We start from the raw sequence: 55,981 nt of genomic DNA, 5'->3' as shown, positions 1-55,981 counted from the left end.
CATGAAAGTGCCGTGCCGGGGTGAGGGGGAGGGCGAAGGGGATGAGGCCCTGGTGCGCTTCGAGGTCGAGCTGCAGACCCTGCAGGCGCTGGGCGGCGTGCACGTGCCGCGTTTCGTCGCAGTCGGCGACCTGGCGCAGCAGCCCTGGCTGGTCAGGGAGTACCTGCCCGGGCGTACCCTGGCGCAGTTCGGGCCGCTGCCGCTGCCGGTGGACGAGGTGCTGCGCCTGGGCGTGGCCCTGACCCAGGCCGTGCACAGCCTGCACCAGCAGAACACCGTGCACCTGGACCTGCAGCCCGCCCATGTGCTGGTGCGCGAGGACGGCCGGGTGCAGTTGCTGGGTTATGGCCTGGCCTGTCACGCGCACTATCCCGACCTGCTGGCCGGACAGGAGCGCCGTGCGGTCGGCTCGCCGGCCTGGATCGCGCCCGAGCAGGTGCTGGGCGTGCGCGGCGATCCGCGCAGCGACATCTTTGCCATCGGCGTGCTGCTCTACCAGTTGCTCACGGCTGAATTGCCCTTCGGCGCGCCCGTGACGGCCGCCGGCCTGCGCCAGCGCCTGTGGCGCGAGCCGCCGCCGCCGCGCCACTGGCGGCCCGAACTGCCGGCCTGGCTGCAGGAGGTGGTGCTGCGCTGCCTGGCGCCCGAGGCCGCGCAGCGTTACCCCTCGGCCGCGCACCTGGCCTTTGATCTTCAGCACCCCGAGCAGGTCCGCCTGGGCGCGCGCGGCGAGCGCCGGCGCGGCCCCCTTGTCTGGATGCAGATCAGGCGCTGGTGGCGTGCGATCCGCAGGCCTTACCAGCCCAGCCCCTCTGCGCAGCGTCTGATCACCGAGGTACCCATCGTGCTGGTGGCCGTGCCGCCGCAGGACGCGAGTGATGCCCTGCTCCACACGCTGCGCCAGGCCACCGCGCGCGCGCTGGGCACGCGGCCCGGTGCGCGCCTGGCCTGCGTCACGGTGCTGGCCCCCGGGGCCAACGGTGTTGCTGCCAGCACCCTGCAGCGGCGCCACCTGCTGCAGTTGCGGCAGTGGGCCCAGGCGCTGGAAGGGCCCGGGCACCAGACCTTCTGCCATGTGCTGGTGTCCGATGACACAGTGCAGGCCCTGATCGCCTACGCTTGCGAGCACCGTGTCAGCACCATCGTCATGGGGGCGGCCGCACCGGGCCGGGAGCCCGGGCGCCTGCTGGCCACCGTGCCCGTCCAGGTGGCCATGGCCGCGCCCTGCACCGTCATCCTGGCCCAGCCCACGCGGCCCTGCGAGCCGCCGGTGGTAGCGGCCGATGCGACAGAGGTCGTTACAGGCTGAAGTGCTTGCGCACCATGCGTGTCAGCAGGGCCTGCAGCTGTTCCTCGTCGGCCTCGACCAGCGTGCGGTAGACCGTGGCGGCCTGCTGGTCGAAGACCTGCACCAGGTGCGGGTCGAAGTGCTTGCCGGCTTCCGAGCGCAGGGCTTGCATGGCGGTTTCGAGGGGGACCGGTTCCTTGTAGGGGCGGCGCGAGCACAGCGCGTCGAACACGTCGGCAATCGCGAAGATGCGTGCCACCAGCGGGATGTCGGTGCCCGCCAGGCCGCGCGGGTAGCCGGTGCCGTCCCATTTCTCGTGGTGTCCGCCCACCACGGCCTGGCCACCGGCCAGCCAGCCCGAGCCGCTGACGATATCTTCGCCGGCCGCCACGTGCGTGTGCATGATGAGCATTTCCTCGGGGCTCAGCGGGCCGGGCTTGAGCAGGATGTGTTCGGGGATGCCGATCTTGCCCACGTCATGCAGGAAGCTGCCCACGATCAGCTCCTGCATGCGCGTGCCGTGCAGGCCCACCGCTTCGGCCAGCGTGGCCGAGATCCAGGCCACGCGGTAGTTGTGGATGCCGTTGTCGCTGTCGCGCCGCGCGATCGCTCGGCCCAGCGCCTCCATCATCGCGATGTGCGACTCCAGCAACTCGCGCTGCCGGTTCTGGCTGTCGCGGTTCAGGCGCAGCACCAGCGGGTAGAGCGCGGCGCTGCACACCAGCACGGCCAGCGCCACCAGCAGGCCCACACGCCGCGCATCGGCCAGCATGCGCTCGCGCTGAACGTCCGGCACCAGGCGCGCACCCTCCAGGTAGCCGGTCAGCGCCTGGCCCTCGCCGCGCAGCGGGATGAACAGGCGCAGCAGCGGGCGGCGCCCGGGCAGGAAACGCCGCTCGTACCAGGGCTGGGTGTAGCCGCGTGCGCCGCGCGTTGGCAGTTCGGCATCGAGCGCGCGGCCGTCGGCGCTGAACTGCTCGGCCATCAGCAGGCCGCCGGCGGTGTAGATCTGCACGATGTCGAAGTGCGCTGCCACCAGCGCCTGCGCCGCAGCCTGGGCATTGCGCGTGGCCTGCACGCCCTCGGGGCGGAAGCCCTCGTGGCGCAGCAGGCGCTGCGTGTCTTCGGTGGCCTGCGCCACCAGCGTGTCCTCGGCCTTGTCGTGCGCGATGAACCCCGCCGCCAGGCCGGCCAGCGCGGCCACGGCCAGCGCCACACCGGCGGTGCCCAGGGCGAGCTTGCGGTGGAAGGGCAGCATGGGAGACATGCGACCCAGTTTATCCATGGCCCCGTGCGTGCGGCCTAGGGAAAACGCCAGCGAGATCGCACACTGATCGTGCAGGCGACAATCGGGGCATGACCATTTCCGACGCCGCCGCACGCCATCCCTTCGAGCAGCTCACGCCCGACGTGGTGATGGATGCGCTGGAGGGCCTGGGCCTGTCCTGCGACGGTCGCCAGCAAGGCCTGAGTTCCTACGAGAACCGGGTTTACCAGGTGCATCTGAACGATGGGCAGGCGGTGGTGGCCAAGTTCTACCGCCCCGCGCGCTGGAGCGAGGCGCAGATCCTCGAAGAGCACGCCTTTGCGGCCGAGCTGGTGGCCGCCGAGGTGCCGGTGGTGGCGCCATTGACACTGAATGGCAGCACCCTGCACCGGCATGCCGGGTTCATGTTCTCGGTCTGCCCGCGCCGCGGTGGCCGCCCGCCCGAACTGGACGACGAGGAGGTGCTGGAGTGGATCGGCCGTTTCCTCGCCCGCCTGCACACCGTGGGCGCGGCGCGCCCCTTTGCCAGCCGCCCAGCGCTGGACCTGCCCTCCTTCGGGCGCGAGCCCATGGACTGGTTGCTGCAGCACGAGATGATTCCGCTGGACGTGCAGTCCACCTGGCAGCGCAAGTGCGAAGAGGCGCTGGCCCTGATCGCGCAGCAGCCGGTGCTGACCGGTGCACCCAGCGAGATCCGCCGCCTGCGCCTGCACGGTGACTGCCACTCGGGCAATGTGCTGTGGACGCCGGTGGACGTGCCCGCCGCCGCCGGGCCGGGGCCGCATTTCGTGGACCTGGACGACGCGCGCATGGGCCCGGCCGTGCAGGACCTGTGGATGCTGCTCTCCGGCGACCGCGCGCAGCGCACCTACCAGCTCAGTTGCCTGGTCGACGGCTACGAACAGATGCGGGAGTTCGACCGCCGCGAACTCGCCCTGATCGAACCGCTGCGCACCCTGCGCCTGATCCACTACAGCGCCTGGCTGGCGCGCCGCTGGGACGACCCCACCTTTCCCATCAACTTTCCCTGGTTCGGCAGCAGCGACTACTGGCAGGGCCAGGTGCAGATGCTGGAAGACCAGATCGAGGCCATGCAGGAAGAACCGCTGTTGGTCTAGCAAGGTTTGCCGGGCTGGGGCGGTTCGTCGCGGTTTGTCTCCTTATCCCCCATTTGGGGGATGGACGGGCAGAGGTGCATCCCTTTAGGATGCGCCGGCCTGCACTTGGCAGGTACAAAAATACGGGGACCTGATTCATCATGAAAGAACGAGTAATTGTCTGGGCACTGGCTTTTCTGGCCTTGACGCTGACGGGGTGTGCCACCCGGACCAACATGGCATTTGTGGACGATGCCCAGAAGGTGACAGAAACCAGCAAACCCATTTTCCTGATGACAGCAACGATCAAGAACAACTACAAGCTGTCTTACCAACCGAAGCTGATTGTTGTGCATGTGGAAAAAGCCGGGGCCAAAGAGGCCGCGGACCGACTCAATTTCACGATGGACGACAAGGCGGTAAACACGGCCGCTCCGGCCGATGCGGGCAACAGCTATCTGCTGCGCCTGGAGCTCGAAGCCGGGCGTTACGAGATCCGGGGGCTGACCAGTCAGTCCATGTCGTTCCCCTTCGTCGCCATGTTCTTCGCACCCCTGCATGCGCCGCTCGACGTCAGCAAGCCCGGCGTGTATTACCTGGGGCATGTCGCTGCAACGGTGCGCGAGCGCCAGGGCGAAGAATTCAAGGCCGGTCCTTCGGTGCCGCTGATCGATCAGTCGGTGGCAGGCGCATCGGGTGGGACTTTCGATGTGGAAATCACAGACCGTTTTGCAAGCGACGAGGCTGCGTTCCGCGCGAAGTTCCCCGCTTTGAACGGGGTGACCATTCAAAAAGCCGTCTTGCCTGCCTTTGACCGGGCCAAGGCGCAGCAGTGGTGGGCCACGAACTAGAAACCACCCCGATTGCCAGTGGGCGGAGCTGGCCTGCTTGCTCCGGCGGGCAGGCGTGCATCTCTGTGGGCTGCCCAACCAATCCGAGCCAAGTTCGGGATAGCCCGGGGGCGCCCCGGCGCGCCCGGGGCTAGCATGCATGCATACCCATCAGGAGACCACACCATGCGCTTCCCCATCCTGCGCGGCCTGCTCGCCGTGCTGCTGCTCGCCACCACCGCGGCCCAGGCCCAGAACTACCCCAGCAAATCCGTGCGCATCGTCGTGCCGTTTGCGGCGGGAGGCCCGGCCGACAACTACGCGCGTTTCATCGGTCAGCGCCTGGGTGACGCGCTGGGCCAGCCCTTCGTGGTGGAGAACAAGCCCGGTGCCGGTTCCATCATCGGTACCGACGTCGTGGCCAAGGCTCCGGCCGACGGCTACACCCTGCTGATGATGTCCAACACCCACACGGTGAACGAGACCCTCATCCCCAGCAAACCCTTCGTGCTCATGCGCGACTTCGTGCCCGTGGCGCCAGTCAACTATTCCGACCTGGTGCTGGTCACCCACCCTTCGCTGCCGGTCAAGAACCTGCAGGACATCCTCAAGCTGGCCAAGGACAAACCCGGCAAGTACAACTACGCCTCCTCGGGCAATGGCACGCCGTACCACATGGCTGGCGAGCTCTTCAAGAGCATGGCCGGCATCTACCTGGTGCACATTCCCTACCGTGGCAGCTCGGGCGCGCGCACCGACATCATCGGCGGCCAGGTCGACATGATGTTCGACGCCGTCACCACCATGGCCGAGCAGGCCCGCGCCGGCAAGGTGCGCGCCATCGCCACCAGCGGCCGCCAGCGCTCGGCCGTGCTGCCCGATGTGCCCACCCTGGCCGAGGCCGGCCTGCCCGGTTACGAAGCCACCATCTGGCTCGGCCTGATGGCGCCCAAGGGCACGCCGCCGGCCATCGTGCAGCAGCTCAACGAGGCGGTGAGCAAGATCGTGAGCCAGCCCGAGGTGAACCAGCTCTGGACCAAGCAGGGCGCCGTGGCCATGAAGATGAACCCGCAGGAGTTCGACAAGTACATGCGCGGTGATATCGAGAAATGGGCCAAGGTGATCAAGAGCGCCGGCATTAAAGTGGATTGATCCCCCCTGAGCCGGCTGGCGCCGTCCGGGGCCACAGCCTGAGGCTGTGGCTCTTCGGAGCTGTCCCAAGCTGCGCAGGCAGCCTGGGAGCCGCAGCCCTCAGCCCCCAGGGGGACAACGCCAGTGGCCCGGCGGAGCCGGTTCCACGGCGTTCCCCGTATAGTCACGTTGAGCGCAAGAGCGCGAATTTTTCAGGCGTTTTAGCGCTTTCACTTTGACGGTTCGATACATGAGTTCTTTGCACATTCTGAGCGGCGGCGCGGCCCAGGGGCTGGTCAACCAGCTGCGCGGCGCCATCTACAACGAAACCGGCCGCGCCGTCGAAGGCGGCTTCGGCGCAGTGGGCCTCATGCGCGACAAGCTGCTCGCGGGTGAACCCTGCGACGTCGTCATCCTGACCCAGGCGCTGATCGACGAGCTCACCAAGAGCGGCTACGTACAGACCGGCAGCGCCACGCCCCTGGGTGTGGTGAAGACCGGTGTGGCCGTGAAGAGCGGCGAGCCGCAACCGAAAGTGGACACCCCCGAGGCCCTCAAGGCCGCGCTGCTGGCCGCCAAGGGCATCTACTTCCCCGACCCGGTCAAGGCCACGGCCGGCATCCACTTCATGAACGTGCTCAAGAAGCTCGGCATCGATGGCCAGGTGGCCGGCGCGTTGCGCCCCTTTCCCAATGGCGCCACCGCCATGAAGGAAATGGCCGCTGCCAGCGGTGCCGGCCTGATCGGCTGCACCCAGGTCACGGAAATCCTCTACACCCCGGGTGTGCAACTCATCAGCCTGCTGCCCAGGGAATTCGAGCTGGCCACGGTCTACACCGCCGCCGTGGCGGCCAAGGCCGAGCAGCCGCAGGCCGCGCGCATGATGATCGACCTCATGGCCGCACCGGCCGCGGCAGAGTTGCGCCGCGCTGGCGGCTTCGAATAGACGCCGGTGCCGCCGCGCGCCGGCACAAAGGAGAGAGCCATGTTGATCCGTCGTCATCTCCTGGGCCTGCTGGCCAGCCTGGCCCTGCTGGCCGGGTGCGCCACGGCGCCGCCGCCAACGCTGCGCGAGGCGCCGCCCATCGTCTTCGTGCACGGCAACGGCGACAGTGCCGCCCTGTGGTTGACCACACTCTGGCGTTTTGAGTCCAATGGCTGGCCACGCGAGCGCCTGCACGCCATTGAGCTGCCCTATCCCCTGGCGCGGGACGACGACAGCAAGGCGCAAGCCGGCCGCAGCTCCACGGCCGAGCACATGGCCTTCCTAAAAACCGAGGTGGAGAAAGTCTTGCGCGCCACCGGTGCCAGCCAGGTCGTGCTGTTCGGCAACTCGCGTGGTGGCAACGCCATCCGCAACTACATCCAGAACGGCGGCGGCGCGGCCACCGTCTCGCACGCCATCCTGGGCGGCACACCCAACCACGGCGTCTGGGCCATCAAGGGCTTCCGTGAGGGCAACGAGTTCTCGGGCACCGGCCCCTTCCTCACCGGCCTGAACGCCCCCAAGAACGCGAATGGCGACGAGGTCACGGGCCCGGTGCGCTGGCTCACCATCCGCAGCGACAACAACGACAAGTTCGCCCAGCCCGACGGCCTGTGGATCGGTGCCAAAGGCAAGCCCACCAACGTGACGTATGCCGGCCCCGAACTCAAGGGCGCCAGCAACGTGGTCATCCCGCGTATCGACCACCGCGAGACTTCCTTTTCGCCCGCCGCCTTCGCGGCCGCCTACCGTTTCCTCACGGGCCGCGCGCCGGCCGCAGACATCACCCCCGAGCCGCGCATCGAACTCGGCGGCACCATCACCGGCCAGGGCGTGGATCCGCTCAACCCGGCTACCGGCAACTTCGCCAACAACCTGCCCCAGCCCAGCGCCGAACTGACCATCTACGCCACCGATGCCAGCACGGGCCAGCGCCTGGGCGCTGCGGCTTACACGCGCAAGGTGGGTGCCGACGGCCGCTGGGGGCCTTTCACGGCCCAGGCCGGCATGGCCTACGAATTCGAGATCAAGGCGCCCGGTTACGCCACCACCCACATCTACCGCAGCGCCTTTGCGCGTTCCAGCGCCATCGTCAACCTGCGGCCCGAGCGCATTGCTGCGGCTGACCAGGACGCCCAGGCCCTGGCCATCTTCACGCGGCCGCGGGGCTACTTTGATGCGCAACGGGATCGCTTGAGCTTCGACGGCCAGGCCTTGCCGCCCGGCGTGCCCCCGGCCGGTGCGGGGGTGTCCAGTTCCAAACTCAAGCTGCCCAGCGCCGCAGACCGTTCCATCGCGGCGGAGTTCAATGGCGAAAAGCTGGGGGGCCGGGTCTGGCCGGCGACGCAGCAACGGGTGACGGTGCTGGAGCTGACGTACTGATTGCTCACAGTCAGTGAGTGTGGCGGCATCCCCCGTTTGGGGGATGGGCCGCGCGTTCAGGCTTGCCTAGAATTTCCGTTATTCGTGCGAGGTACCGCACTTTGCGCTCACTATCAGAGGAACTGGTCGCATGCATGCTCTTCGCCTGGTCTTTGTCATCTTCGGTGTGATGGGTGCCTTTGCTGCGAATGCGCAATCTTCAAGCCCAGTGTTTCTTCTTGGGCAAGGAGACATGACGACCATGCACAACTGGGAGGTTCCTCGGAAGCAGTACGAGGCACTGCCTAAGTGGAGCCCAGCGGATGGATCGCCGCCGCTTGCCGTGAATAAGGCGCTAGAGATTGGCAGTGCGTGGATCAAGAAGCGTCACCCCGATGTAAAACAGTTTGATTCGTCGTCTCTTTCGTTTGTTCGAGCCGGGTGCTGTGTTTCGGGCGACGAACGCTGGTTCTATCGGATTGATTTTCAGCCGGTGGTCAGTGGACAACGCATGTATGGCGGGCAATTCATTGCCGTCGTTCTCATGAACGGAGCAGTCGTTGAGCCGCGACCCGAGAACCGTGCGCCGCGCTGAGTCCATCTCGTTTGCGTAACTGACTTTGTTGCATCTCTGGTTCGTCAGAGCCACCTCAGGACTAACTCATGCCACTGACCCGCATCTCCGCCCCCAGACATCTGCCCCACGCCAAGGTCAAGGCGCTGGCCGACGCGGCGCAAGAAGCGCTGGTCAGCACCTGCAATGTCCCGCCCAACGACCTCTTCCAGCTGCTGGCGCGCTTTGACGCCGAAGAGATGATTCTTGATCCCACCTTCGGCGGTGTGAGTCGCTCGCAAGACGCCTGCATCGTGGAGATCACCTTTCTCCAGGGGCGCACGGATGAGCAGAAGCGGCAGCTGTACAAGCGGCTGACGGCGCGCGCCGTCGAGGCCGGCTTCCGCCCCGATGACGTCATGATCGCCCTCGTGGAGAACACGCGCATGGACTGGTCACTGGGCCATGGTGTGGCCTACGCGGATCACGTTCAGTCGCTGAAGCAAGCCGAAAGCTGACGACGAAAGCCAGAAGGGAAAGCACCCCAACGCTGACAGCGTCCCTCCTGTATCAAAAACAAAAACCGCCCGAAGGCGGTTTTTTTGTCATGGGCGTCAAGCACTCAAACCAGCAATGCATTCACCCGCTTCACATACGCCGCCGGATCCTCCGGCAGCCCGCCTTCGGCCAGCAGGGCCTGGTCGAACAGGATGTGGGCCAGGTCATTGAAATGCACTGAGCCGTCGAGCTTTTTCACCAGCGCGTGTTCGGGGTTCACTTCCAGCACGGGTTTGCTGTCGGGCGCCTTCTGGCCGGCCTGTTTGAGCAGGCGGGCGAGCTGGTTGCTCATGTCGCCTTCCTTTACCACCAGGCAGGCCGGTGAATCGACCAGGCGGGTGGTGACGCGCACGTCCTCGGCCTTGTCCTTCAGCGCCTCTTTCAGTTTGGCCAGCACGGGCTTGAAGGCTTCGGCGGCTTCCTCGGCGGCTTTCTTCTCGGCTTCGTCCTGCAGGGTGCCCAGATCCACCGCGCCCTTGGCCACGCTTTGCAGCGGCGTGCCGTCGAACTCGGGCAGGTGGCTCAGGGCCCACTCGTCCACGCGCTCGCTCATGAGCAGCACCTCGATGCCCTTCTTCTTGAACACTTCGAGCTGCGGGCTGTTCCTGGCGGCGGCCAGGGTGTCGGCGGTGATGTAGTAGATGGCGGCCTGGCCTTCTTTCATGCGGGCCTTGTAGTCGGCCAGGGACACGTTGGCCGTGTCGCTGCTGGTGCTGGCAAAGCGCAGCAATTTGGCCAGGCGCTCGCGGTTGCCGAAGTCTTCACCCAGGCCTTCTTTCAGCACGCTGCCGAACTCGGCGTAGAACTTGGTGTATTTGCCGGCGTCGGCCTTGTCTTCTTCGCTGGCGTCCGCGGCCGGCACGTCGTGCTGGGCCAGGTTTTCCAGCAGGGTCAGCACGCGTTTGGTGTTGCCCTCGCGGATGGCGCGCACGTCGCGGCTTTCCTGCAGCAGTTCGCGGCTCACGTTGAGCGGCAGGTCGGCGCTGTCCACCACGCCTTTGACGAAACGCAGGTAGTTGGGCAGCAGAGCCTCGGCCTCGTCCATGATGAAGACGCGCTTGACGTAGAGCTTGAGGCCGCCCTTCTTGTCGCGGTTCCACAGGTCAAACGGGGCCTTGGCCGGCACGAACAGCAGTTGGGTGTATTCGGTGCTGCCTTCCACGCGGTTGTGGCTCCAGGCCAGCGGGGGCTCGTAGTCGTGGCTGATGCCCTGGTAGAAGCTTTCGTACTCTTCCTGCGTGATGTCCTTCTTGGGGCGGCTCCACAGGGCGCTGGCCTTGTTGACGGTTTCCCATTCGCCGGTCTGCACCATCGCACCGGGCTGGCGACCACCGGAGGGGTCACCTTCGATGACGTCGCCGTCCTTCCACTCTTCCTTGGGCATCTGGATGGGCAGGGCGATGTGGTCGGAGTATTTGGCGATGATGCCCTTGACCTTCCAGGCCTGCAGGTAGTCGCCCGCGTCTTCACGCAGGTGCAGGATGACGCTGGTGCCGCGCTCTGGCCGGGTGATGGCCTCCACCTCGAAGTCGCCCGTGCCGCCGCTGACCCAGCGCACGCCCTCTTCGGGCTTGAGGCCGGCGCGGCGCGACTCGACGGTGATCTTGTCGGCGACGATGAAACCCGAGTAGAAGCCCACGCCGAACTGGCCGATCAGCTGGCCCTGCTCCTTGGCGTCGGCCTGCTTCTCGGCGCCCAGGCGGCTCATGAAGTCCTTGGTGCCGCTCTTGGCGATGGTGCCCAGGTGGTCGATGGCCTCCTGCGCGCTCATGCCGATGCCGTTGTCCGTGATGGTCAGTGTCTTGGCGGTTGGGTCGAAGGCGATGCGCACGCGCAGCTCGGGCGCATCTTCGTAGAGCGCGCTGTTGTTCAGCGCTTCGTAACGCAGCTTGTCGCAGGCATCCGAAGCGTTGGAGACCAGCTCGCGCAGGAAGATCTCCTTGTTCGAGTACAGGGAGTGGGTGACCAGGTGCAGCAGTTGCGCGACTTCGGCCTGGAAGGAATGGGTTTGTTTGCTCATGGGATCAGATACCGGTACAAAAATCAGAAGGCCCGGGTGGGCCGGCAAAAACGGGAATTATGGGCGGGGGGCCGGGGTTTCAAGGCCCCGGGGCGGGTGCTTAGAACTTCTCGTGCGGCGCCAGGTAGCGCCACTGGCCCACGGGCAGCTGGCCCAGCATGACCCGGCCGATGCGCACGCGTTTCAGCCCCACGACCTTCAGCCCCACCAGTTCGCACATGCGGCGGATCTGGCGCTTCTTCCCTTCGGTCAGTACGAAGCGCAGCTGCTCGGGGTTCTCCCAGTCCACTTTGGCGGGTTTGAGGGCCTGGCCGTCCAGGCTCAGGCCGTGGCGCAGCTTGGCCAGCATGGCGGCGGGGAAAACGGCCTGCACATTGGTGGAAATGGGGTCGTCGTCGTCGATGCGCGTGAGTTGGGTGGGCGCCGCCGCGGCGGCGGGTGTGCCCAGGTAGACCACCCGCACCAGGTATTCCTTTTCCATCACCGAGTCTTCGCCGATGAGCTGGCGCGCCACCCGGCCGTCCTGGGTGAGCACGAGCAGGCCGGTGGAGTCGATGTCGAGCCGGCCGGCGGGCGCCAGGCCACGCAATTGCGCGCCGTTGAAGAAGAAACGGGCGTTGTCGTCGCGCCAGCGGTTCTGCGGCTGCACCAGCACCACGGCGGGTTCGTGCCCGTCCTCGGCCTGGCCGCTGACGTAACCGATGGGTTTATTGAGCAGGATGGTGACCTGCGTGGCCTGCTGGTTCTGGGCCTGTTTGTCGACCTCGATGCGGTCGCTGGGCGTGACCTGCTGGCCCATCTCGGCGGTCTTGCCGTTGACCTTGACCCAGCCGTTTTCGACCCAGGCGTCGGCCTCGCGGCGTGAGCACAGGCCGAGTTCGGCCATGCGTTTGTTGATGCGGCTGGTGGCGGCGGCGCCGCCCGGCTTGGGCGCAGGCACACCCTCGGGGCGTGGCGCGCGGCGCAGGGTGGGCTTCTCGGGAGGTGGGCTGTCTTTCATCAGACGCCGATTCTAGGCCCGGCTGAAATTCAGGGCGGCCTGGGCCTCGACCTTTCAAGGCCTATTTGAAGTGGGCCAGGAAATGCGCCAGGTCGTCGAGCTGATCGTTCTTCACGCCGAGCAGGGCGTTGGTCATGACCGTGTCGCGGCCGGGGCCGGGTTTGTCGCGGTATTCCTGCATGACGGTGCGCAGGAAGCTTTCGTGCTGGCCTGCCAGGCGGGGGATCTGTTCCCGGCCCCGGTAGGTCGGCAGGTGGCAGCTGCCGCAGAGCATGGAGGCCGCCAGCGCCCGGCCGCGTTCGTAGCGGGCCGTGTCCACCGGGCCGGCCAGGACTGGCACGGGAGTCTGTGCGGTGAAGTACTGGGCCAGCACGATGAGGTCGGCGTCGCTCAGGCCGTCGAGTGTGCCTTTCATGGGCGGGATGTCGCGCAGGCCTTCGCGGATCAGCACCAGCTGGTTCTCCACGAAGATCTTCGGTTGCCCGGCCAGCGAGGGGATCTGCGGGTTCTGCGAGTTGCCCTGCGGGCCGTGACAGGCCATGCACAGCTCCAGCCGCAGGGGTTGCTGTGCCTGCGGGGCGCCCACGAAAAAAAGCAGGGCCGCTGCTACCAGGGCCCTGCTTGTGCCGATGAAAGGCGGCGTCTTACCTGGCATACGAGATGCGGTAGATGGCACCGAGCTGCTCGTCCGACACCAAGAGCGCGCCGTCGGGCATCTGCAGGATGTAGGCCGGACGGCCCCAGAAGGTGTTGGCGGCCGTATCGGCGAAGCCGGTCATGAAGGGCGTGACCTTGGCGTTCTTGCCGTCGGCGTCGGCCTTCACCATGACGATGTCGTAGCCCATCTTGGTGCTGCGGTTCCACGAACCCTTGCGCGCCACGAACATCGCGTTCTTGTACTCGGCCGGGAACATGTTGCCGGTGTAGAACTGCAGACCCATGTTGGCGGCGTGCGGGCCCATGGTGCTCACGGGCAGGGTCACACCGTCACAGGGGTTGGCTTTCTTCACGTCCGGGTCGGCCACGCCATTGGCATGACAGTAGGGGAAGCCGAAGAAGGGCGTGCCACCCATGCCGAACTGGTACCAGGGCTTGCCGGGAATGCGGTTGAGTTCGTCCTCGGGGGTGTTGTCGCCCATCCAGTCGCGGCCGTGGTCGGTGAACCAGAGTTCGCCGGTGACCGGGTGGAAGTCGAAGCCCACGGTGTTGCGCACACCTGTGGCGATGACTTCCATGCCCGTGCCGTCGGCGTTGTAACGGCGGATCTGCGCGTACTCGTCGCTGGGCAGGGTGCAGATGTTGCACGGTGCGCCGAAGGGCACGTAGAGCTTGCCGTCCGGCCCGAAGCGGATGTACTTCCAGTTGTGGTGCTCCAGCGGTGGCAGCTTGAAGGCGGCCGTCATGTCCACCGGGGCCACATTGGGGTTCTTCTCGATGCCGTCGAAACGCAGCACCTTGTCGATGGCCATCACATAAAGGTTGCCGTTGTGGATGGTGGCAGCGGGCTGCTTGAGCTTGTCCACCACGACGCGGCTCGTGCGGGCGCTGCCGTTGTCGCTGATCTCATAGACACGGCCCAGGCCGCGGGTGCCGCCATAGACCTTGCCGCTTTCGCCGCGTGAGATGGCGCGGATGCCGGGCGTGCCGGTGGACCAGACCTCCACCTTGAAACCCGGAGGCAGCCTGAGCTTGTCGACCGGGATCTCGGCGGCGGGGGTGGCGGTGTTCTTGCCAGCCAGCGGCGCCAGGGTGGAGTTGGCCAGGGCGGCGGGCATGCCCTGCTTCCAGCCGGGCTGGCCGGCCGGCGGCGCAGCCGAGAAGGTGGTGGTGGCGCCGGATTGCGGCGGGGTGGACTGGCAGCCGGCCAGCACGGCGGCCAGCAGGACACCTGCCAGGGGAATGAGCTTGCGCATGGGGAGTCTCCGTGATGTGTTGTTGTGCAGAACCGTTCAATGCTAGGCATGGTGTTTATTGGTCTGCCTAGGGTTTCCACTGAAGATTTATGCGCTTCGGCCACTAAGCGATATAAGCAACCGTGATGAAGGGCTGCGTTTGTTGGCATGCCGCAGACGGGAGTGACTCAAAACGCGACACCCTGGCGACCCGACACGGCGCGCGCCAGGGGCAACAGCCTTACGCCGCACAGGAAATGCTGCGCTGCGGCTTGCACGGGCGCAGGTCCCTCGGCTTAATCCTGCCTACGGTCCACCGGTCGGCGGGCCGGATGACAGCAAAAACAGTCAGAGGAGCTCACCATGATCACACGCAAGCTGGGGCTGGCCCTGCTGGCGGCGGGGTTCGCCGTCGCCGCAAGCGCGCAGTCGGGCAAGGACAATCTCTCCACACTCAAGCAGATGAAGGTCGCCACCACCGACCTGAACATTCCGCTGGTGCCCCAGGAAGGGCGCAACGCCGAGGCGATCCGCGCCAACCTGAAGAACATCAAGATGCCGCCGGGTTTCAAGATCGAGCTGTTCGCCGTGGTGCCCGACGCGCGCCACATGGCGGTGGCGCCTTCGACCAATATGCTCTTCGTGGGCACGCGCAAGACCAAGGTCTGGGCGGTGACCGACCGCAACGGCGATGGCACGGCCGACGAGGTCAAGGCCTTTGCGCCTTCGCTCAATTTCAAGGTGCCCAATGGTGTGTGCTGGACCAAGGACGGCTTCCTGATCGTCGCGGAGCACAACCGCGTGCTCAACTTCCCGGCCGCCGAGTTCTTCTACGAAGGCCCGGACGTGGCGGTGATCGAGGTGGTGCCGCAGGGCAAGCTGGTTCCCGAGGAGGAGGAGTCCTTCAACCACGGCGCGCGCACTTGCCGCATCAGCGATGACGGCAAGCTGCACATCACCCTGGGCCAGCCCTACAACGTGCAGCCCGCGGGCAAGGTGGCGATGTACGAGAAGCTGGGCATCGGCGGCATGATCCGCCTCGACCCCTTCGACGGCTCCAAACGCGAGGTGGTGGCCGTGGGCGTGCGCAATTCGGTGGGCATGGATATCAACCCCAGGGACAAGACGGTCTGGTTCACCGACAACCAGACCGACGGCATGGGTGACGACATTCCGCCGGGCGAGCTCAACCGTATCACCAAGGCTGGGGGCGAGCACTTCGGCTACCCCTACATCCACGGCAACAGCACCCAGATCGCCGGGACGGGGGCGGCGCCGGACCTCAAGGACATGAAGGCACCGGCCAGCTGGACCCGGCCGCAGGTGGAGTTTCCGGCGCACCAGGCGCAGCTGGGCATGACGTTCTACAACGGCAGCATGTTCCCGGCCAAATACCGTGGCGGCATCTTCGTGGCGGCCCACGGTTCCTGGAACCGCACCAAGGCCAGCGGCGCGCTGATCAACTTCGTGCCGGTCAAGGCTGACGGAACGGCCGGCGCCTCCGAGGTCTTTGCCGAGGGCTGGCTCGATGCGAACGGCGTCTACAAGGGCCGCCCGGTGGACGTGGCCGTGATGAAGGACGGCTCACTGCTGATCTCGGATGACTACGTTGGGGCCATCTACCGCGTGACCCACGCCCACTGAGCGTTGCACCCGGTGCCGCGCGAGCGCGGCACCGGTCCGAGACCCGACGGAGATCGCACGATCTCCGTTTTTTTGAGTGAAGGGATTCCGAATGAAAAGCATGCTCGTGGGCGGCCTCCTGCTGTGGGCCGCCACCGTTGCCTGGGCCGACGTGGCCGCCGGCAAAGCCCGCGCGGCGACGGCCTGCGCGGTCTGCCACGGGCCGCTGGGCCTGTCCCAGCAGCCCAACGTGCCCCATCTGGCCGGCCAGCCCGAGGTCTACCTGGTGGAGCAGCTGCGCAACTACCGCAGCGGCAAGCGCACGCACGAGGTGATGGGCGTGATCGCCAAACCCCTGAGCAATCAGGACATCGACAACCTGGCCCAGTGGTATGCCTCGCTGCAGCTGCGGGTCGAGTCACAGTGAAGCCATGACAAGAACAAAGAGCGACATGAAACAGACAAACAAACCGGGCCTGCGGCCGATGCGCACGGCGCTGGCGCTGCTGGTGACCGGCCTGGGCGCCGTGCCGGCCTGGGGCCAGACGCTGGAGGACGTGGTGATCTCGGCCTCGCGCGCGCAGCAGCGCAGCTTCGACGCACCGGCGGCCATCGAGGCGGTGGAGCGCGAGACCATCCAGAATGCCGGCCCGCAGATCAACCTGTCGGAGTCGCTCAATCGCGTGCCGGGCCTGACCATCCTGAACCGGCAGAACTATGCGCAGGACCTGCAGGTCTCGATCCGCGGCTTCGGCGCGCGCTCGGCCTTCGGCATCCGCGGCATCCGCCTGCTGATCGACGGCATCCCGGCCACCACACCCGACGGGCAAGGCCAGGGCTCGTCCATCGCGCTGACGTCCACCGAACGCATCGAGGTGCTGCGCGGGCCGCTGGCCCTGATGTACGGCAACTCGGCCGGCGGCGTGATCCAGGCCTTCACGCGCGAGGCGCCCGAGGTGCCGGAGTTCGGTGCGCAGCTCTACACGGGCTCTTACGACATGCGCCGGACCGACTGGCAATACGCAGGCCGTCTTGGTGCGGGTCCTGGCGGCGTGGGCCTGGTGGCCGACTACGGCACTTTCAGCACCGATGGCTACCGCGACAACAGCGCCGCCGAACGCAAGCAGTTCAACGGCAAGCTGAGTTTCGGGCCGGACGCAGGCACGCGCGTGAATGTGGTTTTCAACCAGTTCGACATGCCGCTGGCCGAGGACCCGCTGGGCCTGACGGCGGCGCAGCTGGCGGCGGATCCGACGCAGGCGGGGACCAATGCTGTCGACCGCCGGGTGCGCAAGATCGTGACGCAAAGTCAGGTCGGCACCTCGGTGATCCACCAACTTGGCGCGGACCGCTCGGTCACGGCGCGTGTCTACTACGGTGCGCGCGACAACCTGCAGTTCCAGTCCGGTAACACCTGGGTCGGCCTGGACCGTGGCTACTATGGTTTGGGCCTGCAGTACAACGCGCTATCGCGGTTGGGCGCCACGCCGATGCGCTGGGTGGCGGGCTACGAGTTCGACCGTTCGCGTGAATACCGCGAGGGCGGTGTGGCGGCGCTGGGCGAGAAGACCAGCACCACGCGCAGCGAGGACAACCAGGCCGAGAACAGCGATGTCTTCGTGCAGGGCACGGCCTTGCTGTCGGAACGCTGGTCGATGGTGGGCGGGTTGCGCCACAGCACGGTGCGTTTTGTCAGCGAAGACTATTACCTGGCGGACGGGCGAGACGGCTCAGGTCAAGTGAGTTATCAGGCGAGCAACCCGGTTCTGGGGGTGACCTGGCATGCGGCCGATACCATGAACCTCTATGCCAACTATGGCAAGGGTTTCGAGACGCCGACCTTGGCCGAGGTGGCCTACCGGGAGAGCGGCGGCGCCGTGCTGGCCGAGTTCAATCCGACGCTCAGGGCTGCGACCAGCCGGCACTACGAGGCGGGGCTGAAGTGGGTGCCGACCGCCGGTTCGCGGCTGGATTTCACTGTGTTCCACATCACCACCTCGGATGAGGTGGTGGTGGCACGCAACAGCTTCGGCCAGACGGCGTACACCAACGCGCCTGGCACTGAGCGGCGCGGGGTGGAACTCTCCGGGCGAACACTGGTCCACCCGAAGGTGAGCCTGTCGCTGGCGGCGACGGCCATAGACGCGCGCTACTCGCAGTCATTCACCTACATCAGCGCGGGCACCCCTTTCACTGTGCTGGCTGACAACCGGCTGCCTGGCATTCCCCAGAACTTCATCTTTTCCGAGTTGCTGTGGACCAGCCAGGCGCAACCGTCCGCACGTGCGGCGCAGCGTATGGGCACGCGGGCCGGCGTAGAGATCGTCAGCGCCGGGCGCCTCTACGCCAATGACACCAACACCGCGAGCGCCGAGGGCTACACCGTGTTCAACCTCAAGGCCAGCCAGGCCTGGGCCGCGGGCCGGGGCCGGCTGACGGCCTATGCGCGCATCGACAACGCGGGGGGCGAGCGCTACGTTGGTTCGGTCATCGTCAATCAGGCGGCCAGCCAGTTCTACGAGCCGGCACCCGGCCGCAACTGGACGTTGGGTGCGCGCCTGGATGTGCCGCTTTGACTTCAGGTCGGCCGCTGCGAGCGCAGGCCTTCCAGGTCGAGCACGCGCAGGCCGCCGTACTCGATGCGGATCAGGCCGCGCGCCTGCAGGTTGGCCAGGGCCTCGTTGACGCGCTGGCGTGACAGGCCCACCAGGTAGGCCAGTTCCTGCTGCGTGATGCGCAGCACCTCGCCCACGCCGGGGTAGAGCACGGGGTTGAAGAGCGCGGCCAGGCTGCGCGCGACGCGTAGATCGGGGCTGTTCATGCGGTCGATCTCGCGCGCCGCGATGAACTGACCCAGGCGCTCGTTGAGCTGGTTCATGACAAAGCGGTTGAAGCCGATGGACTGGTCCAGCAGGCGGTGGAAGGTGTCCACCGGCAGGCCGGCCACCAGGCTCTTGCGCAGGGCCTGGATGTTGTAGCGGTAGGCCTCGCGCTTGAGCGCCGTGCCTTCGCCGAACCAGCCGCCCGGCGGCACACCGGTGAAGGTCATGGCCTGGCCGTCGGCGCTGCCCCCGCTCATCTTGAGCAGGCCGTCGACCACGCCGAACCAATAGGTGACGGGGCGGCCGAGGCGGCAGACCAGGTCACCGGCCTGGGCCTCGCTGATCTGCAGGTCGGCCAGGGCGATGGCGCGCTCCTCGGGGGTGAGGCGCGACAGCCAGGGGATGCCGGCGAGTTCGGCCTCGGTGGGCGCGCGCCGGCGCTGGTGCAGGCTGGGTTCTGTGCTCATGGCGTCATCGGGGTGTGGGCGGGAAAATACCACCTAGGGTCTACCCTGAATTGTCGTCGCAACGACAACATAACGTCAAATCGCTCCCTACCATGGCTGCAAGCGGGGTCCAGAGTGACCTCAGGCGAGTAGACAAGGAAACGGGATGCAGACGACTTTTCCCAGACTTCTGATGCAGCATGCGGCGCAGCGGCCCGAGGCCCCGGCCATGCGCGAGAAGGAATACGGCATCTGGCAGACCTGGAGTTGGGCGCGCGCCGCCGAGGACGTGCGCCTCATGAGCTGCGGCCTGGCGGCGCTGGGTTTCCAGCCCGGGCAGAACCTGGCCATCGTGGGCGACAACCGGCCGCACCTCTACCAGGCCTTCATTGCGGCGCAAAGCCTGCGCGGTGTGCCCGTGCCCATGTACCAGGACGCCATCGCCAGCGAGATGGCCTTTGTGCTGGAAGACGCGGAAATCCATTTCGCCTTCGCCGAAAACCAGGAGCAGGTCGACAAGCTGCTGGAGCTGCGCGAGAGCGTGCCCGGCCTGCTGCAGCACATCGTTTTCGATGACCCGCGCGGCCTGCGCAACTACCAGCACGAAGGGCTGATCAGCATAGCCCGCCTGTTCGAGCTGGGGCGCCAGTACGAGCAGCAGCACCCGGACTTCTATCGGAACTCAGTCGAATCGGGCCAGCCTTCCGACGTCTCGGTCATCCTCTACACCTCGGGCACGACGGGCCGGCCCAAGGGCGTGTGCCAGACGCACCAGAGTTTCATCGAGGCGGCCCGGGGCGGCGTGCTGGTGGACGGCCTGGTGCCCGAGGACAACATCATTTCCTACCTGCCGCCGGCCTGGGTGGGTGACCACCTCTTCTCCATCGCCCAGTGGCTGGTGGCGGGTTTCACCACCAACTGCCCCGAGTCGGCCGAGACGGTGAGCATTGATCTGCGCGAGATCGGGCCGAGTTATTACTTCGCGCCCCCGCGGGTGTTCGAGAGCATGCTGACCTCGGTCTCCATCCGCATGGAAGACGCCGCGGCCCCGAAACGCTGGCTCTACAAACAGTTCATGGACGTGGCGCGGCGCTGCGGCGCCGAGATCCTGGACGGGCACAAGGTGTCGTTCACGGACCGCCTGCTCTACGCCCTGGGCAATGCGCTGGTCTACGGCCCGCTGCGCAATGTGCTGGGCCTCTCGCGCATCCGGGTGGCCTACACGGCGGGCGCGGCCATCGGGCCGGACCTGTTCCGCTTCTACCGCTCCATCGGCATCAACCTCAAGCAGCTCTACGGCCAGACCGAGACCTGCGCCTACGTCTGCATCCAGAAGAACGGCCGCGTCAAGCTCAACAGCGTGGGCGAGGCGGCGCCGGGCATCGAGATCAAGATTGCCGACAACGGCGAAGTGCTGGTGCGTGGCGTTTCGGTGCTCAAGGAGTACTACAAACGACCCGATGCCACCGCCGAGGTGATGGATGTCGAGGGTTATTTCCACACCGGCGACGCCGGCGTGATCGACCCGGATGGCCACCTGATCATCATCGACCGGGCCAAGGACGTGGGCAAGATGGCCAGCGGCGCCATCTTTGCGCCCAACTACATCGAGAACAAGCTCAAGTTCTTCCCGCAGATCAAGGAGGCGGTGTGCTTCGGCCACGGCCGCGGTCAGGTCTGCGCCTTCATCAACATCGACTTCGAGGCGGTGGGCAACTGGGCCGAACGCCAGGGCCTGCCCTACAGCGGTTACGTGGACCTGGCGAGCAAGCCGGCGGTGCTGGACATGCTGGCCGACTGCGTGCAGCAGGTCAACGTGGACCTGGCGGCCGAGGCCGGTATGGCCGACACGCAGATTGCCCGTTTCCTGGTGCTGCACAAGGAACTGGACCCCGACGACGACGAGCTGACCCGCACACGCAAGGTGCGCCGCGGTTTCATCGGCGACAAGTACGCGGTGCTGATCGAGGCCCTGTACGAGGGTCGCAAGGAACAGTTCATCGAAACGCAGGTGAAGTTCGAGGACGGCCGCACCGGCACCGTCTCGGCCACGCTGCCCATCCGTGACGCCAAACGCTACCCGGGCGCGGCCAAGGTCGCCTGAGAAGAGTGAAGATCAAATGACGCAAAGAAAACTGGGCGACGTGATCCTGGATGTGAAGAACATCTCGCTGGCCTTCGGCGGCGTGAAGGCGCTGACCGACATTTCCTTCGACGTGCGCGAGCACGAGATCCGCGCCATCATCGGCCCCAACGGCGCGGGCAAGAGCTCCATGCTCAACTGCATCAACGGCGTCTACACGCCGCAGCACGGCACCATCACCTTCCGCGGCCAGACCTTCGACCACATGAACAGCCGCCAGGTGGCCGAGATGGGCGTGGCGCGCACCTTCCAGAACCTGGCCCTGTTCAAGGGCATGAGCGTGCTGGACAACATCATGACCGGGCGCAACCTGAAGATCCGCAGCAACATCCTGCTGCAGGCGCTGCGCATCGGCCCGGCCCAGCGCGAGGAGATCCGCCACCGCGAGTTCGTCGAGCACATCATCGACTTCCTGGAGATCCAGGCGCATCGCAAGACGCCCGTGGGCCAGCTGCCCTACGGCCTGCAAAAGCGCGTGGACCTGGGCCGCGCCCTGGCCATGGAGCCGCAGGTGCTGCTGCTGGACGAACCCATGGCCGGCATGAACGTGGAAGAGAAACAGGACATGTGCCGCTTCGTGCTCGACATCAACGACGAGTTCGGCACGACCGTGGTGCTGATCGAGCACGACATGGGCGTGGTGATGGACATCAGCGACCGCGTGGTGGTGCTGGACTACGGCAAGAAGATCGGCGACGGCACCCCCGATGCCGTGCGCAACAACGAGGAAGTGATCCGGGCCTATCTGGGCACATCTCACTGATGGAGCGGATGAAGATGCATTACGTTGAAATCCGTGCCTTAGGCGCACAAGATGCCAACCGGGGGATGCCGTGGAACCGGCTTCGCCGGGCCGCTGGCATCGCCCCCTTGAGGGGGGAGGCCGCTACACGCAGTGAGCGAGCCACGGGGGGGAGTATCTGATGGCATTCTTTCTTGAGACTCTGCTGAACGGCCTCATGGCCGGCATGCTGTATTCGCTGGTGGCGCTGGGCTTCGTGCTGATCTTCAAGGCCTCGGGCGTGTTCAACTTCGCGCAGGGCGCCATGGTGCTGTTCGCGGCCCTGGCCATGGCGCGTTTTGCCGAATGGATCCCGCAGTGGACTGGCATCGAAAGCCGCTGGCTGGCTAACACGGTGGCTTTCGTGCTGGCCGGCGCCGTGATGTTCGTGGTGGCCTGGCTGGTGGAGCGTCTGGTGCTGCGCCACCTGGTCAACCAGGAGGCGGCCACGCTGCTGATGGCCACGCTGGGCATCACCTATTTCATGGAAGGCCTGGGCCAGACCCTGTTCGGCAGCGACATCTACAAGATCGACATCGGCATGCCCAAGGAGCCGATCTTCGCTTTCGCATCGGTGTTCGAGGGCGGCATCCTGATCAACCAGGAAGACCTGATCGCCGCGGCCATTGCCGCCGTGCTGGTGGCCGGCCTGTCGGTGTTTTTCCAGAAGACGGCCACCGGGCGCGCGCTGCGTGCCGTGGCTGACGACCACCAGGCCGCGCAGAGCATCGGCATTCCGCTCAACCGCATCTGGGTCATCGTCTGGTGCGTGGCGGGTGTGGTGGCGCTGGTGGCCGGGATGATCTGGGGCTCCAAGCTGGGCGTGCAGTTCTCGCTGGCCACGGTGGCGCTGCGTGCGCTGCCGGTGATCATCCTGGGCGGGCTGACCTCGGTGCCCGGCGCCATCATCGGCGGCCTGATCATCGGCGTGGGCGAGAAGCTGTCTGAGGTCTACCTGGGCCCCTTTGTCGGCGGCGGCATCGAGATCTGGTTCGCCTACATGCTGGCGCTGGTGTTCCTGCTGTTCCGGCCGCAGGGCTTGTTTGGGGAGAAGATCATCGACCGCGTATGACGCGGGCGATGATCTTCCGGTGAAAGTTGACTTGCGCAGCAAGTTAAGCGAACGAAGTGAGCGGCTGAAGCCAAAAGATCATTGATCGGTAGTTGATATGTTCTACAGAGAAAACGGCCAGTTCAAGACCACCTACACGGCGGACCAGCAGATCTTTGCGATCGCGCAGGACCGCTGGGCCATCCTGGCGCTGATCGCTTTTGCCTTCATCGGCGTGCCCATGCTGGCCGATGAATACCTGTTCCGCGCCATCTTCATCCCTTTCCTTATCCTGGCGCTGGCGGCGGTGGGCGTGAACATCCTGGTCGGCTACTGCGGCCAGATCTCGCTGGGTTCGGGGGCTTTCATGGCCGTGGGGGCCTACGCGGCCTACAACACCTTCGTGCGCATCGAGGGCATGCCGCTGCTCGTGGCCCTCTTGTCGGGCGGTTTCTTCGCCACGCTGGTGGGCATCTTCTTCGGCATCCCCAGCCTGCGGGTCAAGGGCCTGTACCTGGCCGTGGCCACGCTGGCCGCGCAGTTCTTCTGCGACTGGGCCTTCCTGCGCATCGGCTGGTTCACCCACGGCAACCCTTCGGGTTCGGTCTCGGTGTCCAACCTGCAAGTCTTCGGCCTGCCGGTGGAGTCGCCGCTGCAGAAGTACCTGTTCTGCCTGGCGCTGCTGGTGCTGTTCGCGCTGCTGGCCAAGAACCTGGTGCGCAGTGCCATCGGCCGCGAGTGGATGGCCATCCGCGACATGGACGTGGCCGCGGCCGTGATCGGCATCCGCCCCATGTACGCCAAGCTCAGCGCCTTTGCCGTGAGCTCCTTCATCATCGGCGTGGCCGGCGCGCTCTGGGGCTTCGTGCACCTGGGTGCCTGGGAGCCGGCCGCCTTCTCGGTGGACCGTTCCTTCCAGCTGCTGTTCATGGTCATCATCGGCGGCCTGGGCTCCATCATGGGCAGCTTCTTCGGCGCGGCCTTCATCGTCGTGCTGCCCATCGTGCTCAACCAGCTGCTGCCGGCGCTGGGCAGCCTGGTCGGCGTGGAGATTTCCACGGCGGCCATCTCCCACACCGAATTCATGGTCTTCGGCGCACTGATCGTCTGGTTCCTGATCGTCGAGCCGCACGGCCTGGCCAAGCTGTGGAGCATAGGCAAGCAGAAGCTGCGCCTGTGGCCCTTCCCGCACTGACACCGTTGTTCTGATTCCCCCCCCCCGCGTGCTTCAACCATTCCATCTACCTACAGGAGACAAACCATGAAGCTTCGTCAACTCGCCCTCGCCGCCTCGCTGACGGCCGCCGCCGTCACGGGTGCGCTTTGTTCCACGGCCGCGTTCGCGCAGGCCAAGGAACAGTTTTTCCCCGTGCTGGTCTACCGCACCGGCGCCTACGCGCCCAACGGCGTGCCCTTCGCCAACGGCTACGTCGACTACCTCAAGCTCACCAACGCGCGCGGCGGCATCAACGGCGTGAAAGTCTCCTACGAGGAGTGCGAGACCGGCTACGCCACCGACCGCGGCGTGGAGTGCTACGAGCGCCTCAAGGGCAAGAACGGTGGCGCCACCGTGTTCCAGCCCCTGTCCACCGGCATCACCTTCGCGCTGACCGAGAAGGCCCCGGGCGACAAGATCCCGCTGATCACCGCCGGCTACGGCCGCAGCGAGTCGGCCGACGGCATGGTCTTCAAGTGGAACTTCCCGCTGTCGGGCACCTACTGGGTGGCGGCTGATACGCTGATCCAGCACATCGCCAAGAAGGAAGGCGGCTACGACAAGCTCAAGGGCAAGAAGATCGCGCTGGTCTACCACGACAGCCCCTTCGGCAAGGAACCCATTCCGCTGCTGCAGGAGCGCGCCGCCATGCACGGCTTCCAGCTCAGCCTCTTGCCCGTGACCCACCCGGGTGTGGAGCAGAAGGCCACCTGGCTGCAGATCCGCCAGAACCGTCCCGACTACGTGCTCAACTGGGGCTGGGGCGTGATGAATTCCACCGCGCTCAAGGAGGCCCAGGCCACCGGCTACCCGCGCGAGAAGATGTACGGCGTGTGGTGGGCCGGTGCCGAGCCCGACGTCAAGGACGTGGGGGCCGGTGCCAAGGGCTACAACGCCATCATGATGCAGCACGGCGCCGAGCCGAACGCTGCCGTGGTCAAGGAGATCCTGGACAAGGTGCACGCCAAGGGCCAGGGCACGGGCCCGAAGGAAGAAGTGGGCCAGGTGCTGTACATGCGCGGCCTGCAGGCAGCGATGTTCGCTGTGGAGGGCGCGCGCGCCGCGCAGGAGCGCTACGGCAAGGGCAAGTGGGTGACCGGCGAGCAGGCGCGCTGGGGCTACGAGAACCTGAACCTGACACAGGCCAAGCTCGATGCGCTGGGCTTCAAGGGTGTGATGCGCCCGATCTCCACCAGCTGCCAGGACCACATGGGCGCTTCCTGGGCCCGCGTGCACACCTGGGACGGCGCCAAGTTCGTCTGGAGTTCCGACTGGTACCAGGCTGACGAGCAGATCATCAAGCCCATGGTGAAGAACGCGGCCGACAAGTACGCGGCCGAGAAGAAGCTGACACGTCGGGGTGGCGCTGACTGTCAGTCTTGATCGGCTGTGCCGATCAAGACCTTGTCTGTCATGTCGGCACCCACCCCCAACCCCTCCCGCCCGGCGGGAGGGGCAGCGGCTCCACCTGGTGGAGCCGCCAAATGAAAGGGCCGCTTCGCGGGTCTTTCATTTGGTGAAGAAGGGCCATTCATGGACTCCAAGAACATTGTTTTGAACGTCAACGGCATCGAGGTCATCTACAACCACGTGATCCTGGTGCTCAAGGGGGTGTCGCTGCAGGTGCCCGAGGGGGGCATCGTGGCGCTGCTGGGTGGCAACGGCGCGGGCAAGACCACGACGCTGCGCGCCATCTCCAACCTGCTCAAGGGCGAGCGCGGTGAGGTGACCAAGGGCAGCATCGAGCTGCGCGGCGAGCGCATCGAGAACCTGACGCCTTCCGATCTGGTCAAGCGCGGCGTGGTGCAGGTGATGGAGGGGCGGCACTGTTTTGCCCACCTCACGATCGAGGAAAACCTGCTGACCGGGGCCTATACGCGCAAGAGCAAGGCCGAGGTGGCCGCCGGCCTGGAGAAGGTCTATGCCTACTTTCCGCGCCTCAAGACGCGCCGCACCTCCCAGGCCGCCTACACCTCGGGCGGCGAGCAGCAGATGTGCGCCATCGGCCGCGCGCTCATGGCCCACCCCAGCATGGTGCTGCTGGACGAGCCCTCCATGGGCCTGGCGCCGCAGATCGTGGAAGAGGTCTTCGAGATCGTCAAGGACCTGAACCAGAAGGAGCGCGTGACCTTCCTGCTGGCCGAGCAGAACACCAATATGGCGCTGAAGTACTCGGACTACGGCTACATCATGGAGTCGGGTCGTATCGTGATGGACGGCGTCGCCAGCGACCTGGCCAGCAACGAGGACGTGAAGGAGTTCTACCTCGGCATGGGCGGCGGTGAGCGCAAGAGTTTCCGTGACGTGAAAAGTTATAAACGCCGCAAGCGTTGGTTGGCGTGAAGCACCCCCGTGGCGGCCCTGAGGCCGCCTCCCCCCTCAAGGGGGCAACGCCAGTGGCCCGGCGAAGCCGGTTCCACGGCGTTCCCGATCAAGACACCTCGGCTCAAGGCGGAGTACGTAACAGGGACGACTGAGATGAGCAAACATTACGACGCGCTCGAAACACGCGACCCGGCGTTGCGCGAGGCCGCCCTGCTGGCGGCCCTGCCGGGCCATGTGGCACAGGCCCAGCGCTCGGCCCCGGCTTTTGCCGAGATCCTGCGCGGTGTGGATGCCGCAGCCGTCACCACACGTGCGGCGCTGGCCAAGCTGCCGGTGACGCGCAAGCACGAATTGCTGGAGCGCCAGCAGGCGGCCCGTGCGCGGGATGCCAGTGATCCTTTTGGCGGTTTCTCTGCCATCGGCTGGCGCGGCCTGTTGCGCGGTACGGGGGCGCGGCGCGTCTACCAGTCGCCCGGCCCGATCTACGAGCCGGAAGGCGGTGCGGCGGATTACTGGCGCAGCGCCCGTGCTTTTGCCGCGGCCGGTTTCGAGGCGGGTGACCTGGTGCACAACTGCTTCAGCTACCACCTCACGCCCGGCGCCTGGATCATGGAAGCCGGCGCCCAGGCCCTGGGCTGCACCGTCTTTCCCGGCGGCACGGGCAATACCGAGCAGCAGCTGTCGGCCATGACCGACCTGCGGCCGGTGGCCTATGCCGGCACGCCCAGCTTCCTGAAGATCCTGGTCGAGAAGGCGCAGGAGGCGGGCGCCAAGCTGTCCTTCACCAAGGCCCTGGTCAGCGGCGAGGCCTTTCCGCCCAGCCTGCGTGACTGGCTGGCCGAGCGCGGTATTGCCGCTTACCAGTGCTACGCCACGGCCGATGCCGGCCTGATCGCCTACGAGACCCAGGCGCGTCAGGGTCTGCTGCTGGACGAGGGCATTGTCCTGGAGATCGTGCGTCCCGGCACCGGCGACCCGGTGGCTGAGGGCGAAGTGGGTGAGGTGGTGGTGACCGTGCTCAACCCCGATTACCCGCTGATCCGCTTCGGCACCGGCGATCTCTCGGCCATCCTGCCCGACACCTGCCCGACCGGGCGGACCAACACCCGTATCAGGGGCTGGCTGGGGCGTGCCGACCAGACCACCAAGGTGCGCGGCATGTTCGTGCACCCGGGCCAGATCGCCGAGATCGTCAAGCGCTACCCGGAAGTGGTGCGCGCGCGCCTGGTGGTGGCCGGCGAGATGGCCCAGGACACCATGACACTCAAGGTGGAGACCGCCTGCAGCGGGCCGGGCGAACTGGCGCTGCGCATTGCCGAAACCGTGCGCGACGTGACCAAGCTGCGCGGCGAGGTGGAACTGCTGCTGCCCGGCAGCCTGCCCAATGACGGCAAGGTGATCGAGGATGCGCGCAGTTACAAATAGGCGGGTCCTGCCGGGGCGAGTCTAAGTATTTTCCGAACGGGTGGGCCGGGCCGGCGGGATTAGACTTCTTGCCATACCCCAGGAGGAACCACCATGAAACGTCTGCTACTGATCGCCGCTGCCGTGACCGCCTTTGCGGCCCAGGCCCAATCCTTCCCCGGCACCAAGCCCATCACCATCGTCGTGCCCTTCGCGGCTGGCGGACCGACCGACCGCGTGGCGCGTGACCTGGCCGAGGCCATGCGCAAGCCCCTGGGCGGCGCCACCATCGTGATCGAGAACGTGGCCGGTGCCGGCGGCACCATTGCCGGCAACAAGGTGGCCAAGGCCAACCCGGATGGTCACACCCTGTTCCTGCACCACATCGGCATGGCGACCAGCCCCATCCTCTACCGCAAGCTGCCCTACTCGGTGCCGAACGACTTCACCTACCTGGGCATGGTCAACGACGTGCCCATGACCCTGATCGGCCGCCCCAGCCTGCCGGCGGCCAACTACAAGGAACTCAGCGCCTGGATCAATGACAACAAGGGCAAGATCAACCTGGGCAATGCCGGCCTGGGCGCCGCGTCGCATCTGTGCGGCCTGATGTTCCAGAACGCGCTGAAAATCGACATGACCACCGTGCCTTACAAGGGCACGGCGCCAGCCATCACCGACCTGATCGGCGGCCAGATCGACCTGCTGTGCGACCAGACCACCAACACCACCGCGCAGATCGAGGGCAAGAAGGTCAAGGCTTTTGCCGTGACCACGGCCAAGCGGCTCTCCACGCCTGCCCTCAAGGACCTGCCGACGCTGCAGGAGTCCGGTCTCAAGGGCTTCGAAGTGACGATCTGGCACGGCCTGTATGCACCCAAGGGTGTGCCGGCCGACGTGGCAAGCAAGATCAACGCCGCCCTGAAAGTCGCGCTGAAGGACCCGGACTTCATCAAGAAGCAGGAAGGCCTGGGCGCGGTGGTCGTGAGCGACAAGCGGGTGGATCCGGTCGAGCACAAGAAATTCGTGGCCGACGAGATCGCCAAGTGGGATCCGGTCATCAAGGCGGCGGGCGTTTACGCGGACTGATTGCAGCGTCCTGCCCCACTGCTGGAAAGGCCACCGTTCAGGTGGCTTTTTCTTTTTCTGCGGTATGTTTTTGCGTTCGTTGCGAGCCGGGTCTCGCCCCGGCGGGCGACTCACTTTCTCTTGGGCACGCAAGAGAAAGTTACTGCGCTGCCGGGCGCAGATCCCGGCTCGCCACGCCCGCACAGCGGGTACTCGACAAGGTAATGGGCAAAGCCGCCAACGCGACACGTGGAGGGCCGTCTGGTGACAAACCCTAGGTCACAGCGAACCCAAGGCTACCTACACTGGGATGCATCAAATCCAGGAGACAACACCATGCGCAAGCTCTTCGCCTCGAACCGCCGCCACCTGCTCGCAGCCGCAACGCTGCTGGCCCTGGCGCCAGCCGCCTGGGCCCAGGGCGCCTGGCCCAGCAAGCCGGTGAAGATCGTCGTGCCTTTCGCCCCGGGGGGCACCACCGACATCCTGGCCCGGGCGATTGCGCCGGACCTGAGCAAGGCCTTCGGCCAGCCCTTCATCGTCGAGAACAAGGCCGGCGCCGGCGGCAATGTGGGCGCGGAACTGGTGGCCAAGTCGCCCAACGACGGTTACACGATCTTCATGGGCACGGTGGGCACGCACGGCATCAACAAGGCCCTCTACGCCAAGCTGGGTTTCGATCCGCAGAAGGATTTCGCCCCCATCACCCTGGTGGCCGGTGTGCCCAATGTGATGGTGATGAACGCCGACAAGGCGCGGGCACTGAACATCAACACGGTGCCGGACTTCATCAAGTACGCCCGCGCCAACCCGGGCAAGCTCAACATGGCCTCCAGCGGCAACGGCACGTCCATCCACCTGGCCGGCGAGCTGTTCAAGTCCATGAACGGCATCTTCATGACCCACATCCCCTACCGCGGTTCGGGCCCGGCGCTGCTGGACATGGTGGGCGGCAATATGGACGTCATGTTCGACAACCTGCCGTCCTCCATGCCGCACATCAAGTCCGGCAAGCTCAAGGCCTTTGCCGTGACCAGCGGCCAGCGCTCGGCCACCTTGCCCGAACTGCCGACCATCGAGGAGGCGGCCAGGCTCAAGGGTTTCGAGGCCAGCAGCTGGTTCGGCCTGCTGGCACCGGCCGGCACCGCGCCCGACATCGTCAACCGCATCCAGCAGGAGGTGGCCCGGGCCCTGGCCACGCCGGCCATGAAGGAGCGGCTGCTCGCACTGGGCGCCATTCCCAGCGGCAACACGCCGGCGGAGTTCACGCGCTTCATCGACGCCGAGCACAAGAAGTGGGCGGCGGTGGTGAAAGCTTCAGGCGCGAAAGTGGATTAACCCCCAGGCTTCGCTCCCTACGTTCGCTACGCCACCCCCCTAAAGAGGGGGCAACGCCAGTGGCCCGGCAAAGCCGGTTCCACGGCGTTCTGCGGTTCGGCTCCTTCAGGCGTGGCCCATCAGCGTTGACGACGCGGGTGCTAAACGCCCCAGACGATGTCCTTGCCGGCCTGCTGGCAGCGACGCAGCATCTCGATGAAGGGGGCGGCGCGCTGACGCAGCGTCACGCCCTCCTGTTCGGGCAGTGTCTCGCCCTTCTCGGCAGCCTCGGCTTCGGCCGCGCGGCGTTCGGTTTCCTCCTGCGCAATGGCCGCTTCCAGCGCGGCGATGGCAGCCGGCATGGCGGCCGGTTGCAGGATGCCCTGTTTCTCGTCCACCGGCTTGCCGATGAGCTGCAGCACGCGCCGGCCATTGGGCTCGAGCATGATGAGGTCGGGGGTGGCGCGGGACTTGAACTTGTAGAGCATGGTGCTTCCAGGGGGGCCGCTCAAGGGTAGCATGCGGGGCATGGAGACTCAAGACAACAAGCCCCGCGGTCCGCTCGTGGGCCTCAAGGTGGTGGAGATGGGGCAGCTGATCGCCGGCCCCTTTGCGGCCAAGACCCTGGCCGACTTCGGTGCCGAGGTGATCAAGATCGAGCCGCCCGGTGCGGGTGACCCGCTGCGCAAGTGGCGCCTGCTCAAGGACGGCACCTCGGTCTGGTGGCAGGTGCAGTCGCGCAACAAGCGCTCGCTGGCGCTGGACCTGAAACAGCCCGAAGCGCAGGACATCGTGCGCAGGCTGGCCGCGGAAGCCGACGTGCTGATCGAGAACTTCCGCCCCGGCGCCCTGGAGGGCTGGGGCCTGGGGCCGGCTGCGCTGCAGGCACTCAACCCGGGGCTCATCATGCTGCGCATCAGCGGCTACGGCCAGACCGGCCCCTACCGCGACCGGCCCGGTTTCGGCGTGGTGGCCGAGGCCATGGGCGGCCTGCGCCACCTGACGGCCGAGCCCGGGCGCGTGCCGGTGCGTGTGGGCGTGTCGATCGGCGATACGCTGGCTTCGCTGCATGGCGTCATCGGCATCCTGCTGGCGCTGCAGCACCGCCATGCCACCGTGAGCCCTGAGGCACCGAAAGGGCGCGGCCAGGTGATCGACGTGGCGCTGTACGAGGCGGTGTTCAACTGCATGGAAAGCCTGCTGCCCGAATACAGCGCCTTTGGTGCGGTACGCGGCCCGGCCGGCAGCGCCATGCCGGGTATCGCGCCGACCAACGCCTACCGCTGCGCTGATGGCGGCTACGCCCTGATTGCCGGCAATGGCGACAGCATCTTCAAGCGTCTGATGCACTGCATAGCCCGCGACGACCTGGGGCAAGATCCGGCGCTGGCCGACAACGCGGGCCGGGTGGCTCGCGTGCAGGAACTGGACGCCGCCATCGGGGCCTGGGCGGCAACGCGACCGGTGAATGAGGTGCTGGCCGCGCTCGACGCGGCGCAGGTGCCGGCCGGCAAGATCTACACGGTGGCCGATATCGCGGCCGACCCGCATTACGCGGCGCGCGGCATGCTGCAGACGGTGACGATGGACGACGGCAGCGCGCTCACGGTGCCGGGCGTGGTGCCCAGGCTGTCGTCCACGCCGGGCGGCCAGTGGCGGCGGGCGCCGGCCCTCGGGCAGGACAGCGAGGCCGTGCTGCGCGAGGTGGGACTGACGGATGCCCAGATCGCCACGCTGCGCGCGCGCGGCGTGGTGGCATAGCGGGCGCCCACGGAGGCTTCAAGGAAGCGGCGATGGCAGATGTCCACATGGTGAGGGAACACGCGCTCGGACTGGCGGCCGCGCGCAAGATCGCCCAGGGCTGGATGACGCAGGTGGAGGACAGGCTGGACATGACCTGCACCAGCGAGACGGCCCGTGACGGCGACCGGATCCACTTCAAGCGCGCTGGCGTCACGGGCACCCTGCTCGTGACCAGGGATCGCTTCGAACTCGACGCCAGGCTGGGTTTGCTGGTGGCGGCCTTCAAGGACCGCATCGAGGCCGGCATCACCAGCTACCTCGACGAGTTGCTGGCTTCGGGCCAGGACCCCCTGGGCCAGCCGGGGTCGACGGGAAAAAAAGGCCGCGCCAGCTAGGGCGCAGGCCGGATCAGCTCAGCGATTCGATCAGGTCGATGTAGTCCTGCATGGCCTCGTCCTGGCTCTTGTCCTTGAGGGCGTTCCAGGCGTCCCACTTGGCGCGGCCCACCATGTCGGAAAAACCGGGGCGCGGATCGGTCGGCGCGCCGGCGCTGGCCTGCTTGTACAGGGCGTAGATCTTGAGCAGGGTCATGTTGTCGGGACGCTCGCTCAGGTCTTTGGAAGCGGCGACAGCGGCTTCGAAACGGGCTTTCAGGTCACTCATGTGAGGCTCCGGGGTTCTCTGTGGGGTGGTAAGCGCGCAGCAGTTGGCGCAGATAGGCCTGCTGCGCGGGAACCAGATAGGGTAGCAGCAAACCGAGCGCATGCCCGGCGCCGCGCAGCACGGCAGCCTGCAGGCCTTCGGGCTCCAGCGCGTGGCGCGGGTCCAGCGCGTACTCGAAACTCAGCCAGTAGCTCAGCAGCACGACCTGGCGCGTGGCCAGGCCGGCCGCATCCTCGGCCGCGATCTGCAGGGCGCCGCTGCCCTGCAGCCGGGCCAGCAGGGTGCTCAGCGCCACGGTCTGGTCGTGCAGGGCCTGCTGGATGCCGGCTTCGAGCCGGCGGTTGCGGCTGAGCAGCAGGTTGAGGTCGCGGTAGAGGAAGCGGTAGTCCCAGATGCGCTCGAACAGGCTGTGCATGAAAAACCAGGCGCCCTCCACGTCGCGCACGTCCCCGGCGGCCGGCAGCAGGCCGGCCAGGGCCTGTTCGTACTGCTCGAACAGGGCGTTGACCAGGCCATCCTTGGCCGGGTAGTGGTAGTAGAGGTTGCCCGGGCTGATGCCCAGTTCGCCGGCAATCTGGGTGGTGGAGACGTTGGGCTCGCCATAGCGGTTGAACAGCGCCAGCGCCGCCTCCTGGATGCGCTGGGCGGTGCGGCGTGGCGCCTTTTTGGCCATCGGCCAGCCCTGTCAGCCGGCTTTCTTGCGCGCAGCCGCTTTTTTCGCAGGGGCCGCCTTTTTGGCGGGAGCGGCCTTCCTGGCCGGAGTGCTGCGCGCCGGGCGGGCCTGCAACTGCTTTTCCAGCTCGGCCAGACGCGCATTCAGATGCTGCACGTCGCGGGCCGAGGGGATGCCCAGGCGTTCCAGGGCACGGGCCACACGGTCCTCGAACAGGCCTTCGAGCTTGTCCCACTGGCCGGTGGCACGGGTACCGAGATCCTGGGCCATGCTGCTGATCTTCTGGCTGGCCTCATTGAGCTTGGCCTCGGCCGTGGTCTGGGCCTTGCGCTGCATGGTCAGGCCTTCCTGCACCAGGGCGTCGAAGACCTTGCCGCCTTCCTGCTGCGCCTTGGTGAAGGCGCCCAGGCCGGCCAGCCAGATCTGGTGCGCCGAGTCGCGCACAGAATCGGTTTCGGAGGAGGGCGGGGGGGCGCTGCGCGAGGTCGATTTGCTGCTCATGGTGCGGTACTCCTGAAAAGCCGGTATGAACGGGACTGTACGCCCAGTCAGGCCGGTGCGCCAGTGCCCGGGCGGCAGGTGTTGGCAGGGGCCCATGCGATAAACTTAAGCGTTCACATACAGCCTGGGGCCGGCCTGAAGCGGGTCCACCGGGCCACAGGGGATTCCATGATTCTTGTCACTGGCGGCGCCGGTTTTATCGGTGCCAATTTCGTGCTGGACTGGCTGGCTCAGAGCGATGAGCCGGTGCTCAACCTCGACAAGCTCACCTACGCCGGCAATCTGGAAAACCTGGCTTCGCTGCAAGGCGACCCGCGCCACGTCTTTATCCAGGGAGACATCGCCGACGGCGCCCTGGTGGCGCGCCTGCTGGCCGAGCACCGGCCGCGCGCTGTCATCAACTTCGCCGCCGAATCGCATGTGGACCGCTCCATCCACGGCCCGGAGGACTTCATCCAGACCAATATTGTCGGCAGCTTCCGCCTGCTGGAGGCCGTGCGGGCCCACTGGGGTGGGCTGGACGCGGCGGGCAAGGCCGCCTTCCGCTTCCTGCACGTGTCCACGGACGAGGTCTACGGTTCGCTGGCCCCCGGGGAGCCGGCCTTCACCGAACTCCACCGCTACGAGCCCAACAGCCCCTACAGCGCCAGCAAGGCCGCCAGCGACCACCTGGTGCGCGCCTACCACCACACCTACGGCCTGCCGGTGCTCACCACCAACTGTTCCAACAACTACGGCCCCTACCACTTCCCCGAAAAGCTCATCCCGTTGATGATCGTCAACGCCCTGGCGGGCAAGCCCCTGCCGGTGTACGGCGATGGCATGCAGATCCGCGACTGGCTTTACGTCAAGGACCACTGCAGCGCCATCCGCCGCGTGCTGGCCGCCGGCCAGCTGGGCGAGGTCTACAACGTGGGCGGCTGGAACGAGAAGCCCAACATCGAGATCGTGATGACACTGTGCGCGCTGCTGGACGAACTGCGCCCGCGCACCGATGGCAAGAGCTACCGCGAGCAGATCACTTACGTGAAGGACCGCCCCGGCCACGACCGGCGCTACGCCATCGATGCGCGCAAGCTGGAGCAGGCGCTGGGCTGGAAGCCGGCCGAGACCTTCGAGACCGGCATCCGCAAGACCGTGGCGTGGTACCTGGAGCATCCGGACTGGGTGGCGCACGTGTTGTCTGGCGCCTACCGCGACTGGGTCAGCAAACAGTACCAATGAAAATTCTTCTGCTCGGCAAGAACGGCCAGGTCGGCTGGGAACTGCAGCGTTCCCTGGCCGTGCTGGGCGAGGTGGTGGCGCTGGACCGCCAAGGGGTCGGCGACCTCAGCGATCTGGCGGGGCTGGCGCAGACCGTGCGCAGCGTGCAGCCGCAGGTGATCGTCAATGCGGCGGCGCACACGGCCGTCGACAAGGCCGAGAGCGAGCCTGACCTGGCGCGCGCCATCAACGCACTCGCGCCGCAGTTGCTGGCGCAGGAGGCGCGCCAACTGGGGGCCTGGCTCGTCCACTACAGCACCGACTATGTATTCGATGGCAGCGGCAACCGGCCCTGGAAAGAAACCGATGCCACGGCGCCCCTGAGCGTCTACGGTCGCACCAAGCTCGAAGGTGAACAGATGATCGCCGCCAGCGGCTGTCAGCACCTGGTCTTTCGGACCAGCTGGGTCTACGGCGCACGTGGCGGCAATTTCGCCAAGACCATGCTGCGCCTGGCAGGCGAGCGTGAGCAGCTCACGGTGATCGACGACCAGATCGGCGCGCCCACCGGGGCCGATCTGCTGGCCGACGTGACGGCCCATGCCATCCGCCATGTGTTGCCCCCCATGCGGCGCAACGACCTGACGCCTTCGGGGGTCTACCATGTGGCGGCGGCGGGCGAGACCAGCTGGCACGGTTATGCACGCTTCGTGCTGCAGCAGGCGCAAGAGGCCGGCATGGCCCTGAAGGCGGGGCCGGAGCAGGTCAAACCGATCCCGACCGCGGCCTATCCGACACCGGCCAAACGGCCGCACAATTCACGCTTGGACACCACGCTGCTGCAAAACACCTTCGGCCTGACGCTGCCGCACTGGCAGGACGGGGTGAGGCGCATGCTGGCAGAAACCCTCTGACGCACTCTGAGATAACGACCATGACACAACGCAAGGGCATCATCCTGGCTGGTGGCTCCGGCACCCGGCTGCACCCGGCCACCCTGGCCATCAGCAAACAGCTGCTGCCGGTCTACGACAAGCCCATGGTGTATTACCCGCTCACCACGCTGATGCTGGCGGGCATGCGCGACATCCTGCTCATCAGCACGCCGCAGGACACGCCGCGCTTCGAGCAGTTGCTGGGCGACGGCAGCCAGTGGGGGCTGAACCTGCAATACGCCGTGCAGCCCAGTCCGGACGGCTTGGCGCAGGCCTTCATCATCGGCGAGCATTTCGTGGGCAACAGCCCGAGCGCGCTGGTGCTGGGCGACAACATCTACTACGGCCACGACTTCCACGGACTGCTGGGCGCCGCCGATGCGAAGACGAGCGGCGCCACCGTCTTTGCCTATCACGTGACCGACCCCGAGCGCTACGGCGTGGTGGCCTTCGATGCACGGGGCCAGGCCAGCAGCATCGAGGAAAAGCCCAAGGTCCCGAAGAGCAACTACGCCGTCACCGGCCTGTATTTCTACGACCAGCAGGTGGTGGACATCGCCAAGGCCGTCAAGCCCAGCGCCCGCGGCGAACTGGAGATCACGACGGTCAACCAGATGTACCTGGACCGCGGCCAGCTCAGCGTGCAGATGATGGGGCGCGGTTACGCCTGGCTGGATACCGGCACCCATGACAGCCTGCTGGAGGCCAGCCAGTTCATCGCCACGCTGGAACACCGCCAGGGCCTGAAGATCGCCTGCCCGGAAGAGATCGCCTGGCGCCATGGCTGGATCGATGATGCCCAGCTGGAGAGGCTGGCGCAGCCGCTGGCCAAGAACGGCTACGGGCAGTACCTGCAGCGCCTGTTGAAGGAAAAGCGCCTCGCCTGAGCGGGTCAAACACCATGCAAGTCATCCCTGGCGCGATCCCCGATGTGCTGATCATCGAACCCAAGGTGTTCGGCGACGCACGGGGCTTTTTCTTCGAGAGCTTCAACGAGCGTGCTTTCGCCCAGGCCACGGGCGTGACACAGCGTTTTGTGCAGGACAACCACAGCCGCAGCGCCAAGGGGGTGTTGCGCGGCCTGCACTATCAGCTGCAGCAGTCGCAGGGCAAGCTGGTGCGTGTGGTGCGCGGCAGCGTCTTTGACGTGGCGGTAGACCTGCGCAAATCCTCACCTACCTTCGGCCGCTGGGTGGGGGTGGAACTGAGCGAGCACAACCACCGCCAGTTGTGGGTGCCACCCGGCTTTGCACACGGCTTCCTGGTCACCAGCGAGTCGGCCGACTTCCTCTACAAGACCACCGATTACTACGCGCCCGAGCACGAGCGTTGCATCGCCTGGAACGATCCGGCCATAGGCATCGAGTGGCCTGTCGGTGGTCCTCCGCAGCTCTCCGGCAAGGATCAGCAAGGCAAGTTGTTGGCGCAAGCCGAGGTATACGCATGACGGCAGTTTTTTCGATCCGCCCGGTCATTCTTTGCGGCGGTAGCGGCACGCGGCTGTGGCCGCTGTCGCGCAAGGCTTTCCCCAAGCAGTTCATTCCGCTGATCGGCGAGAAGTCCCTGCTGCAGCTGACGCTGGAGCGTGTGGCGCCCCTGGCCCGGGGCCAGGCAGAGGCCATCACCTGCGTGGCGGCCGAAGAGCATCGTTTCCTGGTGGCTGACGTGGCGACGCAAGCCGGCCTGTCTGTCCGGCAGATCCTCGAGCCGCAGGCCAGGAACACGGCCGCCGCCATGGCCCTGGCCGCGCTGGCGGCACCCACCGATGCGCTGCTGCTCTTCTGCCCGGCCGATCACCACATCCCCGACGCCCAGGCCTTTTGCGCCATGGTGCAGGGCGCGGCCCCGGCGGCACAGGCCGGCCGGCTGGTGACCTTCGGCGTGCTGCCCAGCTTTCCCAGTACGGCCTACGGCTACATCCAGAAGGGCGCAGCGACCGGCGCCGGCTTCGAGGTGGCCCGTTTCGTCGAGAAGCCCGCGCAGGACAAGGCGCTTGAGTTCCTGGCCAGTGGCCAGTACCTCTGGAATGCCGGCATTTTCCTGATGCGTGCACAAGCGCTGCTCGACGCGCTGCAAGTCCATGCGCCCGATATCCTGGATGTCTGTCGCCAGGCCATGCAGCAACCGCAGCGCGACGGCCTGTTCCTGCGCCCCGATGCGCAGGTTTTCGCGGGCTGCCGCAGCCAGTCCATCGACTACGCCGTGATGGAGCGCGCCGGCAACGTCAGCGTCTATCCCTTTGCCGGCGTCTGGAGCGACGTGGGCAGCTGGAATGCCGTGGCGCAACTGGCCGAGCCGGACGCCGACGGCAACCGTGCGGGCGGCGAGGTGCAGCATGCCCACCACCTGCGCGCGCAAGACACCTACATCCATGCGGGTGGCCAGCGCCCCGTGGTGGCCCTGGGCACCCGGGGCTTGCTGGTCATCGACACCCCCGACGCGCTGCTGGTGGCCGATGCGTCCCATGCCGAGGCCGTCAAGGAAGTGGTGGCCAAGCTGGAGACGCTGGACGCGACCCAGGCCGTGCAGCACCGCCGTGTGGCGCGGCCCTGGGGCTGGTACGACAGCATCGACCTCGGGCCCCGCCACCAGGTCAAGCGCATCATGGTCAAGCCCGGCGCCTCGCTCTCGCTGCAGAAACACCACCACCGTGCCGAGCACTGGGTGGTGGTCAGCGGCACCGCCGAGGTGACCAACGGCGACAAGGTCATGGTGTTGAGCGAGAACCAGAGCACCTACATCCCCATCGGCCAGGTGCACCGCCTGGCCAACCCGGGCAAGGTCCCGCTGGAGATCATCGAGGTGCAGAGCGGTGCGTATCTGGGAGAGGACGATATCGTCCGCTTCGAAGACAGTTACGGACGTAAATGAGCAAACGAGTAAATGACATGACACCAAAGGTTGCCCTCATCACAGGCATCACTGGCCAGGACGGCTCCTACTTGGCCGAATTCCTGCTCGCCAAAGGCTATATCGTGCATGGCATCAAGCGCCGTGCCAGCCTGTTCAACACGGCGCGGGTGGACCATCTGTACCAGGACCCGCACATCGACCACCGCAACTTCGTGCTGCACTATGGCGATCTGACCGACACCAGCAACCTGGTGCGCATCATGCAGCAGGTGCAGCCCGACGAGGTCTACAACCTGGGCGCCCAGAGCCACGTGGCCGTGAGCTTCGAGAGCCCGGAATACACGGCTGACGTGGACGCCATCGGCGCCCTACGCCTGCTGGAAGCCATCCGTATCCTGGGCCTGGAGAAGAAAACCCGCTTCTACCAGGCCAGCACCTCTGAACTCTACGGCCTCGTGCAGGAAATTCCGCAGAAAGAAACAACACCTTTCTATCCGCGCAGCCCCTATGGCGTGGCCAAGCTCTATGCCTACTGGATCACGGTGAACTACCGTGAAGCCTACGGCATGTATGCCTGCAACGGGATCCTGTTCAACCACGAGAGCCCGCGCCGCGGCGAGACCTTCGTCACCCGCAAGATCACGCGCGGCCTGTGCAACATCGCCCAAGGTCTGGACAAGTGCCTCTACATGGGCAATATGGATGCCCTGCGCGACTGGGGCCATGCCAAGGACTACGTGCGCATGCAGTGGATGATGTTGCAGCAGGATGCGCCGAAGGACTACGTCATCGCCACCGGCGTGCAGTACAGCGTGCGCCAGTTCATCGAGAAATCCGCCGCCCAGCTTGGCGTCACGCTGCGCTTCGAGGGCGGGGGTGTGGACGAGGTGGCCGTGGTGGCCTCTGTCCAGGGCGACAAGGCACCGGCCCTGAAGGTCGGAGACGTCATCGTGCGGGTCGACCCCCACTACTTTCGCCCTGCCGAGGTGGAAACCCTGCTCGGCGACCCCGGCCTGGCCAAGCAGGATCTGGGCTGGATTCCGCAGATCACCCTGGACGAAATGGTGCAGGAGATGGTGGCTCATGACCTGGAGCAGGCTCGTCAGCATGCGCTGCTCCAAAAGCATGGGTATGTCGTTCAGGTCAGCAAGGAAAAGTGAGTGCCACTGTGCCCAATCCCGAGAAAATCTATGTCGCCGGTCATCGCGGAATGGTTGGTGGCGCTATTGTGCGCACCCTGCTGGCGCAGGGTGTTGATGCAGCCAATATTGTCACGCGCAGTCACGCTGAACTGGATCTGACAGACCAGTCCGCTGTTCAGGAATTCTTTGCCAAGGAAAAACCCGGCCGGGTTTATCTGGCTGCGGCCAAGGTAGGTGGTATCCATGCGAATAACACCTATCCCGCCGAGTTCATCTACGAGAACCTGATGGTGCAGGCGAATGTGATCCATGCCGCCCATGTGCACGGCGTGCAGCAACTGCTTTTTCTCGGTTCCAGCTGCATCTATCCCAAGCTGGCGCCGCAGCCCATGGCCGAAAGCGCCTTGCTGACCGGCACGTTGGAGCCCACCAACGAGCCCTATGCTGTTGCCAAGATCGCCGGCATCAAGCTGTGCGAAAGCTACAACCGCCAGTACGGGCGCGACTATCGCAGTGTCATGCCCACCAATCTCTACGGTCCGGGCGACAACTACCACCCGGAAAACAGCCACGTCATCCCCGCGCTGCTGCGACGCTTCCATGCTGCCAAGCAGGCCGGTGCGCAAGAGGTGAGCGTCTGGGGCAGTGGCACGGCACGGCGCGAGTTTCTCTATGTGGACGACATGGCCGCCGCCAGCGTCTTTGTGATGAACCTGCCGCCTGAGATCTACCAGGCCCAGGTGCAGCCCCAGCTCAGCCACATCAATGTGGGGTTTGGCTCGGATGTGACCATTGCCGAGTTGGCCGCCACGGTGGCGCGCGTGGTGGGGTATGAAGGCCGCATCAGCTACGACCGCAGCAAGCCCGACGGCACGCCGCGCAAGCTCATGGATTTGGGGCGCCAGAATGCGCTGGGGTGGCAGGCGCGGGTCGGGCTCGAGCAGGGCCTGAGCCTGGCATATCAGGACATGCAACAGCAACAAGGTGGAGCTAGTACACACGTTGATTGGAACGGCCACCAACGTCAATGACGTGCCCCAGGGCCATGCCCATGTTCCATGGTGAAGAGCAGGGCGTGTTTGTCGATGTGGGCTACCAAAGCGCCGACAAGCGAGAAGAGGTCACCGGCGCGACCTGGCACGTGGCGATGTGTCCGGGCAAGCGAAAGCAGCACAAGCAAACACCTTGGGGTAATCTGATGGAGCAGGCGGAAAAGCTCAAGGCCAGCATGCGGGCTAAACTGGAGCATCTCTTTCGGTTCATCAAGCGCCAATTCGGGTACGTGAAGGTGCGTTACCGGGGGTTGAACAAAAACACTCAGCAACTCCACACCTTGTTCGCGCAGTCCAATCTGTGGATGATGCGCCGAACGCTGTTGCAGGAGTTGCGGGGATGAGTGCGCCCGCAATCCCGGGATGCCCCTGTGAAGGGGCGCAAATGGCCCGATTCGGGATGAAAAACCGACGCTTTATTGCGTCAGATGAAACGGGTCTGTCTAATCGTCGCGTCAGCGGTGGTTGTGCAGACCATCTTTGGAAAATAATCCAAAACTGCAATTGCACAGACTATCAAATCTATCGTGACTAGCCAACCGATAACAACCCTCCTTAAGCGCCTCTGGTGCCACATCAATCCGCGCCGTCGTACCCAATTCGGACTGCTATTGGTGTTGATGCTGCTTGCCTCGTTCGCCGAAATTCTTAGTATCGGGGCGGTGTTGCCCTTTCTTGGTGTTTTAACAGCACCGGAGCGTATATTTGTGAATCCCGCTGTGCAGCCAGTCATCCAAGCACTTGGAATAACTTCATCAGAGCAACTGGTGTTGCCTCTCACCGTTGCTTTTTGTTTGGCGGCACTTATTGCCGGAGGCATGCGCTTGTTGTTGCTCTGGGCCACAACTCGCCTCTCATTTAGCACTGGGGCTGAGCTCAGCATCAGCATCTATCGTCGCACCTTGTATCAGCCATATGCAGTTCACTGTGCCCGCAACAGTAGTGAAGTTATCAGCGGCATATCCAGCAAAGCTAGTAATTTGACTCACAATATTATTGTTCCTGCATTGATGCTGATTAGCGCAATTGTGATTCTGATCGCCATTGTTTGCACCCTATTTTTTATCGAGCCTATTGTTGCTATTTGGGCATTAGGAGGGTTTGGTTCGATCTACTTTTTGATCATCGGGTTAACTCGGAAAAAGTTACTGGCCAATAGCCAGTGTGTGGCCCGTGAGTCTGTTCAAACTATTAAATCCTTGCAAGAAGGGTTGGGTGGTATCCGCGATGTTCTAATAGATGGTAGCCAATCTACCTATTGTCAGACCTACGCCACTTCTGATCTGGCCTTGCGCCGCGCTCAAGGAAACAGTGTCTTCATTGGGGCAAGCCCGCGGTACGCGATGGAATCGCTCGGGATGCTACTGATCGCCGCGCTGGCGTACTCGATTGCACAGCAACCCGACGGCATCGGGAGAGCAATTCCGATACTGGGTGCTTTAGCTATTGGCGCGCAGCGTTTACTGCCGGCTTTGCAGCAAGCCTATGGGTCTTGGAGTAGCATTAAAGGTGGTCAGGCTTCACTGCAAGACACGCTCGAGCTATTAGACCAACCGTTGCCCGATCATGCCGAAGAGTCAGTCACCGCAGCACTTCCCTTTAGCCGCAACATCTGTCTCAAGCAACTTGGTTTCCGTTACGGCCTGCAAACCCCCTACGTATTAAAGGAGCTCAACCTCATTATTCCTAAAGGCAGCCGTATTGGCTTCGTCGGAACCACTGGCAGCGGTAAGAGTACGCTGCTTGATGTAGTAATGGGGTTGTTGCCGCCAACCGATGGTTCGATAGAGGTAGATGGGCAATCTATAACTCTTGCCAACAGTCGTGCTTGGCAAGCTCATATTGCCCATGTGCCGCAAGTTATTTTTCTGACTGACAGTAGCATTGAAGAAAATATTGCCTTTGGCGTTCCTAAAGAACTGATCGATCATGAGAGGGTCCGTAAAGCTGCGCTACAGGCCAAAATCGCCGAAAGTATAGAGTCGTGGCCAGAGAAATATCAAACTGTTGTCGGTGAACGAGGAGTCCGTCTTTCTGGCGGTCAACGCCAACGCATTGGCATCGCACGTGCACTTTATAAACAAGCGGACGTCATCATATTTGATGAGGCTACTAGCGCGCTGGATAGTGAAACTGAACAAGCTGTCATGCAAGCCATCGATGGGCTTGGTCAAGACCTGACCTTACTTATCATTGCCCATCGCGTTACGACTCTAAAGAATTGCACGCAGATAGTTGAATTAGGTAATGGTGGGATCATGCGTATCGGTAGTTATCCAGAATTTTGCAATCAAGTGGCTATAAATCAATGAAATCAACGACAGGCCATCCCACTATTTTAATCACCGGTGCTGATGGCTTTATTGGCTCCCATCTTACAGAAGCATTGGTTCGTAAGGGGCATAAAGTCCGAGCCTTCGTTCTCTACAACTCCTTCAATTCTTGGGGGTGGCTCGACCACTGCAGCCCCGAAGTCAAGGGTCAGTTCGAGGTGTTCGCTGGTGACATACGTGATCCGCATGGCGTCAAAGAAGCGATGAAGGGCTGCGGTGCAGTTTTGCATCTGGCGGCGCTTATTGCCATCCCCTTTTCCTATCATTCGCCCGATACTTATGTCGATACCAATGTCAAAGGCACGTTGAACGTATTGCAGGCGGCGCGTGAATTGGGTGTCAATCGTGTGATTCACACGTCCACGAGTGAGGTCTATGGCACGGCACGGTTTGTACCCATTACCGAAGAGCATCCTTTGCAGGGCCAGTCGCCGTACTCAGCCACCAAGATTGCTGCCGACCAGTTGGCCTATTCTTTCTATGCGTCGTTTGGCTTGCCGGTAGTGATTGCACGGCCCTTTAATACCTATGGTCCGCGCCAGTCGGCTCGTGCGGTAATACCCACCATCATTACGCAGATTGCCAACGGCAAACGCCAGATCAAGCTTGGTGCGGTGTCTCCCACACGTGACTTCAACTATGTTCAAGACACAGTGGCCGCGTTCATTGCAGCCCTGCAGTCTGACAAGGGCTTGGGCGAAGTGGTGAATTTCGGCAGCAACTTCGAAATTTCCATCGGCGACACAGCGCGAGCAATTGCCGAGGCGATGAATGTCGAGGTGGAAATCGTCACCGACGAGCAAAGGCTACGCCCTGTAAACTCTGAAGTGGAGCGCCTCTGGGCAGCCAACGGCAAGGCGCGCGAGCTCTTTGGCTGGCAGCCTGCGTATGGTGGCCTCGACGGTTTCAAGCGTGGCTTGAATGAAACCGTGCAATGGTTTGTCCAAGCCGACAATCTGCGTCAGTACAAGGCCAACATTTACAACTTATGAACTCCGTGCTGCCATCAGCCTCCGTTACCGCCGAGCAGTTGACGGCACTCGAGGTGGTGAATGCCATTGCGCGTGCGATCGGGGAGGCGCCCGCCGTGCTGCATGAGCCGCAATTTGCAGGCAATGAATGGGAATACCTCAAGGAGTGTCTTGATTCCACATTCGTTTCGTCTGTGGGGAAATTCGTCGACCGCTTTGAGAAGGACCTCGCCGATTACACGGGGGCGCGATACTCGGTGGCCGTGGTCAATGGCACTGCGGCGTTGCACATCGCATTGAAACTTGCGGGCGTACAAGCTGGCGATGAGGTACTCACGCCTGCACTGACTTTTGTGGCCACGGCCAATGCTGTGAGTTATTGCAACGCGATTCCGCATTTCGTCGATTGCGAAGAAGCCACGTTGGGCATGTCGGCTGTTGCGCTGCGAGAGTATCTGCAATCCGTGGCGGAGTTGCACCACGGCGTGTGTATAAACCGTCAGTCTGGCAGACCCATCCGTGCCATTGTGCCGATGCACACCTTTGGACATCCTGTCGATCTTGACGGTCTGATGGCTGTAGCGCACGACTTCAAGCTGGTGATGGTGGAAGACGCGGCCGAATCGCTCGGCAGCTTTTACCATGGGCGTCACACAGGCACCTTCGGTCGCATGGGCACACTCAGCTTCAATGGCAACAAGACCATCACCACGGGCGGCGGCGGTGCCATCATCACCGATGACGAGAGCTTGGCGCGCCATGGCAAACACCTGACCACCACCGCCAAGCTACCACACCGCTGGGCCTATGAGCACGATCAGATTGGCTACAACTACCGCATGCCCAACCTGAATGCTGCGCTGGGCTGTGCGCAACTGGAGCAACTGCCCGGCATGTTGAGTGCTAAGCGCCAGTTATTTGATGCCTATCGCAAAGCATGTGCCGATCTGCCGGGCATGCACATCGTTCGAGAGCCCGCTTACAGCCAGAGCAACTTCTGGCTGCAGACCCTCAAACTGGAACGCGAAAACATGGCCCTGCGCGATGCCATTCTTGAGGCTACCAACGCAGCCGGTTACATGACACGCCCAATCTGGAGGCCCATGCATAAGTTGCAACCCTATGTTGGTTGTCCGCGCATGGAACTAACCGTGACCTCCTCCCTAGAGCAGCGATTGATCAATCTGCCTAGCAGCTCGGGACTCGGCGCAAGAGGGGCGCGATGAAAGACATCGTACTAATCGGAGCAGGTGGCCACGCTGCATCATGCATCGATGTAATCGAAACGCACGGGCAGTTCCGCATCGTCGGCCTGGTAGGCCTGGAGCACGAATTGCATCAACGCTTTACCGGTTACGAGGTTATTGCCACAGACCAAGACATGCCATGGCTCGCAAAAGAATATGAACATGCCATGATCACCGTCGGACAGATACGGTCTGCCAGGATACGCATAAATCTCCACCAGCAGGCACGTGATGCCGGTTTCACCCTGCCTGTGTTGGTGTCACCTCACGCTTATGTGTCCAGGCACGCGCAGATCGGCGAAGGCAGCATCATCATGCATGGTGCGGTGGTGAATGCCAACGCCCGTATTGGTTGCAACTGCATTATTAACACTCGCGCCGTCGTCGAGCATGATGTGCTGGTGGGTGACCACTGCCATGTTTCTACCGGGGCGATTCTCAATGGCGAGGTGTCTGTCGGAGGTGCCAGCTTTGTGGGCAGCGGCACCATGGTCAAACAAGGTGTTTCAATCGGCGCACGCTGCCTGGTGGGCATGGGCTCTGTGTTGAGGCAAACCTTGTCTGATGGATCGGTGTTCTGGACGGGGAAACAGGCATGAGCAAGGTGCTGATCATTGCGGAGGCGGGGGTGAACCACAATGGCGACATGCAGCTCGCCCGTCGCCTGATCGATGCCGCCGCAGAGTCTGGTGCTGACATCGTCAAGTTTCAGACCTTCGCTGCTGATCGGCTGGTGACCCGGAGTGCAGCCAAGGCTGACTACCAGGTCGAAACCACCGGGGCATCCGAGTCGCAGTACGAAATGCTTAGCCGCTTGGAACTCACCCCGTCAATGCACGATGATCTGATCGCGCACGCCTCGATACGCGGCATTGAATTCATGTCTACGGCCTTCGACGAAGACAGCTTAAGCCTACTCGCGGCAAAAGGATTAAAGCGTTTCAAAGTGCCTTCTGGCGAGATCACCAATCTGCCGTATCTGCGGCGCATGGCGCAATTAGCGGATGAAGTCATCATTTCCACGGGAATGTCCACGCTGGATGAGATCGGTGCGGCGATCTCGGTGTTCGAAGCATCTGGCACGCAGCGCCAGCGAATCACGGTCTTGCATTGCACTACCGAATATCCGGCGCCCATGCGAGAAGTGAACCTGCGTGCCATGCAGACCATCGCAGATAGTTTTGGCGTGGCCGTGGGCTATTCCGATCATACGGTGGGCATCGAGGTGGCTGTGGCAGCTGTGGCGATGGGGGCTTGTGTGATCGAAAAGCATCTGACTCTGGATTGCGATCTGCCCGGGCCCGACCACAAGGCTAGCTTGGAGCCCGAACCTTTCCGCAACATGGTGGTTGCCATCCGTCACATCGAACAGGCGTTAGGCAGTCCGGTCAAGGGCCCCAGTCCAAGCGAGCTGCGCAACAAGCCGATTGCGCGCCGATCCTTGGTGGCTGCGCGGGCAATCAAGGCCGGCGAGGTGTTTACGGCGACTAATGTGGTGGCCAAGCGCCCGGGCACAGGCATTTCGCCCATGCGCTGGGATGAGGTGATCGGCACTGCCGCACCGCGTGACTTTGAGCCCGACGAGTTCCTCAGCCTATGAGAACCATCTGCGTCGTTACCGGTACGCGTGCCGACTACGGGCTGTTGCAATGGGTCATGGACGGCATACGCCGCGACCCGATGCTGCGGCTGCAGATCGCCGCCACCGGCACGCACCTGTCGGCCGAGTTCGGCATGACCTATCGCGAGATTGAGGCGGACGGTTTCGCCATCGACCGCAAGCTGGATATCCTGACGGCGGACGACACGCCGGTTGGCGTGACCAAGGCGATCGGCCGCGGCGTGATCGCCTTTGCCGATGCCTACGCCGAACTCAGGCCGGATGTCGTTGTGCTGCTTGGCGACCGCTTCGAGATACTTGCCGCTGCCACTGCCGCACTGATCGCCGGCCTGCCGCTGGCGCATCTGCACGGCGGCGAAATCACGGAAGGCGCGTTCGACGATGCGATCCGCCACTCCATTACCAAGATGTCGCATCTGCATTTTGTGGCCGCCGAACCTTACCGCCAGCGCGTGATCCAGCTCGGCGAGGCACCCGAGCGCGTCTTTCTGACGGGCGGCCTGGGTGTGGACACCATACGCAAGACCCGCCTGCTCGACCGCGACGCGCTTGAAGCTACGCTCGACTTCAAGCTTGGCAAGAAAAATCTGCTGGTCACCTTCCATCCGGTCACGCTGGAGAAGGACACTGCGCCGGCGCAGATGGCCGAGCTGCTCAAAGCGCTCGACAGTCTGAAGGAAACGCATCTGATCCTGACTCTGCCAAACGCTGACACCGGCAGCCGCGAGCTGATCCGCATGATCGAAGACTTTGCGGTGAGCCGGCCGCATGCCCGTGCCTACACATCGCTGGGGCAGCTGCGCTATCTGTCCTGCATGGCGCATGTCGACGGCGTCGTCGGCAACTCGTCCAGCGGCCTGGCCGAAGCGCCGAGCTTCAGGAAGGGCACAGTCAACATTGGCGATCGCCAGCGTGGACGCTTGAAAGCTGCGAGCGTCATCGACTGCGAGCCGGACTGTGCCAGCATCGTTGCCGCCATCTGCACACTCTATTCGCCGTCATTCCAGGCCAGCCTGGAAAATGTCCAAAGCCCCTACGGCGACGGCGGTGCCAGTGAAAAAATCATCGATGTTCTAAAGCATTTCAACATCGACAACATTACCAAGAAATCCTTTTATGACCTTCCCAACGGGATGGGCGCATGAGCCGGCAATGAAGACCAACGACAACGCCTGGCGCAAAGGCATCCTGCCTCTGGACTCCACTCTGCGCGATGTCATTGGTAACATGAACATGTCGTCGCTGCGCATCGTGCTGGTGGTCAACGCACGTGATGAGCTCGAAGGCACGATCTCCGATGGCGATATTCGCCGCGGCTTGCTCAAGGGCTTGAATATCGACAGTCCGATCGAAAGTGTGATCCATCGCGGCGCGCTGGTCGTTCCCCCGAACATGAGTCGCGACATGGTGCTGCAACTTATGGTGGCCAACAAGATCCAGCAGATTCCCGTGGTGGACGAGCAGCAGAGAATCATCGGGCTGCATCTGTGGGATGAGATCAGCACGCCACCTTCGCGCTCGAATCGCATGGTCATCATGGCCGGCGGCAAGGGAACGCGCCTGCGTCCTTTCACCGAAAACTGTCCCAAGCCCCTGGTTCCGGTCGCTGGCAAGCCCATGCTGGAACATATTATTGAAAGAGCGAAGCAAGAGGGCTTCACCGACTTCGTGCTGGCCATCCACTATCTTGGCCACATGATCGAGGAGCATTTCGGCGACGGTTCGCGTTTCGGCGTCAGTGTCGAATATTTGCGTGAAGACAGCCCGCTCGGAACTGCCGGCGCCTTGAGTCTGTTGCAGCCGCGTCCGGATGAACCTTTCGTTGTGACCAACGGTGACGTCGTTACCGATATCCGCTACGGCGACCTGCTGGACTTCCATATTCGCCATGAAGCCAGCGCTACCATGGCGGTGCGTACGCACGAGTGGCAGCACCCCTACGGTGTGGTTCAGACTCGTGGGGTTGATATCACGGGTTTTGAAGAAAAGCCGGTCGCCAGAAGCCATATCAACGCCGGCGTGTATGTGCTCTCGCCATCCTCGCTCGGCGAACTGGAGCGAGGCCTGTTGTGCGACATGCCAACCTTGTTCGAGCGCCTGCAGGCCCGCACATTGCGTACAGTTGCCTACCCGATGCATGAACCATGGCTCGACGTAGGCCGCCCCGACGATCTGGAAAAAGCTCACCATGCGGTTGCGCCCTCCAATGGCAAGCAAGGAGATGGTCGGTGATCAACGGCAAGAAGATTTTGGCTTTGATTCCTGCCCGCGGCGGGAGCAAGGGCCTGCCGCGCAAGAATATCCTGCCGATCTGCGGCAAGCCGCTGATCGCCTGGAGCGTGGACAAGGGGCTCAAGTCAAAGCACGTGGATACCGTGCTGGTCACGACCGACAGCCAGGAAATTGCCGACATCGCCAAGGCGGCCGGCGCGCATGTACCCTTCTTGCGCCCTGCCGAGCTGGCCACCGACAAGTCGTCGACCTACGATGCGATTCGTCACGCGCTGACTTTTTTGCAGGAAAAGGAAGACAAGACTTTCGATTACGTGGTGTTGCTCGAACCCACCTCGCCGCTGCGCGAGGACGATGACATCGACAGGATGCTGGAGCAGCTGGTCGGCAATGCGGCCGACTTCGATTCCATCATCAGCGTCGGCGAGGTCGACGAGCACCCTTCCATCGTGCGCCGTCTCAACGGCCCGAACCTCGAGCCTTTCTGTCCGGAGCTGCAACAGACCACGCGCCGCCAGGACAATGAGCCGGCCTATTTCCCCTACGGCGTGGCCTATATCGCCAAGACTGATGTGTTGCTGGCGGAAAATACCTTCTACACGAAGCGCTGCACGCACTTCAAGATCAAGCAGTACCAGAACTACGAGATCGACGACATCTACGGATTCCTGTGCGTCGAAAGCATCATGAAACATGAATGGAATCTGAAATGAAGTTTCTCGTGATTGGCCTGGGGTCGATGGGCAAGCGCCGCGTGCGCAATCTGCAGTCCTTGGGCATGCAGCATGTGGCAGGCTTTGACCCGCGTACGGACCGCCAGCAGGAAGCGTCGAGCCGACATGGCATCACGGTGTTTGGTGATTTCGAGACGGCAGTCCAGTCGTTCCAGCCCGATGTGTTCGTGATTTCAACACCACCTGACCGGCACATGCAGTACGCCTACCTAGCCATGGAGCGCGGCATCCATGCTTTCATCGAGGCCTCGGTGGTCGAGGTGGACAAGGTCAGGCAGCTGGCCAGCCGAGTTCGGGGTGGCCAGACAGTCATTGCGCCATCGTGCACCATGCGCTACTTTCCGGGGCCACGCAAGATCAAGGATCTTCTCGCGCAGCAGGCAATTGGCCAAGTGCTTAACGTCAACTACCAGACTGGTCAGTACCTGCCCGACTGGCACCCTTGGGAAGACATCCGAGACTTCTATGTGTCCAAGCGCGAAACCGGTGCAGCCCGCGAAATCGTGCCTTTCGAGCTGGCTTGGTTGAATGATCTGTTTGGTGTGCCACAGGCCTTGGCCTGCGTCAAGGCCAAGTTGACCGACCTACCCGCCGACATTGATGACATCTACCACTGCCTGATGCGATATGACGGTCGTGTGCTGTGCAACATGACCGTCGAAGTGATCTCCAGACCAGTGGCGACACGTGAGATGCGCATTCTCGGCACTGAGGGGGAAATCGTATTCAGCGCGGACGGCAACAGCGTGCGCCATACCCATGTTTCCATGAAGGAGTGGAAGGAATTCAAGTTTTCCCAAGGCACCGTCGAGAAGCAGTACATCAATCCGGAAGAACCTTACATTGCCGAAATGAAGGATTTTGTTGCGGCGGTCACGGCGAAGGATGCCTCCATATTTCCCAACTCCCTGGAGGACGACTGCCTCGTCCTCGACACATTGAATGCCCTTGAAGCCTTGAGCAACTGTCTATGAACTATCAAGAACGATTGAGCCGGGTCATCCCAGGCGGAGCACACACATACTCTCGTGGTGCCGACCAATACCCCTCGAATGCACCGCAAATTCTCGCGCGTGGTGATGGAGCCTATGTGTGGGACGATCAGGGCAAACGCTACCTGGACTACGGCATGGCGTTGCGTGCAGTGACTCTCGGTTATGCCGATCCGCGGGTGAATGCTGCGGCCATGCGCGAAATCGAGCTGGGCAATAACCTCACCCGCGCATCGTTGACCGAACTCCATGCCGCCGAGTTACTGGTGGACCTGATTCCTAGTGTGGACATGGTTAAATTTGCGAAGAACGGTTCGAATGCCACCACGGCTGCTGCAAAGATAGCCCGTGCCTACACGGGGCGGCGCTACATCTGCGTTCCGAGACAGCAGCCATTTTTTTCGTTTGACGACTGGTTTATCGGTACTACGCCCATTCAGCGGGGCATTCCGAAAGAGTTTGTGCAGAGTACGCTGGTTTTCGACTATGGCGATATTCATTCGCTGAAGGCGCTGTTTGATGCGCACCCCGGCGAGATTGCGGCTGTAATGCTGGAGCCTGCCACCACCCTGACGCCCTGCGCCCCCGATTGCACGCAAACTTTGAGTTATGACACCCCATGTAGCGTCTGTGCTTCCATTGGGCAGAATTTCCTGCATAGCGTCCAAGCACTGTGCCGCGGTGAGGGTGCCTTGTTCATTCTGGACGAAATGATCACGGGTTTTCGCTGGCACCTTCAGGGGGCCCAAACCTATTTTGGTGTACAGCCCGACATCTGCACCTTTGGTAAAGGCATGGCCAATGGTTTTTCCGTGGCAGCGGTGGCAGGCCGTCGTGAAGTTATGGAGGTGGGGAGTATCGATCGACCCGGAGCCGAGCGCACTTTCCTGCTGTCAACCACACATGGTGGAGAGATGTGCGGACTGGGCGCGTTCATTGAAACCGTTGCCATTTATCGCGAGAAGGATGTTTGTCGGCATTTGTGGAACTACGGTGCACGCCTCAGAGACGGTTTAACGGTGGTTGCCAAAGAGTGCGGGGTACAAGACCACTTTGTGATGGATGGGCCTTCGATCTGTCTGAACTATCTGACCCGGGATAGACAAGGCACACTGTCCACCAAATTTCGGACTTTGTTCTCGCAGGAAATGATTCGCGCTGGTGTGTTGATGCCTTGGGTGGCAGTTAGCTACGCTCATGGCGAACGTGAACTCGACATCACTCTGACGGCTGCAAGAACTGCGCTTAAGGTGTATGCCCGGGCCTTGGAAGATGGTATCGAACACTACTTGACCGGTCCCGAAATCAAGCCGGTTTTCCGCAAGCACAACTGAACAGGCCAACACCATGGGCACCGCCACACTCAAGCAATTGGGCGATCTGAAGGGGCGCTTCGCACTGGTCACGGGTGCGGCAGGCGGTTTGGGGCGGGTGATCGCCGACACGCTCGCTGAAATGGGGGCGCATTTGTACCTCGTGGACAGACCGGGAAGTGAGCTGGAGGCACTGTGCAGTCAAATCGAATCGAGTTGGCCGGTGCAGGTCGTCGGTCTGCAAGCCGATCTGGAACAGGCTGAGCAGCGCCGAGCGCTCATCAAGCAGGTGCTTGCCCGGGAGCAGGGCTTGGATGTGCTTGTGAACAACGCGGCGTTTGTTGGCACTTCCGGGCTCCCCGGCTGGGGCGTGCCCTTTGAGCAGCAAAGTCTGGAGACTTGGCGTCGCGCACTCGAAGTGAATCTGACGGCGGTGTTCGATCTGTGCCAGGGGTTTACACCCGCGTTGCGGGCCTCCAGGGGCGGCAGCATAGTGAACATTGCCTCGATCTACGGAGAGCATGGGCCTGACTGGCGGCTCTACGAAGGCACCACCATGGGCAACCCCGCCGCATACGGCGTATCCAAAGGTGGACTGATTCAGTTCACGCGCTGGCTAGCCACGACGCTGGCACCCGATGTGCGCGTAAACAGCATTTCTCCCGGAGGCATCAGTCGCGGGCAAAATGCAGATTTTGTTGCCAAATATGTAGACAGAACCCCCCTGGGGCGGATGGCTATAGAAGACGATTTTCGAGGTGCCGTGGCATTTTTTGCCAGCGACCTCTCCCGCTACGTCACTGGACAGAATCTGTCTGTGGATGGGGGATGGGGTGTTTGGTGAAGTGACGACGACAATGCATGCGAGTAAATTGAGTGGAGAACGAATGAGATACTGTACGAATTGCGTGATGCCGGACACCCGCCCACGTATCACGTTTGATGAACGTGGTTGGTGCAACGCCTGCCAGTGGGCAGAGGAAAAGAAGGGCCTCGATTGGGCCGGTCGCTGGAAATTGCTGGAAGAGCTGTGCGACAAATACCGTTCCAGAACGGGTTTTGATTGCATAGTGCCTGTGAGTGGTGGCAAGGACAGCAGTTATGTGGCCTATATGATGAAACACAAGATGGGCATGAACCCGCTGTGCGTCACCATTCGTCCAAACCTCGAACTCGACGTGGGCCGGCAAAACCTGATCAATTTCATCAATGCCGGATACGACCACATCCATCTGACGCCCGATCCGGACATTTCGCGCGAGATCGACCGTATCGGTTTTGTCGAAGCGGGCAGGCCACTCCTTGGCTGGCAGACGGCCGTGCAAACCAGCATTTTTCGGTTTGCGCAGAAGCTTTCTATTCCTTTCGTGATGTTCGGCGAAGACGGAGAGACGGAGTACGGCGGCGCCAAGAAACTTAAGTACTCCCACTACTACGATGCGGGCGATGCGGTAAGCATCTACTTGGAAGGCCATGACCCGAATCGCTATGCGGACAAGTTCGACAAGAACAAGCTGTATCTGTTCAGTTTTCCAAAGGCCGAAGAGCTTATCGCGGCCGACGTGTGCATCGCGCATTGGTCCTACTTCGAGAACTGGGACCCTTATGAACACTATATCGTGGCCAAAGAAAAATGTGGACTGCAGGAACAGAAAGAGCGGGCGACGGCCTCGTACAACAACTTCGCGCAAACCGATACGGCACTCTATAACCTGCATGCGTGGCTGATGTATTTGAAGTTCGGGTTCGGGCGCTGCTCGCAGGACGTGGGTATCGACGTCCGCCGGGGTGCAATGTCGCGCAAGCAGGGTATCTCTTTGGTCAAGCGGTTTGATCGTGAGGCACCGATTCAGTTCATTCCCCAATATCTTGAATACTTCGGCATGTCGCTTGATGAGTTTAATCAGACACTCGCACGGCATGTGAACAAGTCACTGTTCGAGCTCCGTGACGGTGTGTGGGAGCCGACGTTTGAGCCACAGTGAAGTCTGTGTGATCAACTACGGGCTCGGCAACCTGCGATCGGTTGAAAACGGCTTGAGAGCCGTGGGTGCGTCGGTCCGAGTAGTCAACACACCCGAAGATGTGACCCGTGCGGACCGTCTGATCCTGCCGGGTGTGGGCTCCTTCAACGAGGGCATGAAAAATCTTCGCGACAGCGGTCTGTCAGAGGCGATATGCTCGGCCGCGAAACGGGGCACCCCATTGCTAGGCATCTGCCTGGGCATGCAATTGCTGGCCAGCCATGGTGAGGAAGGCGGCAATACGCAAGGGCTGGGGCTGATCCCGGGCATTGTCAAGCGCTTTGCGGTCGATGCTGCTTTGCGCATTCCCCACATGGGCTTTAATGAAGTCTTTCCTCTAAAGACATCCCCGCTGTTTGAAGAAGTGCCCGTTGGCAGCGACTTCTATTTCGTCCACAGTTACCACGTGGTGGTCGATGATGCGAACGATGGTTTGGCCAGTGCCAGTTACGGAGTGCCCTTCATGGCTGCGGTACATCGAGCCAATGTCTTTGGTACGCAATTCCACCCAGAAAAGAGCCAAAGCCAAGGGTTGCAACTTTTGAAAAATTTTTGCGCGTTTGTCTGATGCTCAAGAAAAGAATCATATTTACTTTGCTGGTTGAGGATGGATTTTTTGTGCTGAGCCGCAACTTTGGCTTGCAAAAGGCGGGCGACCTTGGGTGGCTGAAGGATTTCTATGACTTTGACTCCATCGCCTTTTCGATTGACGAACTAATCGTTCTTGACGTCAGTCGCAATGAGCGCGACCATGCGAGGTTCGCCAGCCTCTTGCAGGACATTTCACGAAGCTGTTTCATGCCAATTGCGGCTGGTGGTGGTATCCGTTGCGTGGACGACGTGGAGCTGCTGTTGCGGTCAGGCGCTGACAAGGTGGTAGTTAACACCAGTCTGTTCAAGGATGAGGGCCTAGTGCGTGAACTGGTTCGTCGCTTTGGCGCACAGTGCATCATTGCATCCATCGATTTCATGACCGAATCCTCCGGCCGGACCAGCGTGTATATCGAAAATGGGAAGGAGCTTACCGATCTCAGTGTTCCGCAGGCCATAGAACATGTCCAGAAGCTGGGGGTGGGCGAAATTTACCTGACCTCCATGACTCAGGACGGAACAGGCCGCGGGTTAGACAGCAAGGTGATCGCAGAAGCGGGCGCGATCGCGCGTTGTCCGTTGATTGCTTCCGGGGGGGCCGGGACATTTGCCCACATCGCGCAAGCCCTGGAGCTGCCTGCCGTATCTGCCGTGTCCACCGCGAACCTGTTCAACTTTATGGGCGACAACCTGACCGAGGCGCGCAACTATGTCGAACAAAGCGGGACACACTTGGCAAAGTGGTCGCGATTCAAATTGCTTGCCGGTCCGACTTGATTAATGATGAAGAACAAAATAAAAGCGTTGCTGACTTCCTTGTCTAGGAGTGAATTCCTTTGCAAGCACTCGTATTTCTTCCGAAATTGGCATGCGGGCTTTGTGCTTGGTGACGGCACCAAAAAAGCCATTGCCCTCGGTCAAATTGTCGGCGTGTACAGAGGGATGTTTTTCTGGCGATACGCCCCAAGAAAATACGTGG

The 55,981-nt window shown here is 63.5% G+C and carries 54 protein-coding genes and 1 pseudogene (2 of these 55 cut by a window edge); 45 read left to right on the top strand and 10 right to left on the bottom strand.

The window, feature by feature from the left end:
- On the top strand, nt 1-1,309 hold the 3' portion of the coding sequence (locus HTY51_RS14645; protein ID WP_174253411.1) for a bifunctional serine/threonine-protein kinase/universal stress protein. It extends 131 nt beyond the left edge of the window; 1,309 of the gene's 1,440 nt are visible here — the last part of the coding sequence; its start codon lies off the left edge, out of view; the stop codon is at nt 1,307-1,309.
- On the opposite strand, the gene HTY51_RS14640 is transcribed toward HTY51_RS14645, so the two are convergent.
- On the bottom strand, nt 1,299-2,573 hold the full coding sequence (locus tag HTY51_RS14640) for an HD-GYP domain-containing protein (protein ID WP_254606898.1): 1,275 nt from the start codon (nt 2,571-2,573) through the stop codon (nt 1,299-1,301). The two genes, HTY51_RS14645 and HTY51_RS14640, sit on opposite strands and share 11 nt — an antisense overlap.
- A gap of 71 nt (nt 2,574-2,644) precedes the next feature.
- On the opposite strand from HTY51_RS14640, the gene HTY51_RS14635 reads away from it, so the two are divergent.
- The 7 genes from HTY51_RS14635 to HTY51_RS14605 all read left to right on the top strand — a co-directional run bounded on the left by HTY51_RS14635 (nt 2,645) and on the right by HTY51_RS14605 (nt 9,031).
- Entirely contained in the window at nt 2,645-3,673 is a 1,029-nt protein-coding gene (locus HTY51_RS14635; protein WP_174253410.1) for a serine/threonine protein kinase, read from the top strand.
- Between the two features lie 140 nt (nt 3,674-3,813).
- Entirely contained in the window at nt 3,814-4,503 is a 690-nt protein-coding gene (locus HTY51_RS14630; RefSeq protein WP_254606897.1) for a hypothetical protein, read from the top strand.
- A 165-nt stretch (nt 4,504-4,668) separates the two neighbouring features.
- On the top strand, nt 4,669-5,634 hold the full coding sequence (locus HTY51_RS14625) for a tripartite tricarboxylate transporter substrate binding protein (RefSeq protein WP_174253409.1): 966 nt from the start codon (nt 4,669-4,671) through the stop codon (nt 5,632-5,634).
- 229 nt (nt 5,635-5,863) lie between these two features.
- Entirely contained in the window at nt 5,864-6,559 is a 696-nt protein-coding gene (locus HTY51_RS14620; protein WP_174253408.1) for a substrate-binding domain-containing protein, read from the top strand.
- Between the two features lie 39 nt (nt 6,560-6,598).
- Nucleotides 6,599-7,981 carry a twin-arginine translocation pathway signal gene (locus HTY51_RS14615; protein ID WP_174253407.1) on the top strand — a complete coding sequence of 461 codons (1,383 nt, stop codon included), beginning with the start codon at nt 6,599-6,601 and terminating at the stop codon, nt 7,979-7,981.
- Between the two features lie 130 nt (nt 7,982-8,111).
- Nucleotides 8,112-8,555 carry a hypothetical protein gene (locus HTY51_RS14610; protein WP_174253406.1) on the top strand — a complete coding sequence of 148 codons (444 nt, stop codon included), beginning with the start codon at nt 8,112-8,114 and terminating at the stop codon, nt 8,553-8,555.
- 68 nt (nt 8,556-8,623) lie between these two features.
- A complete protein-coding gene (locus tag HTY51_RS14605) occupies nt 8,624-9,031 on the top strand; it encodes a tautomerase family protein (protein ID WP_174253405.1) in 408 nt (135 codons plus the stop codon).
- Nucleotides 9,032-9,135: 104 nt separating this feature from the next.
- Here the strand turns inward: HTY51_RS14605 and htpG are convergent, their stop codons facing one another.
- The 4 genes from htpG to HTY51_RS14585 form a co-directional block, all read right to left on the bottom strand.
- Nucleotides 9,136-11,091 (bottom strand): molecular chaperone HtpG, encoded by a 1,956-nt coding sequence (gene htpG / locus HTY51_RS14600; RefSeq protein ID WP_174253404.1) that lies wholly within the window; start codon nt 11,089-11,091, stop codon nt 9,136-9,138.
- 100 nt (nt 11,092-11,191) lie between these two features.
- A complete protein-coding gene (locus HTY51_RS14595) occupies nt 11,192-12,091 on the bottom strand; it encodes a pseudouridine synthase (RefSeq protein ID WP_174253403.1) in 900 nt (299 codons plus the stop codon).
- Nucleotides 12,092-12,152: 61 nt separating this feature from the next.
- Nucleotides 12,153-12,632 carry a c-type cytochrome gene (locus HTY51_RS14590; protein WP_174253402.1) on the bottom strand — a complete coding sequence of 160 codons (480 nt, stop codon included), beginning with the start codon at nt 12,630-12,632 and terminating at the stop codon, nt 12,153-12,155.
- A 103-nt stretch (nt 12,633-12,735) separates the two neighbouring features.
- The gene (locus HTY51_RS14585; protein ID WP_174253401.1) at nt 12,736-14,004 is read right to left on the bottom strand and encodes a sorbosone dehydrogenase family protein; all 1,269 of its coding nucleotides are present in this window, start codon (nt 14,002-14,004) and stop codon (nt 12,736-12,738) included.
- Between the two features lie 342 nt (nt 14,005-14,346).
- Between HTY51_RS14585 and HTY51_RS14580 the strand changes: the two genes are divergently transcribed.
- From HTY51_RS14580 to HTY51_RS14570, 3 genes are all read left to right on the top strand, one after another.
- On the top strand, nt 14,347-15,627 hold the full coding sequence (locus tag HTY51_RS14580; RefSeq protein ID WP_174253400.1) for a sorbosone dehydrogenase family protein: 1,281 nt from the start codon (nt 14,347-14,349) through the stop codon (nt 15,625-15,627).
- 91 nt (nt 15,628-15,718) lie between these two features.
- On the top strand, nt 15,719-16,033 hold the full coding sequence (locus HTY51_RS14575; RefSeq protein WP_174253399.1) for a cytochrome c: 315 nt from the start codon (nt 15,719-15,721) through the stop codon (nt 16,031-16,033).
- A 25-nt stretch (nt 16,034-16,058) separates the two neighbouring features.
- On the top strand, nt 16,059-18,182 hold the full coding sequence (locus HTY51_RS14570) for a TonB-dependent receptor (protein WP_174253398.1): 2,124 nt from the start codon (nt 16,059-16,061) through the stop codon (nt 18,180-18,182).
- A 2-nt stretch (nt 18,183-18,184) separates the two neighbouring features.
- Here the strand turns inward: HTY51_RS14570 and HTY51_RS14565 are convergent, their stop codons facing one another.
- The gene (locus tag HTY51_RS14565) at nt 18,185-18,895 is read right to left on the bottom strand and encodes a Crp/Fnr family transcriptional regulator (RefSeq protein WP_174253397.1); all 711 of its coding nucleotides are present in this window, start codon (nt 18,893-18,895) and stop codon (nt 18,185-18,187) included.
- 145 nt (nt 18,896-19,040) lie between these two features.
- Between HTY51_RS14565 and HTY51_RS14560 the strand changes: the two genes are divergently transcribed.
- The 9 genes from HTY51_RS14560 (at nt 19,041) to HTY51_RS14520 (ending at nt 30,200) form a co-directional block, all read left to right on the top strand.
- On the top strand, nt 19,041-20,978 hold the full coding sequence (locus HTY51_RS14560) for a long-chain fatty acid--CoA ligase (protein WP_174253396.1): 1,938 nt from the start codon (nt 19,041-19,043) through the stop codon (nt 20,976-20,978).
- A gap of 16 nt (nt 20,979-20,994) precedes the next feature.
- On the top strand, nt 20,995-21,780 hold the full coding sequence (locus HTY51_RS14555) for an ABC transporter ATP-binding protein (protein ID WP_174253395.1): 786 nt from the start codon (nt 20,995-20,997) through the stop codon (nt 21,778-21,780).
- Between the two features lie 160 nt (nt 21,781-21,940).
- Complete coding sequence (locus tag HTY51_RS14550) at nt 21,941-22,870, top strand: branched-chain amino acid ABC transporter permease (RefSeq protein WP_174253394.1); 930 nt, start codon at nt 21,941-21,943, stop codon at nt 22,868-22,870.
- Nucleotides 22,871-22,967: 97 nt separating this feature from the next.
- The gene (locus HTY51_RS14545) at nt 22,968-24,044 is read left to right on the top strand and encodes a branched-chain amino acid ABC transporter permease (protein ID WP_174253393.1); all 1,077 of its coding nucleotides are present in this window, start codon (nt 22,968-22,970) and stop codon (nt 24,042-24,044) included.
- Between the two features lie 66 nt (nt 24,045-24,110).
- Nucleotides 24,111-25,448: an ABC transporter substrate-binding protein gene (locus HTY51_RS14540; RefSeq protein ID WP_174253392.1), complete on the top strand. Its 1,338-nt coding sequence runs from the start codon at nt 24,111-24,113 to the stop codon at nt 25,446-25,448.
- A 150-nt stretch (nt 25,449-25,598) separates the two neighbouring features.
- Nucleotides 25,599-26,408, top strand: a complete 810-nt coding sequence (locus HTY51_RS14535; RefSeq protein WP_174253391.1) for an ABC transporter ATP-binding protein — start codon at nt 25,599-25,601, stop codon at nt 26,406-26,408.
- Nucleotides 26,409-26,543: 135 nt separating this feature from the next.
- Nucleotides 26,544-27,815: a phenylacetate--CoA ligase family protein gene (locus HTY51_RS14530; protein ID WP_174253390.1), complete on the top strand. Its 1,272-nt coding sequence runs from the start codon at nt 26,544-26,546 to the stop codon at nt 27,813-27,815.
- 93 nt (nt 27,816-27,908) lie between these two features.
- Nucleotides 27,909-28,883: a tripartite tricarboxylate transporter substrate-binding protein gene (locus HTY51_RS14525; RefSeq protein ID WP_174253389.1), complete on the top strand. Its 975-nt coding sequence runs from the start codon at nt 27,909-27,911 to the stop codon at nt 28,881-28,883.
- 315 nt (nt 28,884-29,198) lie between these two features.
- A complete protein-coding gene (locus HTY51_RS14520; protein WP_174253388.1) occupies nt 29,199-30,200 on the top strand; it encodes a tripartite tricarboxylate transporter substrate binding protein in 1,002 nt (333 codons plus the stop codon).
- A 140-nt stretch (nt 30,201-30,340) separates the two neighbouring features.
- On the opposite strand, the gene HTY51_RS14515 is transcribed toward HTY51_RS14520, so the two are convergent.
- Nucleotides 30,341-30,667 carry a DUF1840 domain-containing protein gene (locus HTY51_RS14515; protein WP_174253387.1) on the bottom strand — a complete coding sequence of 109 codons (327 nt, stop codon included), beginning with the start codon at nt 30,665-30,667 and terminating at the stop codon, nt 30,341-30,343.
- Nucleotides 30,668-30,707: 40 nt separating this feature from the next.
- On the opposite strand from HTY51_RS14515, the gene HTY51_RS14510 reads away from it, so the two are divergent.
- Together HTY51_RS14510 and HTY51_RS14505 are read left to right on the top strand one after the other, a co-directional pair.
- Nucleotides 30,708-31,940, top strand: coding sequence for a CaiB/BaiF CoA-transferase family protein (locus HTY51_RS14510; RefSeq protein WP_174253386.1), 1,233 nt, complete (start codon nt 30,708-30,710; stop codon nt 31,938-31,940).
- A gap of 32 nt (nt 31,941-31,972) precedes the next feature.
- The gene (locus HTY51_RS14505; protein WP_174253385.1) at nt 31,973-32,317 is read left to right on the top strand and encodes a polyhydroxyalkanoic acid system family protein; all 345 of its coding nucleotides are present in this window, start codon (nt 31,973-31,975) and stop codon (nt 32,315-32,317) included.
- Between the two features lie 13 nt (nt 32,318-32,330).
- Here HTY51_RS14505 and HTY51_RS14500 read toward each other — a convergent pair whose 3' ends face one another.
- From HTY51_RS14500 to HTY51_RS14490, 3 genes are read right to left on the bottom strand one after another with little or no spacing between them, the layout of a single operon-like run.
- On the bottom strand, nt 32,331-32,585 hold the full coding sequence (locus HTY51_RS14500) for an acyl-CoA-binding protein (protein WP_174253384.1): 255 nt from the start codon (nt 32,583-32,585) through the stop codon (nt 32,331-32,333).
- On the bottom strand, nt 32,578-33,258 hold the full coding sequence (locus tag HTY51_RS14495) for a TetR/AcrR family transcriptional regulator (RefSeq protein WP_174253383.1): 681 nt from the start codon (nt 33,256-33,258) through the stop codon (nt 32,578-32,580). Before HTY51_RS14495 ends, HTY51_RS14500 begins: the two co-directional genes overlap by 8 nt.
- Nucleotides 33,259-33,270: 12 nt before the next feature.
- Nucleotides 33,271-33,759 (bottom strand): phasin family protein, encoded by a 489-nt coding sequence (locus HTY51_RS14490; protein ID WP_174253382.1) that lies wholly within the window; start codon nt 33,757-33,759, stop codon nt 33,271-33,273.
- Between the two features lie 168 nt (nt 33,760-33,927).
- Here HTY51_RS14490 and rfbB point away from each other — a divergent pair, with 168 nt between their 5' ends.
- From rfbB to HTY51_RS14375, 23 genes and pseudogenes are all read left to right on the top strand, one after another.
- Nucleotides 33,928-34,983, top strand: a complete 1,056-nt coding sequence (gene rfbB, locus HTY51_RS14485) for a dTDP-glucose 4,6-dehydratase (protein ID WP_174253381.1) — start codon at nt 33,928-33,930, stop codon at nt 34,981-34,983.
- Nucleotides 34,959-35,876: a dTDP-4-dehydrorhamnose reductase gene (gene rfbD / locus HTY51_RS14480; RefSeq protein WP_254607069.1), complete on the top strand. Its 918-nt coding sequence runs from the start codon at nt 34,959-34,961 to the stop codon at nt 35,874-35,876. The genes rfbB and rfbD overlap by 25 nt, the downstream gene beginning before the upstream one ends.
- Nucleotides 35,877-35,896: 20 nt before the next feature.
- Nucleotides 35,897-36,784: a glucose-1-phosphate thymidylyltransferase RfbA gene (gene rfbA, locus HTY51_RS14475; protein WP_174253379.1), complete on the top strand. Its 888-nt coding sequence runs from the start codon at nt 35,897-35,899 to the stop codon at nt 36,782-36,784.
- A 14-nt stretch (nt 36,785-36,798) separates the two neighbouring features.
- The gene (gene rfbC / locus HTY51_RS14470) at nt 36,799-37,344 is read left to right on the top strand and encodes a dTDP-4-dehydrorhamnose 3,5-epimerase (RefSeq protein WP_174253378.1); all 546 of its coding nucleotides are present in this window, start codon (nt 36,799-36,801) and stop codon (nt 37,342-37,344) included.
- The gene (locus HTY51_RS14465) at nt 37,341-38,768 is read left to right on the top strand and encodes a mannose-1-phosphate guanylyltransferase/mannose-6-phosphate isomerase (protein WP_174253377.1); all 1,428 of its coding nucleotides are present in this window, start codon (nt 37,341-37,343) and stop codon (nt 38,766-38,768) included. Before rfbC ends, HTY51_RS14465 begins: the two co-directional genes overlap by 4 nt.
- 17 nt (nt 38,769-38,785) lie before the next feature.
- Entirely contained in the window at nt 38,786-39,910 is a 1,125-nt protein-coding gene (gene gmd, locus HTY51_RS14460) for a GDP-mannose 4,6-dehydratase (protein WP_174253376.1), read from the top strand.
- Between the two features lie 50 nt (nt 39,911-39,960).
- Nucleotides 39,961-40,923, top strand: coding sequence for a GDP-L-fucose synthase (locus HTY51_RS14455; protein ID WP_254607068.1), 963 nt, complete (start codon nt 39,961-39,963; stop codon nt 40,921-40,923).
- A pseudogene (locus HTY51_RS14450) lies at nt 40,883-41,288 on the top strand (transposase); the annotation flags it as partial. The gene HTY51_RS14455 and the pseudogene HTY51_RS14450, both read left to right, overlap by 41 nt.
- Nucleotides 41,289-41,564: 276 nt before the next feature.
- On the top strand, nt 41,565-43,256 hold the full coding sequence (locus HTY51_RS14445; RefSeq protein WP_174254300.1) for an ABC transporter ATP-binding protein: 1,692 nt from the start codon (nt 41,565-41,567) through the stop codon (nt 43,254-43,256).
- Nucleotides 43,253-44,269, top strand: a complete 1,017-nt coding sequence (locus HTY51_RS14440) for an NAD-dependent 4,6-dehydratase LegB (protein WP_174253374.1) — start codon at nt 43,253-43,255, stop codon at nt 44,267-44,269. The genes HTY51_RS14445 and HTY51_RS14440 overlap by 4 nt, the downstream gene beginning before the upstream one ends.
- Nucleotides 44,266-45,474: a LegC family aminotransferase gene (locus HTY51_RS14435; RefSeq protein ID WP_174253373.1), complete on the top strand. Its 1,209-nt coding sequence runs from the start codon at nt 44,266-44,268 to the stop codon at nt 45,472-45,474. The genes HTY51_RS14440 and HTY51_RS14435 overlap by 4 nt, the downstream gene beginning before the upstream one ends.
- The gene (locus HTY51_RS14430; protein ID WP_174253372.1) at nt 45,471-46,094 is read left to right on the top strand and encodes an acetyltransferase; all 624 of its coding nucleotides are present in this window, start codon (nt 45,471-45,473) and stop codon (nt 46,092-46,094) included. The genes HTY51_RS14435 and HTY51_RS14430 overlap by 4 nt, the downstream gene beginning before the upstream one ends.
- Nucleotides 46,091-47,095, top strand: a complete 1,005-nt coding sequence (gene neuB, locus HTY51_RS14425; RefSeq protein WP_174253371.1) for an N-acetylneuraminate synthase — start codon at nt 46,091-46,093, stop codon at nt 47,093-47,095. The genes HTY51_RS14430 and neuB overlap by 4 nt, the downstream gene beginning before the upstream one ends.
- Nucleotides 47,092-48,261, top strand: coding sequence for a UDP-N-acetylglucosamine 2-epimerase (gene neuC / locus HTY51_RS14420; protein ID WP_174253370.1), 1,170 nt, complete (start codon nt 47,092-47,094; stop codon nt 48,259-48,261). The genes neuB and neuC overlap by 4 nt, the downstream gene beginning before the upstream one ends.
- 7 nt (nt 48,262-48,268) lie before the next feature.
- On the top strand, nt 48,269-49,348 hold the full coding sequence (locus HTY51_RS14415) for a nucleotidyltransferase family protein (RefSeq protein WP_174253369.1): 1,080 nt from the start codon (nt 48,269-48,271) through the stop codon (nt 49,346-49,348).
- Nucleotides 49,345-50,061, top strand: coding sequence for an acylneuraminate cytidylyltransferase family protein (locus tag HTY51_RS14410; RefSeq protein WP_174253368.1), 717 nt, complete (start codon nt 49,345-49,347; stop codon nt 50,059-50,061). The genes HTY51_RS14415 and HTY51_RS14410 overlap by 4 nt, the downstream gene beginning before the upstream one ends.
- Nucleotides 50,058-51,056 (top strand): Gfo/Idh/MocA family protein, encoded by a 999-nt coding sequence (locus HTY51_RS14405; protein WP_174253367.1) that lies wholly within the window; start codon nt 50,058-50,060, stop codon nt 51,054-51,056. The genes HTY51_RS14410 and HTY51_RS14405 overlap by 4 nt, the downstream gene beginning before the upstream one ends.
- Nucleotides 51,053-52,408, top strand: a complete 1,356-nt coding sequence (locus HTY51_RS14400) for a glutamate-1-semialdehyde 2,1-aminomutase (protein ID WP_174253366.1) — start codon at nt 51,053-51,055, stop codon at nt 52,406-52,408. The genes HTY51_RS14405 and HTY51_RS14400 overlap by 4 nt, the downstream gene beginning before the upstream one ends.
- A 13-nt stretch (nt 52,409-52,421) precedes the next feature.
- Nucleotides 52,422-53,231: an SDR family oxidoreductase gene (locus tag HTY51_RS14395; RefSeq protein WP_174253365.1), complete on the top strand. Its 810-nt coding sequence runs from the start codon at nt 52,422-52,424 to the stop codon at nt 53,229-53,231.
- Nucleotides 53,232-53,298: 67 nt separating this feature from the next.
- Nucleotides 53,299-54,372: an N-acetyl sugar amidotransferase gene (locus HTY51_RS14390; protein ID WP_217448214.1), complete on the top strand. Its 1,074-nt coding sequence runs from the start codon at nt 53,299-53,301 to the stop codon at nt 54,370-54,372.
- Nucleotides 54,359-54,979: an imidazole glycerol phosphate synthase subunit HisH gene (gene hisH / locus HTY51_RS14385; RefSeq protein ID WP_174253363.1), complete on the top strand. Its 621-nt coding sequence runs from the start codon at nt 54,359-54,361 to the stop codon at nt 54,977-54,979. The genes HTY51_RS14390 and hisH overlap by 14 nt, the downstream gene beginning before the upstream one ends.
- Nucleotides 54,979-55,779 carry an imidazole glycerol phosphate synthase cyclase subunit gene (locus HTY51_RS14380; protein ID WP_174253362.1) on the top strand — a complete coding sequence of 267 codons (801 nt, stop codon included), beginning with the start codon at nt 54,979-54,981 and terminating at the stop codon, nt 55,777-55,779. Before hisH ends, HTY51_RS14380 begins: the two co-directional genes overlap by 1 nt.
- Before the next feature lie 3 nt (nt 55,780-55,782).
- Nucleotides 55,783-55,981, top strand: the beginning of a protein-coding gene (locus tag HTY51_RS14375; RefSeq protein ID WP_174253361.1) for a hypothetical protein. Its footprint extends 473 nt past the window's final position; only the first 199 of its 672 coding nucleotides appear in the window; it begins with the start codon at nt 55,783-55,785; its stop codon lies off the right edge, out of view.

Origin of the sequence: Rhodoferax sp. BAB1 (genome assembly GCF_013334205.1) — a bacterium.
Lineage (GTDB): Bacteria > Pseudomonadota > Gammaproteobacteria > Burkholderiales > Burkholderiaceae_C > Hylemonella.
This window is presented reverse-complemented; position numbering and strand designations above follow the sequence as displayed.

Coding starts and splice junctions, on each gene's coding strand:
- HTY51_RS14625 (WP_174253409.1), top strand. CDS start 4,669: ATGCGCTTCCCCATCCTGCGCGGCCTGCTCGCCGTGCTGCTGCTCGCC.
- HTY51_RS14525 (WP_174253389.1), top strand. CDS start 27,909: ATGAAACGTCTGCTACTGATCGCCGCTGCCGTGACCGCCTTTGCGGCC.
- HTY51_RS14520 (WP_174253388.1), top strand. CDS start 29,199: ATGCGCAAGCTCTTCGCCTCGAACCGCCGCCACCTGCTCGCAGCCGCA.
- HTY51_RS14620 (WP_174253408.1), top strand. CDS start 5,864: ATGAGTTCTTTGCACATTCTGAGCGGCGGCGCGGCCCAGGGGCTGGTC.
- HTY51_RS14455 (WP_254607068.1), top strand. CDS start 39,961: ATGGTTGGTGGCGCTATTGTGCGCACCCTGCTGGCGCAGGGTGTTGAT.
- HTY51_RS14490 (WP_174253382.1), bottom strand. CDS start 33,759: ATGAGCAGCAAATCGACCTCGCGCAGCGCCCCCCCGCCCTCCTCCGAA.
- rfbA (WP_174253379.1), top strand. CDS start 35,897: ATGACACAACGCAAGGGCATCATCCTGGCTGGTGGCTCCGGCACCCGG.
- neuC (WP_174253370.1), top strand. CDS start 47,092: ATGAGAACCATCTGCGTCGTTACCGGTACGCGTGCCGACTACGGGCTG.
- HTY51_RS14595 (WP_174253403.1), bottom strand. CDS start 12,091: ATGAAAGACAGCCCACCTCCCGAGAAGCCCACCCTGCGCCGCGCGCCA.
- neuB (WP_174253371.1), top strand. CDS start 46,091: ATGAGCAAGGTGCTGATCATTGCGGAGGCGGGGGTGAACCACAATGGC.
- HTY51_RS14495 (WP_174253383.1), bottom strand. CDS start 33,258: ATGGCCAAAAAGGCGCCACGCCGCACCGCCCAGCGCATCCAGGAGGCG.
- HTY51_RS14515 (WP_174253387.1), bottom strand. CDS start 30,667: ATGCTCTACAAGTTCAAGTCCCGCGCCACCCCCGACCTCATCATGCTC.
- HTY51_RS14580 (WP_174253400.1), top strand. CDS start 14,347: ATGATCACACGCAAGCTGGGGCTGGCCCTGCTGGCGGCGGGGTTCGCC.
- HTY51_RS14610 (WP_174253406.1), top strand. CDS start 8,112: ATGCATGCTCTTCGCCTGGTCTTTGTCATCTTCGGTGTGATGGGTGCC.
- HTY51_RS14400 (WP_174253366.1), top strand. CDS start 51,053: ATGAACTATCAAGAACGATTGAGCCGGGTCATCCCAGGCGGAGCACAC.
- HTY51_RS14380 (WP_174253362.1), top strand. CDS start 54,979: ATGCTCAAGAAAAGAATCATATTTACTTTGCTGGTTGAGGATGGATTT.
- HTY51_RS14605 (WP_174253405.1), top strand. CDS start 8,624: ATGCCACTGACCCGCATCTCCGCCCCCAGACATCTGCCCCACGCCAAG.
- htpG (WP_174253404.1), bottom strand. CDS start 11,091: ATGAGCAAACAAACCCATTCCTTCCAGGCCGAAGTCGCGCAACTGCTG.
- HTY51_RS14585 (WP_174253401.1), bottom strand. CDS start 14,004: ATGCGCAAGCTCATTCCCCTGGCAGGTGTCCTGCTGGCCGCCGTGCTG.
- HTY51_RS14575 (WP_174253399.1), top strand. CDS start 15,719: ATGAAAAGCATGCTCGTGGGCGGCCTCCTGCTGTGGGCCGCCACCGTT.
- HTY51_RS14430 (WP_174253372.1), top strand. CDS start 45,471: ATGAAAGACATCGTACTAATCGGAGCAGGTGGCCACGCTGCATCATGC.
- rfbC (WP_174253378.1), top strand. CDS start 36,799: ATGCAAGTCATCCCTGGCGCGATCCCCGATGTGCTGATCATCGAACCC.
- HTY51_RS14415 (WP_174253369.1), top strand. CDS start 48,269: ATGAAGACCAACGACAACGCCTGGCGCAAAGGCATCCTGCCTCTGGAC.
- HTY51_RS14500 (WP_174253384.1), bottom strand. CDS start 32,585: ATGAGTGACCTGAAAGCCCGTTTCGAAGCCGCTGTCGCCGCTTCCAAA.
- HTY51_RS14395 (WP_174253365.1), top strand. CDS start 52,422: ATGGGCACCGCCACACTCAAGCAATTGGGCGATCTGAAGGGGCGCTTC.
- HTY51_RS14445 (WP_174254300.1), top strand. CDS start 41,565: ATGCTGCTTGCCTCGTTCGCCGAAATTCTTAGTATCGGGGCGGTGTTG.
- HTY51_RS14635 (WP_174253410.1), top strand. CDS start 2,645: ATGACCATTTCCGACGCCGCCGCACGCCATCCCTTCGAGCAGCTCACG.
- HTY51_RS14555 (WP_174253395.1), top strand. CDS start 20,995: ATGACGCAAAGAAAACTGGGCGACGTGATCCTGGATGTGAAGAACATC.
- HTY51_RS14540 (WP_174253392.1), top strand. CDS start 24,111: ATGAAGCTTCGTCAACTCGCCCTCGCCGCCTCGCTGACGGCCGCCGCC.
- HTY51_RS14405 (WP_174253367.1), top strand. CDS start 50,058: ATGAAGTTTCTCGTGATTGGCCTGGGGTCGATGGGCAAGCGCCGCGTG.
- HTY51_RS14390 (WP_217448214.1), top strand. CDS start 53,299: ATGCCGGACACCCGCCCACGTATCACGTTTGATGAACGTGGTTGGTGC.
- HTY51_RS14440 (WP_174253374.1), top strand. CDS start 43,253: ATGAAATCAACGACAGGCCATCCCACTATTTTAATCACCGGTGCTGAT.
- HTY51_RS14505 (WP_174253385.1), top strand. CDS start 31,973: ATGGCAGATGTCCACATGGTGAGGGAACACGCGCTCGGACTGGCGGCC.
- HTY51_RS14560 (WP_174253396.1), top strand. CDS start 19,041: ATGCAGACGACTTTTCCCAGACTTCTGATGCAGCATGCGGCGCAGCGG.
- gmd (WP_174253376.1), top strand. CDS start 38,786: ATGACACCAAAGGTTGCCCTCATCACAGGCATCACTGGCCAGGACGGC.
- HTY51_RS14510 (WP_174253386.1), top strand. CDS start 30,708: ATGGAGACTCAAGACAACAAGCCCCGCGGTCCGCTCGTGGGCCTCAAG.
- HTY51_RS14590 (WP_174253402.1), bottom strand. CDS start 12,632: ATGGCCTGTCACGGCCCGCAGGGCAACTCGCAGAACCCGCAGATCCCC.
- HTY51_RS14465 (WP_174253377.1), top strand. CDS start 37,341: ATGACGGCAGTTTTTTCGATCCGCCCGGTCATTCTTTGCGGCGGTAGC.
- HTY51_RS14530 (WP_174253390.1), top strand. CDS start 26,544: ATGAGCAAACATTACGACGCGCTCGAAACACGCGACCCGGCGTTGCGC.
- rfbB (WP_174253381.1), top strand. CDS start 33,928: ATGATTCTTGTCACTGGCGGCGCCGGTTTTATCGGTGCCAATTTCGTG.
- HTY51_RS14630 (WP_254606897.1), top strand. CDS start 3,814: ATGAAAGAACGAGTAATTGTCTGGGCACTGGCTTTTCTGGCCTTGACG.
- HTY51_RS14565 (WP_174253397.1), bottom strand. CDS start 18,895: ATGAGCACAGAACCCAGCCTGCACCAGCGCCGGCGCGCGCCCACCGAG.
- HTY51_RS14570 (WP_174253398.1), top strand. CDS start 16,059: ATGAAACAGACAAACAAACCGGGCCTGCGGCCGATGCGCACGGCGCTG.
- HTY51_RS14435 (WP_174253373.1), top strand. CDS start 44,266: ATGAACTCCGTGCTGCCATCAGCCTCCGTTACCGCCGAGCAGTTGACG.
- HTY51_RS14640 (WP_254606898.1), bottom strand. CDS start 2,573: ATGGATAAACTGGGTCGCATGTCTCCCATGCTGCCCTTCCACCGCAAG.
- HTY51_RS14615 (WP_174253407.1), top strand. CDS start 6,599: ATGTTGATCCGTCGTCATCTCCTGGGCCTGCTGGCCAGCCTGGCCCTG.
- HTY51_RS14535 (WP_174253391.1), top strand. CDS start 25,599: ATGGACTCCAAGAACATTGTTTTGAACGTCAACGGCATCGAGGTCATC.
- HTY51_RS14550 (WP_174253394.1), top strand. CDS start 21,941: ATGGCATTCTTTCTTGAGACTCTGCTGAACGGCCTCATGGCCGGCATG.
- HTY51_RS14545 (WP_174253393.1), top strand. CDS start 22,968: ATGTTCTACAGAGAAAACGGCCAGTTCAAGACCACCTACACGGCGGAC.